This is a genomic window from Massilia sp. HP4 (assembly GCF_005222695.1).
GTDB lineage: Bacteria > Pseudomonadota > Gammaproteobacteria > Burkholderiales > Burkholderiaceae_D > Telluria.
Map to the genome: position 1 here is coordinate 55276 of NZ_STGG01000051.1, position 55714 is coordinate 110989.

Here is a 55714-nt window from a genome sequence, read left to right on the forward strand (position 1 = left end):
ATCAGCGACAGCGGCCAGAGCCTGCGCATCAACGTCGACACCGGCGCCACCACCACCGATGGCAATATCAACCGCGCCGGCGTAGCGCCAGTCGTCGTTGCAGCCGCCTATACCAACAGCATTCCGAATGCGGCGTCGACCCAGCTGTTCGACGTGGACGGGGCGAGCGCGGTGCTGGCGCTGCAGAATCCACCGAACGACGGCACGCTGGTGAACGTCGGCCCGCTGGGCGTGACGGTTGCCGGCGACGGCGGCATGGATATCGGCGGCGGCGCGAACGGCCTGGTGCTGGCGGCGCTGCGCACCGCCGCCGGCGGCCCGAGCTCGCTGTACCGGGTCGACCTGGCGACCGGTGCGGCAACCCTGGTCAATGGCGCGGCGACGCCGGCGACCTCGGTGATTGGCAGCGGCACGCCAGGCGTGCGCGACATCGCGATCTGGCTGCGCTGATAGGAGACTGGCGGGGGCCTCATGGTCTTGTCTTGGCCGCCGCCAGCAACTCCTATATCCTGACCGCGCGCCCGATGTAGAGTATGGGCCCGGTCGGACGGCCGATCGGTGAACCGGAGGCCGGTTCCAATGTGATCTCGAACAGCTGGTTCGGCACCACCTTGGGAAGGTTGGCGAGCTTGACCTCGACCGATTCTCCCGGCTTGACCAGGCCCAGCGAGACGGGACCATCCCAGTCGTCGGCCTTGGTCCACAATTGCAGCGCGCGATCGGCAGGCACTTCGGTCCTGGCCAGCGGCTCCAGGCGCAGCGTGTCGTCGTCCACCAGTTCCAGCACCCAGCCCGGCCCCGCGTTCTGCGGCGCGGCCAGCACCACCATATAGCGCGGCTGCTCGACCTCGTACAGCCGCCCGCCGACCACCACCGCCATGATCGCGGCGGCCGCGAAGCCGCCGGCCGCCAGGGCGCGCCACAGGCCGAGGCGTTCCCACCAGCCGGGGGCGGCGGCGTGCACGGGCGCCGGGAATGGGACCGGCGCCGGCCCCAGGCTGCGCTCGATGCGCGGCCACAGGGCATTTGACGGAGCTGCCGGTTCGACCAGCGCGTTCAGGGGCAGCAGCCGTTCTTCCCAGTAGGCGACGGCGGCGCGCAAGGTGGCGTCGTCCGGCAGCATGGCGTCGACCTCGCGCCGACGCTCGCGCGACAGGGTGCCGAGCACGTACTCGCCGGCCAGCTCGTGGGGATCGTGGCGATCGTGGATTGGATTCATACCATGCACTCCCGCAGCGCGCTCAGGCCGCGCTTGATCCAGGCCTTGACGGTCCCCAGCGGGGACTTCAGGCGTTCGGCGATCTCGCTGTGCGAGAAGCCGTCGACATAGGCATGCAGGATGCTGTTGCGCTTGGCGACGTCGAGCCGGTTCAGGCAGTCGTGCAGGCGGCCCATGTCCTGGCGCAGTTCGAAGGCGTCCTGCATGCCGGGATCGTATGCTTCGGCGCCAAGGGTGTCGAACGCCTCCTCGTCGACATGGATATCGCGCGCGCCGTCGCGCACCGCATCCAGCGCCGCATGGCGCACCACGGTGTACATCCAGCCGCGGCCCGAACCGCGCGTGGCGTCGAAGCTCGCGGCGCGGGTCCAGATGCTCACGAAACCGTCGTGCAGCACGTCCTCGGCCGCCTGGCGCTCGCGTACGATGCGCAGGGCCACGCCGAGCAGGCGCGGGCTTTCCTGGTCATACAGGCGGCGCAGGGCTTGCCGGTCGCCGCGCGCGCAGGCGGCGAGGTGGGCTTCATAGTCGAAGTGGTCGGATGCAGTGGTCACGGCGGGCGGTTCATGGGTGGAGGGTCCGGGACCTGCGTGCTCCCGCTGAGCGGCAATTATAGTAAGCCTGGCGCAAGAGGCATGCACGCCAGGACATCAGTGAGCGCAATCCTGGCGCGTGCGGTCGAGCGCCTGGCCCACGCTCACCGCCAGCTCGGCCAGCTGGAACGGCTTGCGCAGCACGACTCCGTCGCCGATGACCTGCTCGATCGCCTTCATGTCGGCGTAGCCGGTGGCGATGATCATCGGCAGGCCGGGAAACATGGCGCGCGTACGCTGCATCAGCTCGGCGCCGGTCATGCCCGGCATCAGGTAGTCGGTGATGAGCAGGTCGGGCCGCTCGGCGTGCAGCGCGCGCAGGCCAGCCTCGCCGTCAGGCGCCTGGCGCACCGTGTGGCCGAGCGCTTCGAGCGACGACACCATCGATTCGCGCACGAAATCGTCGTCCTCGACAATCAGGATGCGCGCCGCCTGGCGCACGGCAGGCAGGTGCGCGGGCGGCGCCGGTTCGGCGTCTTCGATGCCGCTTGCCGTGCGCAGCCAGATCTCGACCGTGGTGCCGACGCCCGGCTCGCTGAGGATGCGCGCGGCGCCGCCCGATTGCTGCGCCATGCCGTACACCTGGCTCAATCCAAGCCCGGTGCCTTTCACGCCCTTGGTCGTGAAGAACGGCTCGAACACCTTGGCCACCAGTTCGGGCGCCATGCCTTCGCCGCTGTCGGTGACGGCAATGCGCACGTAGTCGCCCGGCGGCAGCAAGCCGGGCGACGGCTGGTCGCAGGCGGCCACGAACACCAGCTCGCCACCTTCGGGCATCGCGTCGCGCGCATTGATGGCCAGGTTCAGCAGCGCCATCTCCATCTGGTTGGCGTCGGCCAGCACCGGCGGGCAATCGCCGGCGACCTCGAAGCGCGGCCGGATCCGCGAGCCGAGCGAGGTAGACACCAGTTCGCGCACGCCGTCGAACAGCACGCCGATATCGGTCTGGCGCAAGTCCAGGCTCTGGTTGCGGGCGAAGGCCAGCAGCTGGCGGGTGAGCTTGCCGCCGCGCTGGCAGGCCTTGCGCGCGATCTCGGCGCGGCCCTTGGCTACTTCGTCTTTCGACATGAGCAGGATCAGGTCCATGCTGCCCTGGACCACGTTGAGCAGGTTGTTGAAGTCGTGGGCAATGCCGCCGGTCAGGCGCCCCACCGCTTCCATCTTCTGGTATTGCGCCATGGCCTGCTGCACCCGCTCGCGCTCGATGATCTCGTTCATCAGGCGGTCGTTGGCCTGGGCCAGGGCGCGGGTGCGCTCGTCGATGCGCGACTCCAGCGTCTCGTTCAGCGCCACCAGCTCCTGCCGGCTCTGATGCAGGTTCGCGGCGGTGCGCTCGCGGTCGGCCAGCACGTCGCGCGCCTGGTACTGGCGGCGCCGCGTGCGCAGCGCCGAGACGGTGGCGCTGCGCAGGGTCTGGGCATTGAGCGGGCGCTCGAGCAGGATGACGTTGCCCAGGTCGCCCAGGCGCTCGCGGGTGCCGCTCTGCTGGCCGAGTGCCTTCCCCAGCAACACGATGAACGGAAAGTCGGACCATGCCTCCTGGCGTTCGAGCCAGGTGCGCAGCCCGGCGCTGTCGACGTCATGCAGCGCTTCCTCGGCCACGATGGCGGCGCCGGCGCCCTCGCCGATGGCAGCGACCAGCCGGCCGAAGCCGTCGACGGTTTCGCAGGCCAGGCCGTCGCGCCGCAGGACGCCGGCCATGACCTCGGCGTCGCGCCCGTGGGGCGCGAAGACCAGGATCCGCTCGTCGCGCGGACTATGTGGGTTCATTCGCGGCCGGCGCCATCATCGGCGTGTGGCCGTGGTAATTCGGGATCCCGGTCAGGACGCCCTCGAATCCGGCCAGCGGCGCACCGATTCTTATCCCACCCTCGCCCAGCTGCAGCTCGTGGATGGTCGTGGCGTGCTGGGTGGTGCGGCTCTTGATGATGCTGATTGCGCGCCGGACCTGGCCGCCCGCCTCGAAGAATCGCATCAGCACGGTGGCGTCGCTCAGGTAGCTCAGGTCCACGTCGGTGCGAGCCTCGGCCAGAAGGCCATGCTGGCCCAGGATCATCATGGTGGTGATGCCCTGCTGGTTCAGGTACGACAGCAGCTCGTGCATCTGCAGGATCAGGAACTGCTCGCCGGGCATCGCCTGCAGGTAGGCGTTCAGGCTGTCGATCACGATGAAGCGCGCGGCGCGCGGCCCGACCGCGTCGAGCAGCATCTGCGTGAATTCCCCCGGCGACAGTTCGGCCGGGTCGATGTGGTTGATGGTGAGCTGGCCGTTCGCGAGATACGGCCGCAGGTCGAGCCCGAGCTGGATGCTGCGCGCGAAAAAGGTGCCCATTCCTTCGTCGAACAGGTAGTAGGCGGCACGCTCGCCGCGTTCGAGCGCCGCCAGCAGGCAACGCGTCGTCAGCGTGGTCTTGCCAACGCCGGACGGTCCAACCACCAGCGTATTGGTACCACGCACCAGCCCGCCGCCGAGCAGGGCATCGAATTCGTCGGAACCCGATGAGCCGACCTGGGGAAGGAAATCGCGCACGTGCTCGGCCGCGATCAGGCGCGGGTACATGACGATGCCGCCAGTCTCCAGGCTGTAGTCATGGTAGCCGCCGCGGAAGCGGATGCCGCGCATCTTGATGATGTTCACCCGCCGCCGCTCCTTGCCGTACTCGCGGGTCAGCTGCTCCAGGCTGATGACGCCGTGCGCGAGGCTGTGCAGGTGCTGGTCGGCCTCGGCGGTCTTGTCGTCGAGCAGCAGCACGGTACAGTCGCGCGCCGAGAAGAACTGCTTGAGCGCCAGGATCTGGCGCCGGTAGCGCAGCGGGTTCTGGGCCAGCAGGCGCACCTCGGACAGGCTGTCGAACACGACCCGCTTCGGGCGTACGGCATCGATCTGGTTCATCACCTTGTGCGTGGTCTCGCCCAGCTCTATTTCGGATGGGTGGAACACCGACTGCTGCGAATCGGGATCGAGGTCGTCGTCGCCGGCCAGCTCGACGATCGCCAGCGCACCCAGGTCCCAGCCGTGGCTGCGGCCCACCGCGAGCAGCTCGTCGGTCGTTTCGGACAGCGTGATGTACATCCCGCTCTCGCCCCGCGCGACGCCGTCGAGCAGGAACTGCAGGCCGAGCGTGGTCTTGCCGGCGCCTGGCGAACCCTCGACCAGGTACAGGCGCTGCGGCGTCAGGCCGCCGCCGAGGATGTCGTCAAGACCGCGGATGCCAGTCGAAGTGCGGTTGGAAATACCGTCGGTCATAGGGAAAAAGCCTTGGAATGCGTGTACGAAGATGGAACAATTATATCTGCATTATGCGTTAGCACGAACGGCCGGGAACGATCCGTGCTACACTATCGCTTTTGCGGCATTAGTCAATTTTCCTGGTAGTATCATTATTGACATACACTAAGATTGCCCTTGGTAATATACGACCTGTCCCCATATCGTGTTCATGTGGACGACCTTGCGCCTGCGGCGCAGCCTCCATGGCGACACCCTTGCGGATGACAAGGGCCGCACCGAACGAAGCACCGCCAGTCATCGAACTTCAAGCCTGCCTTGCGCGGGCCTTGTCATTCCCGGCAACGCGCCCGCGCTGCGCCGCCATGTTCATTCTGACACCGCCTGCTCACGCGGGCCGCACCACCCGCCCGCCCCGTGCATCTTCGCGCCAGGCCGGCCCGATTCGTATTCAAACTAACAGGAGCCCATCATGGCAAAAGAAGAACTCATCGAAATGAATGGCGTCGTCGCTGAAGTGCTGCCGGATTCGCGTTATCGCGTCGATTGCGAAAACGGCCACAAGCTGATCGCCTACACCTCCGGCAAGATGCGCAAGAACCACATCCGCATCATCGCCGGCGACCAGGTCAGCCTGGAGCTGTCGCCCTACGACCTCAGCAAGGGCCGGATCACCTTCCGTCACCTGGGCAAGTCGGCCGGCACCGGCCGCCCGCCGGTGAACCGCGCGGCACGCCGCTGATCGACCAGGACGCCACGCCCGACAGCGTGGCGTTTTTACTTGGGCGCCGCTTTACTTGAGCAGCACCGGCGCCAGCGTGCGCAGGCGCAGCGCGATCAAGAGGCCGATGCCCAGGATCGCGCCCAGCAGCGCCACCACGCCGGCCCAGCCCCAGTGCTCGTACACATAGCCGGTGAACCACCCCACCACGCTCGAGCCCAGGTAATAAAAGAACAGATAGATGCCCGAGGCCAGCGCCTGTGGCGGCTGCGCGCGCCGCCCGACCCAGCTGCTGGCCACCGAATGGGCGGCGAAGAAGCCGAACGTGGCCAGGCCCACGCCCAGCACCACGGCGACCACCGAATCGAGCAGGGTCACCAGCAGCCCGGCGATCATCACTCCCATCACCAGCCACAGCACGTTGCGGCGGCCCAGGCGATCGGCCAGCTTGCCGGCCCACATCGAGCTGAAGATGCCCAGCAGATAGAGCAGCGACAGCAGCCCGACCGCGCCCTGGCGCAGGCCGAACGGTGGCGCCAGCAGGCGGTAGCCGATGTAGTTGTACAGGCTGACGAAGGCCCCCATCAGCAGGAAGGGCAGCGCGAACAGCCATGGCAGGCCGGGGTCCGCCAGGTGGATGCGCAGGCCGTCGATGAAGCCCGGCCCGCGCGCCGGCAGCGCGCCGCCGTGGCGCGACGGCGGCAGGCTGCGCGAGAATTCCCAGGCCGCATACAGCCCTGCCGCGCCGAGCAGCCCCAGCGCCACCCGCCACGAGGCGACATCGCTGATGAAGGCCGAGATCACCCGCCCGCTCATGCCGCCGAAGGCGCTGCCGCTGATATACATGCCCATCGACAGGCCGAGCGAGGTCGGCTCGATCTCGTCGCTCAGGTAGGCCATGGCGACCGCCGGCAGGCCGCCCAGCATCAGGCCCATCAGGCCGCGCACGGCGACCAGCTGGGTGTAGTCGGCGGCCAGGGCGCAGGCCAGGGTCAGCACCGCGCCGCTGATCATCGACGCCACCATCACCGTCTTGCGGCCGAACCGCTCGGCCACGCTGGAAGAGCCCAGCAGCGCCAGCGCCAGGGTGGCGGTGGACACCGACAGCACCAGGCTGCTCTGGGCCGGCGACAGGTGGAAATCGTGGCCCAGGAGCGGCATCAGCGGCTGGACGCAGTACAGCAAGGCGAAGATGGAAAAGCCCCCGAACGCCATCGCGCGGTTGATGCGCCGGAATTCCGGGCTGCCGGAAACGATGCGCGCGCCAGGTGTGCTCATGCCGCAGTGTTCATGCGAAGGCGCTCAAGGGTATTCCGGATCCAGTTCGGAACCGGCGTAGTTCTCCAGCTCGGCCATCAGCTGGCCGATCGTTGCAGGGGTGCCGATCTGCTCGAGCACCGTGCAGTGCTTGCGATAGATGTCGATGCGCTCGGCGATCACGGCCTGGTGGGCGGGCGGGATACGCGCCATGAGCTCGGCCCAGCCCTGCTCGAAGTCGGGCCGGTGCTTGCGCAGCGCCTTCACGAAACGTTCGAATTCGCGCTGGCCGGTGCGCGCCGTGATGCGCGCGCCGCCTTCGGCCGCGAAGATGATCGCCATCGCGATCACGCCTTCGGCGTTCAGGTCGGGATCCTTGACCGCGCCTTCATAGTGGTTCTGGCGCAGCCATTCGGCGGCCTTGACGATGCTTTGCACCTGCTGGCGCTGCTGGACCTGGCCCAGGAAGCGCTCGTAGCCCGACCACGATTCGCCCGGGTCGGCGGTGCAGATATCGACGAACAGCTCTTTCAGGCGGCGCTGGGCGTACACGGGGTCGTTGTCGTACTCATTCACCAGGCTGTCCTCGGGCAGCGCGGCCAGCTCGCGGATCATGCGGAAACCCGTCTGGAAGGCGTGTTCGGCGCCCTCCCCGACCAGGATGTCGACGGCGTCCAGGTCGCCTTCGTCGACGCTCTGGATCAGGTGCTCCAGGCCCAGCGACACGCCGCCCACGGTCAGGAGCAGCGCGCGCCCGATCCCTTCGGCGGTGCGGTCGTTGGTGAACTTCCCGGCCACCATGGCGGTGATCGCGGACAGCTCGTCGGCCAGGATCGCCGCTTCTTCAGGCGTGGCTTCGCCCGGCAGCAGCCGGATCGCGCGCACCAGGCGCGGCGGTTGTTCGATGACAATGGCTGGCAGCATGGAACTGGCGGCTCCGCTCACGAGAAGATATCCGTGCCCATGCTGCGGCGCGGGCCGCGGGCCACGCGCGTACGCACCGACGGCACCTGCTTGCGCAGGCGCAGCAGCAGGTCGCGGGTCGAGCGCTGCATGAATTCGGACTCTTCGTCCGGATCGTCGGGCAGTTCGATCTCGGCCATCTCGGCGCTGTGGCGAAATTCCGGGAACAGCTCGAGCAGCGAACGCTCCCAGCCATCCTCGGTGGCCTTGGCCAGGTCGACCGCCAGCGGCACGATGTCGCTGTCGGCGCTGGTCTGGCCGCTCACGTAGCGCCCTTTAGACAGGATTTCGCCCGCCACTTCGAGGATTTCCTTCGGCGCCAGCGACCACAGGATGGCGAACACGGTCGCGCCATGGTCGGTGCTCGACGCCGCCTCGAGCAGCTCATTGCGGCGCTCTTCGTCGTCCTGGGCGTAGACCACGCCGTGCACGTGGTTGAACAGGTTCTCGGCGATGCGCTCGGGATCGTCCTCGATCAGGTTGTCGGGCCAGGTGGCAGCGATGAAGGCCAGGCTGTCGGCCCAGGCCTTGGGCGGCACCAGCATGGTCGCCAGCGAGGTCTTGGCGCCGTCGAAACCCGACAGGTGCAGCGCGGTCACTTGCGGCGGCAGTTCGGTCAGCACCTGGGCCACGGCGTAGTCGCCATGCTCGTCGGCGGCTTTCGAGAACAACTCTTCGGCGTGCTCGAGCGAGCCGGCCAGCACCAGTTCGCCGACCTGGCTGACCAGGGCCGGCAGGTTTGCCTTGCTATCATCGCTCATCGCGGTCTCCTTCGTCGAACAGGCCGGTGAAGTCGTCGGTGGCGGCGCTATCGTCGTCATCGTCGTCGCCATCGTCGTTGCGGCCAAGCTGCTCGAGCGACTGGTCTTCGTCGTCCCAGCGGTTCTGGTTCCTGAACAGGAAGGCGGTGATGATGGCCTGGCGCGCCAGTTCCGGGTAGTTGGCGGTCATGCCCTCGTACATCGCCTTGCCGTCGTCGCCCGCGCACTCGGCCATCGCGAACACGCGCGAGGGAATGCCGTCGGCATAGTCGGCCGCTTCGCGCATCAGGCCCTTCGGGTCCAGGAAGCGGATCTTGTCGACCAGGGCGAAGGCCATCATGTTGACGTCGTCGATGCCGCCGCCGTCGGCGTATTCGGCCACCAGCGCGCTCACCATCATGTCGTAGTTCTTGCGGTTGGGCGGGTCGCCCAGGGTGCCCTCGATCTGGCCTTCCAGTTCACGCGACTGGAAGGAGAATTCGGGATGTACGTTCTTCATGGTTATCCTGTAATGTGTCTTTGGCCGTCTTTGCCGGTCAGTGGGCGGGGAGGTTCACGCCATTGAGGGCGAACAGCGAACGCCACAGCTCGTAGGCCTCGGCATCGGCATCGAGCACGATGCGGTGGTTCACGCTCTGGTTGTATTGCTCGCGCTTGCTGCGGTCCGAAAGGATCTCGTAGGCCTTGGTGACGGCCTTGAAGCGCGCTTCGGCGCCCGGCGCCTGGTTACGATCGGGGTGGTAACGCATGGCCAGCGAGCGGTAGACTTTCTTGATCTCGTCATCGCTGGCGTTCGGCGCGACGCCGAGGATCGCATATAAATTTTCCAACTGAAACTCTCCCGGCTGCGGTCTACAACGGTAAAGGCGAGATTATCCTATAGAAAACGCCGGACGTGGCGCGAGCGGCGGCGAACACGGTGCGATGCGGGCAACCTCAGCCGCCTCCGGGTACGGTAAAATGCTTGCCAACTTACCCTCTCAGAACTATTTCATGAGCAACGACAAGAATACCCCGGCGCCGGGCAATGCACCGTCGTCGAATTTCGTCCGTGCGATCGTCGAATCCGACCTGGCCGCCGGCACCCATGCCCGCGACGGCCTGCCGCCGGTCATTACCCGCTTCCCGCCGGAGCCGAACGGCTACCTGCACATCGGCCACGCGAAGTCGATCTGCCTGAACTTCGGCCTGGCGCGCGACTACGCCGGCCTGTGCCACCTGCGCTTCGACGACACCAATCCCGAGAAGGAAGACCAGGAATACGTCGACACCATCATCGACAGCGTCAAGTGGCTCGGCTTCTCGTGGGAACGCGAAGGCCAGCAACACCTGTACTACGCCAGCGACTATTTCGAGCAGCTGTACACGATGGCCGAATACCTGATCGAAAAAGGCCATGCCTACGTCGACAGCCAGAGCGCCGAAGACATGGCGAAAAACCGCGGCAACTTCGGCACGCCGGGCACCAATTCGCCGTTCCGCAACCGTCCAGTCGAAGAATCGCTGCAGCTGTTGCGCGACATGCGCGCTGGCAAGTACAAGGACGGCGAGCACATCCTGCGCGCGAAGATGAGCGAGGACGCGATGGCGTCGCCGGTCATGACCAACCGCGACCCGGCCCTGTACCGCATCCGCCATGCGCACCACCACCGCACGGGCGATGCCTGGTGCATCTACCCGATGTACGACTACACGCACCCGATCTCGGATGCGATCGAGAACATCACCCACTCGCTGTGCACGCTGGAATTCCAGGACCACCGCCCGTTCTACGACTGGCTGGTCGCGACCCTGGCCGAAGGCGGTTTCTTTAGCAAGCCGGTGCCCCGCCAGTACGAATTCGCACGCCTGAACCTGACCTATGTCGTCACCTCCAAGCGTAAATTGCGTGCGCTGGTCGACGACGGCACCGTGACCGGCTGGGACGACCCGCGCATGCCGACCATCGTCGGCCTGCGCCGGCGCGGCTATACGCCGGAATCGATCCAGCTGTTCTGCGAGCGCATCGGCGTCTCGAAGGCCGACGGCTGGATCGACATGGGCACGCTCGAAGGCGCGCTGCGCGACGACCTGGACCCGAAGGCGCCGCGCGCGATCGCCGTGCTGCGTCCTTTGAAACTGATCGTCGATAATTTCCCTGAAGGCGAGTCGGTGGAATGCACGTCGCCGGTCCACCCGCACCATCCCGAGATGGGCAAGCGCACCTTCCCGTTCACGCGCGAATTGTGGATCGAGCAAGAGGACTTCATGGAAACCCCGACCAAGGGCTATTTCCGCTTCACCCCGCCCGTCGGCGACCAGCCCGGCAGCCGCGTGCGCCTGAAATATGGCTATGTGGTCGAGTGCACCGGCTACGACAAGGATGCCGGCGGCAAGGTGACCGCCGTGCACGTGAAGTACTTCGAGGATTCGAAGTCGGGCACGCCGGGCGCGGATAACTACAAGGTCAAGGGCAATATCACCTGGGTCAGCGCGGCGAGCGCGCTCGAAGCCGAGGTGCGGCTGTACGACCGCCTGTTCCTCGATCCGCAGCCGGATGCGGGCGGCAAGGACTTCAAGTCGGTGCTCAATCCGAACGCGCTCGAGACCATTACCGCCTACCTGGAACCGGGCCTGAAGGACGCCGTGGCCGACCAGCGCTTCCAGTTCGAGCGCCATGGTTATTTCGTGGCCGACCGCGTGGATTCGCAAGCAGGCAAGCCGGTGTTCAATCGCGTGACCACCTTGAAGGATAGCTGGGGCAAGTAACGCCTTGCTGCCCTGGATGAATCCCGCCCCGGCATTGCCGCGGCGGGATTTTTTGTTGGCGCTGTCCGCATGGCAAGCGGCTGGCCGTTCGACCTGCGTCATCGACACACGGACTGCGTGCCTGCGCTGCCTCATGCCTGCGTCCGCATCGCCCCGCGATCATGGAAGCCCGGATCTGCGCCGCCCATGAACACGGGCGCGCGCTTCCTCACTCTTCATACGGAGGCGAAAATGCAATCGAATGCACGTCACGCCGTGGGGCGTCTCGTCATGGGCCAGGTGCTGTGCGCAGTCGCGCTGGCCGGCACGGCGCTCGCAGGCCCATCCACCCAATCCGCCGAAGCGGCCACGGCGCACTACCCCGCACCGGGCAAGACCACTTATCGCGTGGTCAACCTCGCCCCAGGGGAATTCCTGAACGCCGTGATCAACGCCCGCGGCGAGGTGGCCTATAGCCTGGCCGATCCCTGGCCCGGCCCGGGCCCCGGCATCGGCCCCACCAGCAGCTGGTTCTATGATGGCGTCCGTTCCATCAATATCGGCCGCCAGGGCGTCTCGGGCTTTCTCACCATCGCCGACCTCAACAATGCTGGCCAGGTGCTGGGCTTCGGCGAGCTCAGCCCGGGCCGGTCCGGCGTTTCCATCTGGACCAAACGCCACGGCTACACCGAGCTGGGATTGCTGCCCACGACCGACCGCATCCTCGAGGCCCACATCAACAACCATGGCGTGGTCGCCGGCAGCGCCGCCGGGGGCGACAACGTCAATCTCGCCTTTCGCTGGAGCCGTACAAACGGCATGGAAGACCTTGGGGCCCTGGGCAATGGCGCGTACCGGATTGCCTACGCCAGGGGCATCAACGACGCCGGCGCCATCACGGGCGAATCCTGGGCCCTGGAATCCGACTACCACGGCTTCCTGTGGACACGTGCCACCGGCATGGTCGACATCCACACCAACGACAGCGACGATTCCTCGCCGGTCGGCATCAGTGCCAGGGGCCATGTGGCCGGCAATTATCACTACGACGGCCCCGACTGGCGCGGCTATGTCTGGACGCCGCGCGACGGCATGCGCGACCTGAATCCGGGCGGCGTCGAGACATCCGCGTGGGCAATGAGCGCCAGCGGTCAGGTCACGGGCTCGATCGGCAGCTTCGAAACCGGCCGTCGCGCCATGACCTGGACCCGCTCCGGCGGCCTGGTCGACCTCGGCACGCTGGGCGGCGACACCTCGGGCGCGAACCGCGCCAACAACCACGGCCAGGTGGTCGGCTACGCCGCGACCGCGGCCAACGGATTCCGCGCCTTCGCCTGGACCGCCAGGGACGGCATGGTCGACCTGAACACGCGCCTGCGACGCGCGCCACCGGGCCTGCGGCTCGAGAACGCAGTGGCGATCTCGGACAACGGGTCGATCGTGGCCACCTCGAACGCCGGCCTGGTGCTGCTCAAGCCGGAGCGCGGCGGCGCTTGCGGTTGCCCGCACACGGTCGGGCCGATCGCGGCCAGCGACATGGTCGCGCTGGGGGCGCCGCTCGCGGTCGCGGTCGGCGTCGCAGGCGACTCCCCGGCCGCGCCCTATCGCATCGACTGGGATTGGGGCGACGGCAGCACGGCCAGCAGCGCCAGCCTGGCGGCGGGCGGCGGCGAACGGCGCAGCGCCAGCCTGGCGGCGGGCGGCGGCGAACGGCGCAGCGCCGCCGTCCACAGCTACGCCACGCCCGGCATCCACACCGTCAGGGCGACGGTCGTCGACCGCGCGGGCAATCGCGTCGCCGTCAGCCGCAAGGTGGTCGCCTGGGCCCCGGGCCGCGGCATCGCGGCCGGCGCCGGCGCCTTCGCCTCGCGCTACGCGGGCGGCACACAGGTGACGGTGCACCCCGGCACGGCGCGCTTCAGCTTCGTGGCGCCGCTTGCGCAAGGCGCCGCCGCGGGGATCAAGCCCGCCCTCCACTTCGATGTGCCCGGCCTGAATTTCGTGGGCGCCGATATCGGCGGCGTCGTGCTCGAAGGCGGGGTTGGCCGCCTGGAGGGCAGCGGCGCGGTCAACGGCAAGGATGGCTACCGCTTCCGGCTGGCCGCGAGCGCATCGGATGCCAGGGGCGACCCGGGCCGCGTGGCGCTGAAGATCTGGCGCGTCGATCCGGCCACCCGGCAGGCCGTGACCGTGTACGACAATGGCGAGCCCGCGGGCAGGCCTGGCGTCCAGGACGTGGCTGCGCGTGGCGGCGAGGCCGGCAGCGCACTGGCGCAGGGCAACATCGCGCTGCACTGATCTATGGAAAGACGGCGTCGATTGCCGCCATAACGCATTCCGCTCCGGCATTGCCGCAGCGGGATTTTTTCGCTGCCCAGTCTGCTCCAGGGTGGTGGTTTCGACCTGCGTCATACGTGCGCCAGGTGCGCGCATGATCGTCCTCATGCCGCGCCAGGAAGCACACCCCGATCATGGATGTCGGACATGCGCTGCATGCGATGTAGCGACAAAGCGTTCACATCCTCAAGCGGAGGCACTATGCAAGCACGATTCCACACCGGCGCCGCCAGGCGCGCCGTCCACGGGATACGCCCCGGCCTGCTGTGCGCGCTGCTGCTGGCCGGCACCGCGCATGCCCAACAGCCGCCAGCCCACGAGACAGCCAGGAAGCCGCACGCCGGCAAGACCACCTACCGCGTCATCAATCTTGCCGCCGGCGACGCGACCTCGGCATCGATCAATGCCAGCGGCCAGGTCGCCTACTCGCTCACGCCCGACATCCTGTCGCTGCCCATCAACGCCTTCTTCTACGACGGCAGCACGTCCCGCAATGTCGGCAGCCTGGCCGCCCCGGGCGACTTCGCGCGCGCTACCGGCATCACGGCCGGCGGCCGGGTGGTGGGCGTCTCGCGCAACCCAATGGGCAATCTGCGCACCTTCATCTGGAACCGCTGGACCGGCATCGCCGACATCGGCACCCTGCCCGGCACCGACGACGCCATCGAACCCGTCGTCAACAGCTTGGGCGTGATCACCGGCATCGCCAATTCCGATACCGGCATCAATCGGGGCTTTCGCTGGAGCGCCCTCCTCGGCATGACCGACCTCGGCGTGCTGGCGCCGGGCCCCGCCGAAAGTTCCTACCCGCGGGCGATCAATGACGCCGGCACCATCGTCGGCGACTCGTGGGCACTCGCGAACGACTGGCATACCTTCCGCTGGACCTTCGGCAGCGGCATGGTCGACATCCACACCAACGGCAGCGAAGATTCGACGCCGGTCGGGGTGACCGCCAGCGGCAATGTGGCGGGCAATTATCACCTCGGCGGCGGCGTGTGGCGCAGCTACTTCTGGACCCCGATCACCGGCATGGTCGATATCGCACCGCCCGGCGTGCCTACCTGGATGACCGGCCTGACCGCGAACGGCCGCGCCACCGGCCAGGTCGGCGATCCCTTCATTCCCACCCACGCCATGACCTGGACCCAGGCCGGCGGGCTGGTCGACCTGGGCACCTTCGGCGGCGTCTATTCGTCGGCGTCAGGCGCCAACAACAAGGGCCAGGTGATCGGCGCCTCCCATGATGGCGTCCAGGCCCGCGCCTTCGTCTGGACCTCGGCAGAAGGCATGGTCGACCTGAACACCCGGCTGCGCCATGCGCCGCCAGGCCTGCACCTGGTCAACGCCATCGCCATCAACGATATCGGCCATATCGTGGCAGAATCGAACACCGGCCTGGTGCTGCTCAAGCCGGCCAGCAAGAAGCCCTGCGGCTGCCCGCACACTGTCGGCCCGATCGAGACCAGCCCGATGGTGGCGGTCGGCGCGCCGGTCGATGCAGCGGTGAGCGTCGCCGGCGACGGCCCCGCCGACTACCGTGTCAGTTGGACCTGGGGCGATGGCGCTACTGCCCGCAGCGCCGGCAAGGAGCGCGCCAGCGCCAGCCACAGCTACACCAGGCCGGGCATCCATACGGTGACGGCCACGGTGACCGACCGCGCCGGCAAGAGCGTGGAGGTCAGCCGCAAGGTCATCGCCTACACGCCCGGCAACGGTGGCGCGGCCGGTAGCGGCAGCTTTGTTTCGCCGCTGGCTGCCGGCCACGGAAGATTCAGACAGGCGGGGCTGGCGCGCTTCAACTTCATCGTGCCTGCCACCGGGCAGTCGCTGCAGTCGTCGGTCGCCTCGCCCCCGGCGCAGTCCGCGCTGCACTTCGAGGCGGGCGGCCTGAGCTTCGTCAGCAAGGATGTCCGGGCCCGGGGCGGGCGTGGCCACTTCGACGGCAGCGGCACGGTCAACGGCAAGGCCGGCTACCGCTTCGCCCTCACCGCCAAGGCGTCGAGCAGCGCCAGCAGCGAGCCGGGCCGCATGAAGCTCAGGATATGGCAAGTCGACCGGGCGACGGGCAAGAACGTCGTCGTCTACGACAATGGAGACGCCAGTGGCGGCGATGGCCGTGTGCGCGCCCCCCTGCCCGCGGCGAGCGGCGCCGGCGCCATCGCAGGCGACAGCGGCAGCGCCCTGGCCGAAGGCAGCATCGCCCTGGATTAGTCAGCCATCCGACCAACGCATGGACAAAGGTGACGCCACCCGCGCCACCCTTGTAACAAAGCGGTCATGCAAGAATGCAATCATGCCGGCCATCGTTCTGACCGGAGACTTGCATGACCCGCTTACGTTTCACTGGCGTCGCTTCCTGCGCTGCCGCACTTTCCCTGGCCCTGCTGGCCGGCTGCAGCCCCAGCGACCCATCCGATCCCGTCGCGACCACCCCGCCACCGGTGCAGACGCCGGATCCGGAGCCAGCCCCGGTCCCCACGCCAGTCGCCTTCATGAGCGATGTGCACTTCCAGAACGTGTACGGCGACTTCAAGAACAGCCAGTTCGCCGGCATCCCGACCAAGGACGGCAAGAACGCGACCATCCGCACGATGTATGCGCAACTGACTTCGACCCGCCTGTTCAACGAGAACTACTTCGCCTTCTTCGCAGCGCTGGACGACGCCTACGCCAAGGGCATCCGCGTGGTGGCCCTGCCGGGCGACTACACCGACGACGCCCAGCCGATGAACGTCGACGGCATCGCCGAGATCATGAAGGTCTACCAGGCCAAGGGCATGCGCTTCTTCCTGGCACCGGGCAACCACGATCCGGTCGAACCCTACGACGACAATGAAGCGGGCAAGAACGACTTCTTGACCAAGGAAGGCAAGGAACAGAAGATCTTCGCCACTGGCAACCCGGCCTGCATCGCCAAGGACCCGACCGTGATCTGCACCGACCAGATCATGGAACAAGGCACCGAACGCCTGATGACCAAGATGGCAGAGTTCGGCTTCATGCCGAACAAGGCCGACCTGCTGTGGGAAACCCCGTTCAGCAAGTACAGCGGCGGCAAATACACGTTCGAAGAAGCGTCGACCCAGGCCGCGGTGAAGAACCGCCAGTTCGAGATCTGCCTCGAGGGCTCGGGCGGCGCCTACAAGGCGGCCGGCGAAGCCAAGCTCGGCAAGGCCTTTACCAAGTGCACGCAAATGATCGACAGCACCTACCTGGTCGAACCGGTCAAGGGCCTGTGGCTGCTCTCGATCGACGCCAATGTGTTCGTCCCGAACGCGAAATTCGACCCGGCCAAGCCGCACGACTTCAAGGGCTACGACGGCGCCGGCAACGCTGGCTGGAACAAGGTGATCACGCACAAGATGTTCCTGATGGATTACATCAAGTCGGTCGCCGCCCGCGCCAAAGCCGAGGGCAAGCAGCTGATGGCCTTCTCGCACTACCCGACCATGGACTTCTACGCCAACCAGACCGGGGCCATGAAGGCCGTGTTCAAGTCGGGCGCCTTCCAGACCGCGCGCGTGCCTGACCAGACCGTCGCCAACGCAGTGGCCGCGACCGGCCTGCGCCTGCACGTCGGCGGCCACATGCACTTCAACGGCACCAACGACCACCAGGACGCCGGCGGCAACTACCTGGTCAATGTGCAGTCGCCGTCGCTGGCCGTGTATGGCGCGGCCTACAAGATCGTCACCTATAAAGACCAGGACACGATCGATGTCCAGACCATGCCATTGAACACGGTGCCGCGCTTTGCCGAACTGTTCCCGCACTACGTGGTCGAGAACGACTACCTGAAGGGTAGCTCGGTGCCGGGCGACGCCGCCAAGCGCTGGGACCGCGACATCCTCGAGACCCGCTCCTATGGCGAGTACACCCACCAGTACTTCGGCGAACTGTCGCGCCTGCGCTTCATGGACGAATACTGGCCATGCGAGATGAAGGAAGCGGCAATGGCGCTGGACGGCCAGCAGATGCTGATCCTGTCGCAGCTGCAGACGAGGGTGACGCTGGCCCAGTTGAAGGACGCGCCTGGCATCGTGCCCCTGACCGCCGCCTGCGCCGCACCGGGCACGGCCACCGGCACGCCCGCGCCAGCCTCGACCCTGGCCAGCGACTGGGCCGAGGCCACCGCGCGCGCCGACAAGCTGGCCACCGCCGCCGGCCTGCGCCTGAACGACTTCGCCGCCATCACGGCCTACGATTTCTACGGCGACTTCCACCGCACCGTGTACGCCGGCGAACTGGCCCTGCGCGACATGGGCCAGCAGCGCGTGAACCAGTACAAGCTGCTGATGGCGGCCTTCCCGGCCACCCCGGCGGCCATCGCCCGCGTGGGCGACAAGCCATCCGACCAGAACCCGGTTCACGTGCCGTTCCAGAACCAGTTCAAGCAGGTGTTCGCGATCCTCAAGGGCCTGGGCTCGGCCAAGCCGAGCGACCATTTCACGGTCGACCTGAAGGGCAAGAAGGTCAGCAACGCCAGCAATAATGGCCTGAGCTTCAACTAAACCAGCCTGCCGGTCGTCCTTCGACGTCGGCAAGCGCGCCGCGGCGCCCCGCTCCATCCGGAGCCGGGCGCCGTTGTCATGTGACGTCTTTTTACAAAACCTAGCAGACCTGCTAGCTCCGGCCACTGTTACTATTGCTTTAGCGTATTGACATTGGACGCGCCTGGTGCGACGTCGTGTTCTAGAGACCAACGCATGCCCCCAGACCGCCACCCCGGGATGTTCGCGCCGGCTACCCTGCTGACGGGCATAATGCTGTCGCTGACATTCGGCGCGGCCGGCTATTTCACCACGGCCGAGGCGATCGAGAGCGATGCCCACGCGCGCTTTCGCAGCATGGCGCGCGCCTCCCAGTACACGATCGACGCCCGCATCAAGAGCTATAGCGATGTGCTGCGCGGCGCGGCCGGCCTGTTCCGCGCCGCGCCCGATACCTCGGCCGACCAGTTCCGCCAGTATGTGCAGCAACTGGACATCAAGCGCAACTTCCCCGGCATCGAGGTCATCAATTACGCGCGCAACGTCCACGCCCCCGGCCTGCCGGCCCTGAACGAAGAACTGCGCGCACGCCTGGCGCGGCGCGGCGTGCACGACTACGAACCGCTGCTGGCCCATCCCGACCGCCATACCTATACGGTGCTGGTCTATATCGAGCCCCTGCTGCCGCATTCGCTCACCAAGCTGGGCATGGACCTGGAGGCGCGCGGCACCACCCGGCGCGTGCTGGCCAACGCGCGCGATACAGGCCTGCCCAGCGCCTCGGGCACCCGCATCGAGCTGTTTTCGGGTCCCAACCGCAGCGGCCTGGCGCTGCGCCTGCCGGTGTACCGCGCCGACTTGCCAACCGATTCGGTGGAGGGGCGGCGCCTGGCCTATATCGGCTCGGTCGGCATCGGTTTCGGCATCGCGCGCCTGGTGGGCGGGGTGCTCGACGAGTTCCCGATCAGGGGTGCGCGCCTGGTATTGACCGAGCTGACCGCGGTGCCGCCCGAGCCGGGCGAGGCGCCGCCCAGCGCCATCCTTTACGACAGCCTGGCCAGTCCCGAACGCCCCGCCCCGGCGGCGGCGCCCGACGACGGCAGCGGGTTCGCCGCCAGCCTGCCGATCGAATTCAACCAGCGCATGTGGCGCGCCGACTTCAGCATCCCGAAATCGGCGCTGTACACGCGCTTCGACATGTATTACCCGTGGCTGGCCGCGTTCGCCGCCGGCATCAGCACCGCCCTGCTCTACGCCCTGTTCCAGACCCTGGCCTCGTCGCGCCGCAATGCCCTGCGCATGGCCGAGGAAATGACGCGCGAGCTGCGCGCCAGCCAGGCCAAGCTGCAGGCCAGCCACGAGAAGCTGCGCCTGCTGGCCGCCCACGCCGAGCAGATCAAGGAGGGCGAGCGCAAGCGCATCGCGCGCGAGATCCACGATGACCTGGCGCAGAACCTGCTGGCGCTGAAGATCGAGGCCGAGTTCCTGGCCAACCGCACCCGCGGCGGCCACCGGCGCCTGCACGCGCGCGCCGACGCCACCGTGCGCCAGATCGACGTCACCATCCGCAGCGTGCGCCAGATCATCAACGACCTGCGACCGAACGTGCTGGACCTGGGCCTGTCGGCGGCGGTCGACTGGCAGGTGGCCGATTTCGCGCGCCGCACCGGCATCGAGTGCGAGCTGGTCGACGACGACGGCGAGCACCGCATCGACGACGGTTGCGCCACCGCCTTCTTCCGGATCCTGCAGGAGTCGCTCAACAACGTGGCGCGCCATGCACGCGCGACCAGGGTGCGGATCGCCTTGCAGCAGCAGGCCGACATGCTGACCATGACGATCCGCGACAACGGCGTCGGCATGCAGCCGGGCAGCCGCAACCGCCATGGCTCGTTCGGCCTGGTCGGGGTGGAGGAACGGGTCGGCATCCTGGGCGGCTCGTTCTCGATCAGCAGTGGCCTGGACGTCGGCACCACGGTGGTGGTGTCGATCCCGGTCACGCCCATGTACGGCAGCAGCGACATGGCGTTTCCGGGCCCGCTGGCAACGGTGCCGGTTGCGGCATGAGCCCGTGTCCTGTCATGACGCCGCGTTGCAAAAAAATCCGCCATTGCGGCCGAAGTTTGAGCAAGCTCAACAGTTGGACTGACGATTCGCACGACAATTTTTATCACTGTCATGGGTCAACACGAACCTGACAGAAGCAGTATCTACCAGGAGGCAATGACGCAAGCCTTACCACAAGCGTCCTCTGCCACGCCAACAGGGATTCCGCAGCGCCACTACTATTTAACGAGGTGAATACCATGTCGACCAATACCGAATTCTCAGTGTTCGAAGCCCTTGACCTGACACCGATCAAAATGAAACTGATGCACGTCGAATCGGGCGAAGGCTGGTCCGAGCGGCGCGCCAACGCGGTGGAAGCCGAATACCGTCGCTTCCTGTTCCTGATGAAGAAATACCCCGACGACGGCGCGTCGCCGACGGTGGATGTCGACACCTTCTGGCACTACCACATCCTCGACACGATGAAGTACGCGCGCGACTGCGAAACCACTTTCGGCTTCTTCCTGCATCACTACCCCTATGTCGGCATGGGCGCGGGCGCCGATGAAGGCGAACGTGACCGCGCCGGCGAGCGCATGCGTGAAATCTACGAATCCGAATTCGGCGTCGTCATCAAGGACGATGCCGCCTGGTGCGCGGCGCCAGGCAAGCAGGCCGCCCAGGCCAGCGACAGCGCCTGGTGCGCGGCGCCAGGCAAGCAGGCCGCCCAGGCCAGCGATACCGCGTGGTGCGCGGCGCCAAGCAAGCAGGCCGCCCAGGCCAGCGACACCGCGTGGTGCGCGGCGCCAGGCAAGCAGGCCGCCCAGGCCGGCGACACCGCGTGGTGCGCAGCCCCGAGCAAGCAGGCCACCCAGGCCAGCGACACCGCGTGGTGCGCGGCGCCAAGCAAGCAAGCCGCCCAGGCCGGCGACACCGCGTGGTGCGCGGCGCCAAGCAAGCAGGCCGCCCAGGCCAATGACACCGCATGGTGCGCAGCCCCGAGCAAGCAGGCTGCCCAGGCCAGTGACACTGCGTGGTGCGCAGCACCGGGCAAGCAACTCGCCCAGGCTGGCGACACCGCCTGGTGCGCAGCCCCGGGCAAGGCCGCGCAAGCCGCCTGAAATTGAGCCGGTCCCTGCAGCCTGCATGGCGGCCCTCGCCGCCATGCAGGCTGCAGTCTTATCCGGCGTCCGCGGTCGCGGCGACGCTGCCCTCCCTGACCATCAGCGCACGCAATTCGCCGATGCTGAAATCGCTCTCTTCGTGCATACGGATCAGCAAGGTGGCGCCGATCGGCAGCGTAGCGTGACGGATCTTGCTGATCACGGGCGGCGCCACTTCGAGCAGCCGCGACAGGGCGGCATCGTTCTTCAGGCGCAGGCGGGAAATGATGGCGTCGAGGACCCGGTTCGGATCGTACTCGGCGCCGGGTGGAAGGCGGCGGATCGGCATGGCTCTTTCAGTATTTATTATTTATTTGCTATTTGACACGCTATACCGCGAAAAATTAGCTAAAAGAGGCAAACCATCAGTATTTATATGGCAACTTTCGCGGGACGCGAAATTATACAGATAGTCGATAAATAATGCTTACTATTCCATTCCCGCGCCTCATGGGCGCGTCGCCGGTGCCGGCCGAAGGCGCGCCAGCGTCGTCGCGACGTCGGGATGGCGCAGGCGCACCCGCAACTCGCGCTTGAGGCGCGTGTCGTCCAGTTGCCTCGACTCCGACATGAAGGACAGCAGCATCGGCGACACCGCACCTTCCAGGTCGGCGCGCGCCAGGCGCGGCGGGCGGGCCAGGCCGAAGGCGTCGGCCACCGCATCGAAATAATCGGCCATCTTCATGCGCGTGCCGTCCACCGCATGCACCACCCGCCCCGGCCGCCCGCGCCACAGCGCCGCCAGCACGATGCGCGCCAGGTCGTCGGCATGCACGTGGCTGGTGTAGACGTCGTCTTGCGCGCGCAAGGCCGGCGTGCCCTGCTCCAGCCGGCGCAGCGGCAGGCGGTCGTCGGCATAGATGCCCGGCACCCGCAGGATCGACAAGGCCGTGCCGTTGGCCACGGCCCAGGCGCGCAGCACGCGTTCGGCATCCACGCGCCGCCGCGCCCGCGCATTGCGCGGCGCCACCGGCCGCTGTTCGGACACCAACGCGCCGCCGCAATCGCCGTACACGCCGCTCGTGCTCACATAGACCATGCGCGCGACCGCGCCCAGCGCCGCCACCAGGTGGCGCGTGCGCCGATCGTGGTCGCCATCCGCCTGCGGCGGCGCCAGGTGCAGCACCCACGGCGCCAGGTGCCGCAAGCGCTCCAGGCTTGCCGGCCGGTCGAGGTCGGCCACCACCGGCATCGCGCCCAGCGCGCGCAGTTCGGCGCGCCGCTCCGGCTGGCTGGTCAGGGCGAACACCCGGAACCTGGCGGCGAGCAGCGGCAACAGGCGCATGCCGACATCGCCGCAGCCGACGATCAGCAGGCGGGGACGGGCGAAGGCGGGGCGTTCAGGCATGGGATCGAGGGCGGTGGAGGGCGACCGCGGCACTGTAGCATAGGGCCAGGCACGCTGCTGCGCCCTGCCCCGCCCGGCAAAACCGGGGCCGGTGTAGAATAGCGCCCGGCTATAGAAAATCACCATCGGATCAACCACTTGCGCTCGCGCGCCCAACCACCGACTTCGCATGACCTTCCAGATTACCGTCCAGCCCAGCGGCAGCCAGTTCACCTGCGAGGCCGATGAAACCGTCCTCTCCGCGGCGATCCGCGCCGGCATCGGCCTGCCCTATGGCTGCAAGAACGGCGCCTGCGGCTCCTGCAAGGGCAAGGTCGTGGACGGCGCGGTCGAGCACAAGCCGCACCAGCAGCGCGCCCTGTCCGACATCGAGAAGACCGCCGGCATGTCGTTGTTCTGCTGCGCCGTGCCCAGCGCCGACCTGGTGATCGAGGCGCGCGAAGTCGGCGGCAGCTCGGACTACCCGCTGCGCAAGATGCCGACCCGGATCGCCGCCATCCGGCGCGCCGCGCCCGACGTCGCGATCATCAACCTGCAGCTGCCGGCCAACGAGCTGCTGGCCTATCGCGCCGGCCAGTACATCGAATTTTTGCTCAAGGACGGCAAGCGCCGCGCCTACTCGATCGCCAATGCGCCATCGATCGAGGGACCGCTCGAGCTGCATATCCGCCACCTGGCGGGCGGCCTGTTCACCGACCACGTGTTCGGCGCCATGAAGGAGCGCGACATCCTGCGCTTCGAAGGCCCGCTCGGCACGTTCTTCCTGCGCGAAGAGTCGAGCAAGCCGATCGTGCTGCTGGCCTCGGGCACCGGCTTCGCCCCGGTCAAGGCCCTGGTCGAACACCTGATGCACCTGAAGTCCGAACGCCCCGTGCGCCTGTACTGGGGCGGCCGCCGCCCGCAAGACCTGTATATGGACGACTTGTGCCGCGCCTGGGAAACCACGCTGCCCGATTTCACCTATGTGCCGGTGATCTCGGACGCGCTGCCAGAAGATGACTGGACGGGCCGCACCGGCTTCGTGCACGCCGCCGTGATGCAGGACATCATCGACCTCTCGGGCCACCAGGTGTACGCCTGCGGCGCCCCCGTCATGGTCGATTCGGCGCGCCGCGACTACACCGTGCTGTGTGGCCTGCCGGAAGACGAGTTCTTTGCCGATTCGTTCACCACCGAGGCCGACCTGGCATCGAATTGACCGTAGGGTCGGCCGGGGCGCGCAGCCGGGTCCCCCGCCGACGCGTCGATGGTTGGCTGCGAGATCATCCCGCACGATAAAGAAACCGATAACAATCACCGCGTCGGCGGCGTAGCCGCCGACCCTACGCAATGTCTCTTATCTCTCCTTCCGGCCGCCTCGGCGTCCTGCGCAACCGCAATCTCGCCCTCTACCTGGCCGCCCGCTTACTCGCGACCTTCGCGGTCCAGATGCAAAGCGTGGCGATCGGCTGGCAGGTGTACCAGATCACCGGCAGCCTGTTCGACCTCGGCCTGATCGGCCTGGCGCAGTTCGCGCCGTTCCTGCTGTTCATTCTCTGGGCCGGCCACGTGGCCGACCGCTACAACCGGCGCCTGATCGTCATGGCCTGCATGGCGGTCCAGCTGCTGTGCAGCGCGCTCCTGATCGCCTTCACCGCCAGCGGCAGCACGGTGATCTGGCCGGTGTTCGCGATCCTGGTGGTGTTCGGGAGCGCGCGTGCCTTCATGATGCCGGCCTCGCAGGCCGTGCTCAAGAACCTCGTGTCCGACCGCGAATTCAGCCAGGCGGTGGCGCTCGGCTCGTCGACCATGCACGTGGCGATGATCGCGGGGCCGATCGTCGGCGGCCTGCTGTATGTGTTCGGCGCGCAGGTCGTGCACATGACCTCGGCCAGCCTGCTGGCGCTGGCGGTGCTCCTGATGTCGAACACGCGCAGCATCGGGCAGGTCATCAACAAGGCGCCGGTCAGCTGGCATACCTTGCTCGAGGGCCTGCGCTTCGTGCGCTCGCGCCCGATCGTGCTGGGCGCGATCTCGCTGGATTTGTTCGCAGTGCTGTTCGGCGGCGCCACCGCCCTGCTGCCGGCCTATGCGCACGATGTGCTGGGAGCCGGGCCGACCGGCCTCGGTTTCCTGCGCACAGCGCCCGGCGTCGGCGCCGCCCTGTGCTCGATCACGCTGGCGATGTTCCCGATCACGCGCCGGGTCGGCGCCTGGATGTTCGGCGGCGTCGCGCTGTACGGCGTGTGCGTGATCCTGCTCGGCCTGACCGACAGCTTCCCGGTCGCCATCGTCGCCCTGTTCCTGCTGGGCGTGGGCGACATGGTCAGCGTCTACATCCGCCACCTGCTGGTGCAATACGAAACGCCGGACGAGATCCGCGGGCGGGTCAGCGCCGTGAACTCGGTGTTCATCGGCGCCTCGAACGAGCTGGGGGAGTTCGAATCCGGCGTCACCGCCGGCTGGCTGGGCCTGACCCGCGCCATCCTGCTGGGCGGCGTGGCCACGCTGGTGGTCACCGGGCTGTGGGCGGTGCTGTTCCCGGTGCTGTCGAAGATGGACCGCTTCCCGCACCACGACAAGGAGCGCGGGAGCTAAGGCCGGACTTTACGCGACGGCCAGCGCGCGCTGGCTCGATACCGCGGCCGAACCTGCCGCACCGTGGCGGGCCGCGCCGGCCTGGCGCTGGCTGCTCCCCAGGTTGAACACGCTGACCGTTTCGGCCAGGCGCGCCGACTGTTCCTTCAGCGACTGGGCGGCGGCCGCCGCTTCTTCGACCAGGGCCGCATTCTGCTGGGTCACCGCATCCATCTCGCTGACCGCCTGGTTGATCTGCTCGATGCCGTTTTCCTGCTCGTGGCTGGCGGTCGAGATCTCGCCCATGATGTCGGTGACGCGCTTGACGCTCACCACGATCTCGCTCATGGTGCTGCCGGCCTGGCTCACCAGGCGGCTGCCTTCGTCGACCTTGGACACCGAGTCGTCGATCAGGGTCTTGATTTCCTTGGCCGCGCTGGCCGAGCGCTGGGCCAGGTTGCGTACCTCGGACGCCACGACCGCGAATCCTCGGCCCTGTTCGCCGGCGCGCGCCGCTTCGACCGCCGCGTTCAACGCCAGGATGTTGGTCTGGAAGGCGATGCCGTCGATCACCGAGATGATGTCGACGATCTTGCTGGCCGACGCATGGATGGCGCCCATCGTCTCGACCACGTCCGACACCACGGCGCCGCCACGGGTCGCGACGTCGGACGCCGAGCGCGCCAGGCCGTTGGCCTGGCGAGCGTGTTCGGCATTCTGCTTGACGGTCGAGGTCAGTTCTTCCATCGACGAGGCGGTCTCCTCCAGCGAGCTGGCCTGCTGCTCGGTACGCGCCGACAGGTCGAGGTTGCCCGACGCGATCTCGTCCGACGCGGTGGCGATGGTCTCGGTGCCGGTGCGCACCTGGCTCACGATGTCGCGCAGGTTGCTGTTCATTTCTTTCAGGGCGCCCAGCAGCTGGCCGGTCTCGTCGGTCGACGTGACCTCGATATCGCTGCTAAGGTCACCGGCGGCGACGGTGCGCGCGACCTCGACCGCCTGGTTCAGCGGGATGGTGATCGAACGGGTGATGCGCCATGCGACGACGACAGCCGCCAGCAGGGCGACGGCGCCCACGCTGAACATCAGCGTCCGCGCATCGCGATACGCCTCCTGGCCGCGCGCCTGGTCTTCGGCGTTGCGCGTGGTTTGCAGGACGATGATTTCGTCGATCGACATGGTCCAGCCACGCATGGCGGGCACGAACTCAGTGCGCAGGAATTCGCGCCCGGCCTCGATATCGTTCTGGCGCGCCAGCGACTCGGCACGGGCGACCAGCGGCAGCACCTTGGCCGATGCGGCAGCGGTAGCGGCAAGCTGGGCCTTGCCTTCTTCGGTAATGATCGACGCACCCAACACGCCCGCAGCGGCATCGTAGGCTTCGCGCGCCTTGACGATCGCAGCCGATTGCTCCTGCATCAGGGCGTCATCGGAAATGATCGTGATATCGCGCACCGCGATCGAAATGCGGCGCAGGTTATCGCGCATGGTGCCGGCGGCTTCGATACGCGCGTTATTCACTTCGACTACCTTGACCAGCAGGTCGTTCATCGCGCTCAGTTTCTGGACGCCGGTACCCAGGACCACGGCCAGCAGTACCAGCACGAGACCGAAGGCGAGCGCGAGGCGCTGACCGATTTTAAGTTGCATGAAGTTCATCTTGTTTCCCATTTGTTTTTGACAAGCGCCCAGTCGAGTCACCTGACGTAATTGCGCTTTTTTCGTATTTTTCTACCGCTTTGAATCTGGACAAAAGTTAATCCGGGACTGACACGTGCAACAATTCGATAGAATTGAACACATTTTCCAATTTTAGTAGGAGCTCTCCTACAAAGCGAATGAATTCTTGCCATGTGGAAAATCGGCAACATCGATACATTCCCGACATTATCAAAACGATCATTCGAGCGGGCGCGTCGAAAATCGCGATAGGTGTAAGATGAAGCCGTAACGACTACAGGAGCCATCCATGCAGATCAATGTAAATACCGATAACACCATCAACAAGCATCAAGGCCTGGACGAGCACGTGGAAACCGTCGTGCGCTCCTCCATCGGTCGCTTCGGCGATCACGTCAACCGCGTTGACGTGCACTTGAGTAACGAGAACAAAGAGAAAAAAGCGGACGGCGGCAATTCGTGCATGCTCGAAGCACGCCTGACGGGCATCGCGCCGATCGTCATCCACGAGCATGCGAACGACCTGCACCAGGCCATCAACAATGCCGGCGGCAAGCTCGCGCGCGCCCTCGACAGTGCACTGGGCCGCCTGCATGACAAGCAGCGCGCCGCCTCGATCACGCACACCGAGGACCCTACCGCCGACAAGCACCTGACGGATATGTAAGGCGTCTCCGGCAGGCCCGGTCCGGGCCTGCCATCAGCCCGCCCCGTGCGGGCTTCCTTCCAGCATCGCCCTCAATTCGCGCAGATAGCGCAAGCCCGCCAGCGCGCGGCTGCCATACCACGACATCATCTCGCCATCGACCAGCAGCACGGGAATGCCGAGCTGCTTTTCCAGCGCGTCCGCGTGTGCCTCGGTGAAGCGATAGGGTTCCGTCGACAGCAGCACCGCATCGAGCCCGTCCACCAACCTTTCCGACCAGTCGAAACGCGGATAGCGCGCCAATCCCAGGTCGGGCACGCGCCAGCCCAGTTCGGCCAGCATGGCGGCAATATACGTGTCCTTCGACACACCCATCCACGGGTCTTGCCAGATGCAGTACAAGACCGTGCGCGGCGGGCCCGCCGGCATGGCGCGCAGCCGCGCCAGTTCTGCCTCGAAGTCGGCGCACCAGGCCTCGGCCGCCGCCTGCACGCCGAAGATCCCGCCCATCAGCCGCGCCAGCGCCAGGTTGTCGTGCGGGACCAGCGGATGGGTGACCACCACGTGCGGCACGCACTGCGCCAGTGCCTCGTAGGTCGGCTTCTCGTTCTCGTCGATATTGACCACGACGTGGGTCGGCGCCAGCTTGCGGATCTTGTCCAGGTTGACGTCCTTGGTGCCGCCCACCTTGGGAATGCCCGCCACGATCTGTTTCGGATGGATGCAGAAACCGGTGCGGCCGACCAGCTGCGGCGCCAGGCCCAGCGCACACAGCAGCTCGGTGATCGATGGCACCAGCGAGACGATGCGGGCGCCGGGCGCGTACCCGTGCGCCTGGCCCAGGGCGTCGACGAAGGAATTGTCAGAAGAGCTCATACCGCGATTTCACCATTGTTGTTTAAGTTTCGCCGAACACGCAGCGCGCCTGCGATAGGCTATCATTTCGCCGATTAAGACTCATCGTTACGCCCCCTCGAGGACACATTGGAACAGATCGGCACCTTCGGTGCTTCCCGCACGACCATCCGCGACCTGCAGCTGTTTCGCGACGAGACCGACCCCGCCATCGCCGCGCTGGTGGCCGGATGCGCCGTGGTGCGCCTGGCCAGCGGCGAGCGCATCGACGACGGCGGCCAGGCCCGCCTGTACATCGTGCTCGCGGGCCAGCTCGAGATCGCGTCCGACGCCCATGCCGGCGAAGACGCCAGCGAAGGCACCAGCCGCATCCTGCCGGGCGAGAGCGCGGGCGAACAGGCGGTGCTGGACGACGCCGCCAACCTGGCGGCGATGACGGCGCTCGAGGACACCGAATTGCTGGTGATCGAACCCGAGCTGGTATGGACCCTGATCGAGCGCTCCAATGTGCTGGCCCGTAACCTGCTGCGCCTGCTGTCGTTCCGCATCCGCGCCGCCAATGCGCTGCTGCGCCGGCGCCGCAAGCTGGGCGAATTCTACCGCCAGCTGTCGCTCAACGATCCGCTCACGGGACTGTACAACCGCGCCTGGCTCAACGAGATGCTGCCCAAGCTGGCCGCGCGCGCGGCGACCGACGGCAGCCCGCTGTCGCTGGTGATGATCGACCTGGATCACTTCAAGCGCTTCAATGACACCCACGGCCACATGGCCGGCGACGCCGCGCTGGCCGCCGCCGCCGGCGTGATCCGCGGCGCGCTGCGCCCGTCCGATTTCGCGGTGCGCTATGGCGGCGAGGAAATGCTGGCCGTGCTGCCCGACACCCCGCCCGAGCTGGCGGCGATGGTGGCCGAGCGCCTGTGCCGGCGCCTGCGCCTGGCCGTCGTGTTCCCCGACATGCGCCTGCCGCTGCCGCACCTGACCGGCTCGTTCGGCGTGGCCAGCCTGATGGCGGGCGACGACGAGCGCAGCCTGATGGCGGCAGCCGATGCCGCGCTGTACCGGGCCAAGGAAGCCGGGCGGGATCGCGTCTGCGCCTGAAGTCTTGCCGCTCATGCGTACTGCTGACCGTGACTGATCCGCGCGGATGTGCCACCATGCTGGTTGACGCTGTGATTGCAGCCCACACAAGAACAACACATGAGCACGCATACCTTCCTCTGGCACGACTATGAAACCTTCGGCGCCGTCCCGCGCCGCGACCGCCCGGCCCAGTTCGCCGCGATCCGCACCGACGCCGACCTCAACGAGATCGGCGAGCCGATCATGCTGTACTGCCAGCCGGCCAACGACTTCTTGCCCGACCCGCAATCCTGCCTGATCACCGGCATCACGCCGCAGCACTGCCTCGAGCACGGCGTGCCCGAGCACGAGTTCGCGCGCCAGATCGAGGCCGCCTTCAGCGAGCCGGGCACGATCGGGGTCGGCTACAACACGATCCGCTTCGACGATGAAGTCACCCGCTTCCTGTTCTGGCGCAACCTGATCGACCCGTATGCGCGCGAATGGCAGCACAACTGCGGCCGCTGGGACCTGCTCGACGTGGTGCGCATGGTATACGCGCTGCGCCCGGAAGGCATCGAATGGCCGACCCGCGAAGACGGCAAGCCGAGCTTCAAGCTGGAACACCTGAGCGCGGCCAACGGCCTGGCGCACGAGGCGGCCCACGATGCGCTGTCCGACGTGCGCGCCACGATCGCGCTGGCGCGCCTGATCCGCGCCAAGCAGCCGCGCCTGTTCGACTTCTGCCTCGAACTGCGCCGCAAGGACCGGGTCGCGACCGAGATCGGCCTGCACCTGGAGCCAAGCCAGCGCCAGCCCTTCCTGCATGTGTCGGGCATGTTCCCGGTCGAATACGGCTGCCTGGGCCTGGTGTATCCGCTGGCCCAGCACCCGACCAACAAGAACGAGATCCTGGTCTGGGATTGCCGCCATGACCCGTCCGAACTGTTCGCGCTCGACGCCGACACCATCCGCACCCGCATGTTTACCCGCATCGGCGACTTGCCCGAGGGCGTGACGCGGCTGCCGATCAAGAGCGTGCACCTGAACAAATCGCCGATGCTGGTCGGGAACCTCAAGACCCTGCGGCCCGAGCTGGCCACGCGCTGGGACATCGACCTGGAACGGGGCCGCGCGCACGCGGCGCTGGCGGCCGCCGGGCCCGACATGAAAGCGATCTGGGCCCGGGTGCTGGACAAACCCGGTACCGGCGAAGCGGTGGACGTGGACGAAGACCTGTACGGCGGCTTCGTCAGCCGCGACGACCGCCGCCAGCTGGAATCGCTGCGCATGCAGAAACCCGAGGCATTGGCGCGGCGCGTGAGCTTCGAGGACGAGCGGCTCAATGAGCTGCTGTTGCGCTACCGCGCGCGCAACTTCCCGCATACCTTGTCCGAAGATGAGATGCAGCTGTGGGAGGCGCACCGGGCGGCGCGGTTGTTCGAAGGCGCGCATGGGGCGCGCACGGTGGACCAGTTGTTTACCGAGATCGATGCGCTGTCAGAGACAGCGGACGAACGCGCCGAAGAGATTCTTGGGGCCTTGTACGATTACGCCGAATCGATCGCGCCCGACCGGCATTGAACCTGCTTACACCTGGCGGTGGATGTTAATTGCGTCACGCGTCTCACGCGCCACGCGCCGCGCTGCCGCCGCGAAATCCTCACCATCCTGCGGCGTCGCATACAGGATCGCGCGCGACGAATTGATCATCATGCCGCCGCCATTGGCCGTGCGGCCGGCCTTGACGGTCGCCTCGACATCGCCGCCCTGGGCGCCGACGCCTGGAATCAGCAAGGGCATATCGCCCACCAGCTTGCGCACCTGCGCGATCTCGTCCGGGAAAGTCGCGCCCACCACCAGCGCGCACTGGCCGTTGCGGTTCCATTTTTCGGCGACCAGCTGGGCCACGTGCTGGTACAGCGGGCGCCCCGCCACGTCCAGGAACTGCAGGTCGGAGCCGCCCGCATTCGAGGTGCGGCACAGCACGATCACGCCACGGTCCGGCCACTCCATATACGGCTCGACCGAATCGAACCCCATATACGGGCTGACGGTCACCGCGTCGGCGCCATAGCGCTCGTAGGCTTCGCGCGCATACTGGTGGGCGGTGGCGCCGATGTCGCCGCGCTTGGCATCCAGCACCAGCGGAATGTGCGGGTAGGTCTCGCGCAGGTAGCGGCAGATTTCCTCGAGCTGGTTTTCCGCGCCGAGCGCCGCGAAATAGGCGATCTGCGGCTTGAAGGCGCAGGCCAGGTCGGCGGTCGCGTCGATGATGGCCTTGCAGAACTGGACGATGGCGTCCGGCTGGCCCTGCAAATGGGCCGGCAAGCGCGCCATGTCCGGGTCGAGGCCTACGCATAGCAGCGAATCGTTACGGGTCCATGCGGCGGAAAGTTTGTTGATGAAATTCACCTCTAGCCCCTTGTATCTTTGTAATTGCAAACCCATTATTGTACCCGCCGGCGGGTTGAAGCCGGTAGTTGGCCCCGATCTGGAGCCGATCCGGGACGCCAAACGCCCCGTGTTTCAGGTATATTTTGATCATTCGACAACTTGTACAGACAAACATCATCATGACCAACTCCCGACTCCTTCGCTTGACCCGTTTCGTTGGCGGCGCCGTGCTGGCCGGCGCACTGCTGTCCGGCTGCGGCTACAACGACTTCCAGACCAAGGACGAGGCCACCAAGGCCGCATGGAGCGAAGTGGTGAACCAGTACCAGCGCCGCGCCGACCTGATCCCCAACCTGGTCAATACCGTCAAGGGCTATGCCTCGCATGAGAGCGCAACGCTCGAAGCGGTGACCCGCGCCCGCGCCCAGGCCACCAGTTTCCAGATCACGCCCGAGGTGCTGAACAACCCCGAGGCCTTCCAGAAATTCCAACAGGTGCAGGGCGAGCTGTCGGGCGCCCTGTCGCGCCTGATGATGGTCTCCGAAAAATACCCCGACCTGAAGGCCGACACGAGTTTTCGCGACCTGCAGTCGCAGCTCGAAGGCACGGAAAACCGCATCACGGTGGCGCGCCAGCGCTATATCGCCTCGGTCCAGGATTACAACGTGACCGTACGTCAGTTCCCCAAGAACCTGACCGCGATGGTGTTCGGGTATGACACCAAGCCCTCGTTCACCGTCGAGAACGAGAAAGCCATTTCGACCGCGCCAACGGTCGACTTCGGCAAGTAAGCCGGATGGCAGCGCTCTCGCGTTTCCTCTGCATCCTGCTGCTCGCGCTGGTTGCCGGTGCGCCGGCCTTCGCGCAGTTGCAGCCGGTGCCGAAGTTGGCCACCCGCGTCACCGACCAGGCGGGCATGCTGGACGCGGCCCAGCGCCAGCGCCTCGAGGCGGTGCTGGCCGACTACGAAGCCAAGACCGGCAGCCAGATCGCCGTGCTGCTGGTAAAGTCGACCGAGCCCGAGGCCATCGAGCAGTACAGCATCCGCGTCACCGATGCCTGGCAGCTCGGCCGCAAGGGCGTCGACGACGGCGTGCTGCTCGTGGTCGCGCGCGATAACCCCAGTGCGTTGCGGCGCCTGCGCATCGAGGCCGGCCGCGGCGTGCAGGGAGTACTGACCGACGCCCAATCCAAGCGCATCCTGCAGGACGTGATCGCGCCGCACTTCAGGCAAGAGCACTATTACGAAGGCCTGGTCGCCGGCGTCGGCGCCATCGCCACCCTGCTCAACCAGGAAGCCTTCCCTGCCCCGCCGCCGGCGCAGCAGCAGCGCCAGGCGGCAGCCGACGGCGGCGGTTTCCCGCTGTGGGCGATCTTCCTCGTCATCATCGGCGCCTCGATGCTGCGCTCGATGTTCCGGCCGCGCGGGCGCACGATCGGCACCCGTCGCGGGCAGTCGCACTGGGGCAGCGCCACCACCGGCTTCGTCCTCGGCAACATCATCGGCAATATGAGCCGTGGCGGCGGCGGCGGTTTCGGTAGTGGCGGCGGCGGATTCGGCGGCGGCGGCTTTTCGGGCGGCGGCGGCAGCTTCGACGGCGGCGGCGCCTCGGGAGACTGGTAATGGGATCGATGACACACAAGCTGCGCCGCGCCTGGCGCCACTGGAAGAGCAGCGCCAGCGAGGCGAAGCAGGCCTTCCCCGACACCACCCTGGACGCGATCGCCGAGGCGATCGACCTGGGCGAGCGCACCCACCGCGGCGAGGTACGCCTGATCGTCGAAAAGGCCCTGCCCCTCGAGGCAGCCTGGGAAGGCGTCACCAACCGCCAGCGCGCGATCGCCCTGTTCGCCGACTACGGCGTGTGGGACACCGAAGACAATTGCGGGGTGCTGATCTACGTCAACCTGGCCGAGCACAAGATCGACATCGTGGCCGACCGCGGCATCGACCGCAAGATCGACGCCGCCACCTGGCAGGCGGTGTGCCGCACCATGTCCGAGGGCTTCAGGCAGGGGCGCTTCCACGACGCCACGCTGGCCGCCGTCGGGCAGGTCAACGAGCTGCTGCGCCAGCACTTCCCGTCCAGCGGCGAGCGGCCCAACGAGCTGCCAGACCAGCCGCTCATGCTGTAGTCGTCCCGTCCTGGCCATCGAGCCATTCGCGCGCCAGGGCATCGACTTCGGCGATTTCGGCCTTCATGCGCGCCGCCTTGCGGCTGGCCCACACCAGGCCGCCGGCCAGCATCAGGACCACGAAGACGACGCCCCAGGTGGCCGCCCACTCGCTGCGGGCATTGACCGCCACGAAAAATGGCGCCGGCAGCATGGGGATGGTCGACCAGCGCGTCCATTTCACCAAGCGCAGGCTGAGCCGGGCGCGCTGGCGCCGCAGCTGCAACCAGTCGCGCAGGCTTGCTCCTTGCGGCTCGCGCAAGGCTGCAACGCGGGTCCAGGTGAAGCCGATCATCACCACCACCATGAACAGCAGGAAGTACACCCACCACAGCAACATGGCGCCGCTGGCCGTGGCCCGCGACCAGTCGCGGGCCAGCAGCGCCAGGCCCACCAGCGCCAGCGCCCACTCGCCGGCGATCGTCCATACGATCAGCCATCGCTCGCGCCGCGCGCGCGCGATCATCGCCGTCACGTCCGGCAGCGGCGCGGCGGCCGAAGGAGACGCCGATGCGTCGCCGCCCCAGGCGTCCTGCAGCTTCGCCCATTCATCCGCATCGTCCATCATTCCTCCAGCCTTTCCTTGAGCGCGGCCTTGGCGCGATTCAGGCGCACGCCGACATTATTGACCGAGATGCCGAGCAGTTCCGCGATCTCTTCATAGCGCATCCCTTCCAGCGCCAGCAGCACCAGCTGGCGTTGCCCGACCGGGAGCTGGCGCAGCGCCGCCAGCAGCCGTTGCTGCTGCTGGTTCAGGCGCGCCAGGGTTTCCGGCCCCGGTTGGTCGTCGGCCCACTCGTCATCGAGTTCCTCGTGCTGCGGCTGCGCCACCGCGCGCATCACGTGGCTGGCGCAGCGCCGGTGGGCGACACCGATCACATAGGTCTTGAGGCTGGCTTCGCCGCGAAACGCCGGCAAGGCCTGCCACACGGCGAGCATGATGTCCTGCACCAGGTCTTCGCGCGCATGGCGATTGCGCTCGAAGCTGGCGGCAAAGCGCACCAGCATGCCGCCATGCTCGGCCATCAGACGCTTGAATGCGCGCTTGATCTCGATATCGTGCGATCCGGCCATCACAATCCGAACACGAAGCGTTCGCTGCCCAGGCGCCGGCTGCCGAAGGCGATCAACAGCGCGGCGCCGCCCAGGCAACCGGCGACCGACAAGGCCAGCAACTGGGGCGCCACGGCCTGGCCGGCGAGCAGCGCGCCCAGGTGGGCGTGCTGGCTGAACATCGGCAGCAGGTGGGAGGCGGTCGGCGAGCCGGTCCCGAGCTCGTGCATCATCAGCGCCATCGGCGCCATTTGCAGCAGGTTCAGGTAGATCTGGCCCTCCTTGTGGGTGCGGGCATGCAGCGCCACCACGCATTGCAGGGCGCCCACCAGCAGCGCCAGCGGCAGCAGGATGAGCAGCATCTGCGCCAGCAGCGCGGCGTCGGGCGCGAAAGCCACACCCACTTCGTGCAGCGGCAGCCGTTCGAGCGCCTTCACCGACAGCAGCAGCGCCGCGGCGCAACTGACGTAGCCGAACAGCGAGGCGGTCAGCCATTTGCCGATGAACAGCGTGCCGGGCGCCACCGGCTGCGCCAGCAAGGCCTCGAGCGAGCGCCGTTCGCGTTCGCCGCCGGTCGCGTCCAGCGCCACGTGCGAACCGCCGACGACCAGGCCGAGCAACCAGAACAGCGGCAAGGCGCCCAGCACCAGTGCCGCCCGTCCGCCCTGGCCGCCCATGTCGCGCAGCTGCAGGTGCAAGGCATTGGCATGGCCGGGCGTCACGCCCGCGCCCAGCAGGCGCTGGCCGGACAGCTGCGCGCCGTAGCCGGCCACCAGCGCCTGCACGCGCTGGGCCTGGCGCCGTGCATCGTCGTCGGACATGTCGGCCCACAGGGCCAGCGTGGCCTCGCGTCCCTGCGCCAGCTGGCGCGGCGCCTGGGCCGGCACTTCCAGCACCACGGCGCCGGGCGTCGCCGCGAGCAGCTCCCCGGGCTTGCCGCTGCTCGCTTGCAGCGTGACGCCAGCCGCTTCCAGGTGCCGCACCAGCCCCGGCGCATGCGCCGCGCCTACCAGCTGCAGTGGCCGCACGCCGGCGTCAAGCTCGGATGCGATCATCGCCTTGAGCACGGCCGCCAGCACGAAGGGGCCGAGCAGCGCGAACAGCAGGCCGGCCATCATCGAGCGGCGGTCGCGCAGCGCATCCGTCACTTCTTTCGATATCACGATCCACAGATTCCCGGCGAATTTTTCAAGTCTCATGCTGCTATCCCCTCATCGCTGCCGATCACGTCGACGAATGCCTGTTCCAGGCTGCTCCCACCCGTTTGCGCCAGCAAGGCCGGCGTGGTGCCGGCAAAGCGCACCCGGCCCGCCGCCAGCACCACCACCTGGTCGCACAACTGGGCCGCCTCCTGCATCACATGGGTAGACAGCAGTACCGCCGCGCCGCGTGCGCGTGCCCTGGCCAGGGCCTCGCGCACGGCGCGGGTGCTCATCACATCCAGCCCGCGGGTGGGCTCGTCGAGCACCAGCACGGCAGGATCATGCAGCAATGCGCGCGCCAGCGCCACCTTGATGCGCTGGCCGGCCGAAAAACCCTTGGCCGGGCGTCCGGCCTCGGCCTCCAGCCCCACCTCGCCGATCACGCGCTCGATGGCGCGCTCCAGCATCGCGCCGCGCATGCCGTGCAGGCGGCCGAAGTAGCGCAGGTGGTCGCGCGGCGTGAGCCGCTCGTAGAGCCCGAATTCGTCGGTGACGATGCCGAGCCGGCGCCGTGCGGCGAGCGGTGCGCGCGCCACGTCGATGCCGTCGATGGCGACCGCGCCGCTGTCCGGCGCCAGCAGGCCATACAGTATCCGCAGGCAGGTCGACTTGCCGGCGCCGTTGGGGCCCAGCAGCGCGGTAATCGTGCCGGGCCTGGCGGTGAAGCTGACCTGGTCCAGGGCTTGCAAGGCCTTGAAGCGCTTGCTGATATTGTTCACGACGATCATGGTGCGCTCCTTACAGGGTGGGTTGGCCGTTGGCCAGCACGAATGGGGGACGGCGGATGGCCGCCAGGCAGGCGCCATCGACGGCAGCCGGGTCGGCATGCTCGAGGAAGGCGGCGATCAGGCGCGGCGCGCAGCCGGCGTGGCTGACGATATGGCCGGCGCCCGCGGCCACCAGTACCCGGCTGCGGCGCAGGGACTGAGCGGCCAGCTGCGCGTTCTCGGGCGGCGTGACCGGATCGAGGCCGCCCGCCAGCAGCAGGGTCGGCGCGTCGGACACCACGGCGCGCACCAGGCCGACATCCGGGGCCGCGGCCGGCCATACGGCACACCAGTCGCGCCAGTTCCTGGCATAGGCGTCGCCGAAACGGCTGCCGGCGCCGTCCCGCTTCATGGCCGCGGCCTCGATGAACGGCGCTTCCTCGGCGCACAGCACGGATAGCGTCTGGCCGAAGGTCATCCCTTCCATGCTCCAGCCGGCCAGGGCGTCGTACAGGCCGAGCAGGGGCTGCGACCGGCCGTTGGCGGCGGCGTGGATCGCGAACGGCAGCACGCTGGCATGCTGGCCGGTATACATGGCGCCGCGCAGCAGCTGCGCCACCGACTCGCCCCGGTGCGGGCCGACGGCCGGCAGCGCCAGCACGGCATCGAGTTCGCGCGCCAGGTTCGGGAATGCCCCGGCGCAGCCGCGGTCGGCGGCGCAGTCGGCCAGCAGGCGCTCGAGCGCGGCCTGGCTGTGGCGCGACGAGAGCAGGATGCGGGCGTTGGTCGGCGCCACCGAATCGAGCACCATGCTGCGCACGCTGTCCGGATATTGGCGCGCATACATCAGGGCGGTGCGGGTGCCATAGGAGCCGCCCCACAGGCTGAACCGGCGATAGCCGAGCGCGCGCCGCACGTCCTCGAAATCGGCCAGCGCGGCCCCGGTATGGTAGTGGCGCGGGTCGCCGTCGAGCTCCGCCAGGCAGGCGCGCAGGCTGGCCAGCGCGGCTGCGTTGTCGCCCTGCGCGATGGCTTGTTCCGGCAGCGCGCAGCGCAGCGGCGCCGAGCGGCCGGTGCCGCGCTGGTCGACCAGCAGGATGTCGCGGCGCTTCCTCGCCTCGCGGAAGGCGCTGCCCAAGAGCGGGCCGAAGTCCATCGCGGCCTGGCCGGGGCCGCCGGCCAGCACCAGCAGCGGGTCCGGCGCGGCCGGCCTGGCGGTGGCCTTGATGCGGGCGTAGTGAATCGTGATGCGGCGGCCATCCGGCCTGGCGCGGTCTTCCGGCACCGAGAGCGTGCCGCACTCGACGCGCTCGGAAAAATTGGGCAGGTGGCAGGGTTCCAGCGCGGCGGCCAGGCTGGAATACAGCAAGGTTGCCAGGAACAAGGTCCAGGCGAAGGCGAGGTTCTTGCGGGTCATCTTTATTCTCGTTTGAATGGCGATGACGGTTTAGTACCTGCCTGCAGGAAAAACTTACACCGGATGCGAGATTATTCACAGTGGTTAGAATGGCGGTCTTTGCCCACCCACGAAAACCCGCCATGAAACTCAAGCAGAAGATAGCCATCGTCACCGGGGCCAACCAGGGCATCGGCCTGGCCTGCGCCCAGCGCCTGGTGCGCGAAGGCGCGCGCGTGATGCTCGTCGACGTCAAGCCCGAAGGCGAGCAGGCCGCCGCCAGCCTGGGCGAGGCCGCCAGTTTCTTCCGCGCCGACGTCGGCATCAAGCAAGAGGTCGATGCCATGATCGCGACCACCCTCGACGCCTTCGGCCGCATCGACATCCTCGTCAACAATGCTGGCGTCACCCACGCGGCCGATTTCCTCGACCTGGAAGAAGACGACTTCGACCGCGTGTTGCGCATCAACCTGAAATCGATGTTCCTGTGCAGCCAGGCGGCGGCGCGCGAGATGGTGAAACGCGGCGACGGAGGCTGCATCATCAATATGTCGAGCGTCAACGCCGAGCTGACCATCCCGAACCAGGTGCCATACGTGGTGTCTAAAGGCGGCGTCAACCAGCTGACCCGGGTGGCCTCGATCGCCCTGGCCCAGTACGGCATCCGCGTCAATGCGATCGGTCCGGGCACGATCCTGACCGAACTGGCCAGGCAGGCCGTGCTCGGCAGCCCGGAAGCGCGCCACACGATCCTGTCGCGTACGCCGCTGGGCCGCTGCGGCAAACCCGAAGAAGTCGCATCGATCGCCGCCTTCCTGGCAAGCGACGACGCCTCGTACATGACCGGCCAGACGCTGTACGCCGACGGCGGCCGCATGGCGCTGAACTACACGGTGCCGGTACGCGAATGAGGGGGGCTGTCGCGTTTCAGAGAGATATTGCTTTAGCGTATGTCTGGTATCTGAACTCGCAATTGGACGCTATTGAACGCAACCCCGATAATTACACCTGTCTCCACTATTCTCCTCCAAGAAAATAGTTTTAAGCCCGCGAAAGAGCGGGCTTTTTTTTTGTCCGGAACGGATGTGGACATACAAGATACGTATTACTACGTACGGATAATCGGAATCCTGGGCGATATTGCCATTGCCCGTCTTGTCATCAAACCTTTGCGCTTGGTCACGGCGTCGTAACAAACACTGCCTATACTAAAAATCACCTGCCATACATCGCAACCGATATGCCTGATGGCAGCAGGTGTGCGGCGCCCAGGGCGCTACACACCAACCGATTTGTCGCATCTCTTGGCCCGATCTTGGGTTGTGCCCGCCACTGGCGGGCATTTTTTTCTGCCCTGCCACAACTTATGACCAAAAAAATTGTCACAGCGCTTGAAGCTGTCGTCGATTTGGTTATCATGAAGTTCGCGCTTCCGATTCGGTCCGCCTTTCGGAAGACCAACGTACAACGAAACGTCCAAGGGAGCCCGTCCTATGAACCTACGTGTACCAGCCACTGCAGCGCCCGACACTTGCCGCCGGCATCATGAAGATGGCAACCTCGTCCTCAGCGAACTGAACCCGCGCACCGTCGTCGACAGTCCCGACAACGACAGCACGCCGCTCAACCTGCTTACCTTCGGCAGCGTCCGCGAAGTCTGCCCCAAGTGCCAGCAAACCCACCTCAAGCTGGTCCTGCGACAGGGAAGCGTGCGCATGGCCCACCTGTTCTGCGCCGATTGCGCGAGCTGCTTCGACGCCCACTACGCAGACGGCGCGCCGGCCCTGACGATCTGAAATGCTGCCCCCGGCAGGTTCTGCCACTATCGGCGTGCGGGCAATGTGCCGCGCGGCGTGGTATGGTTGACGCTTCCCGCGTCTCCTTCCACGTTTGCCTCGATGCCCGCCCTGTCGTTCCTGCTCCAGCCCACCATCAACGTCCGCCGCGCCCTGCATGCCCTTGCCCTGCTCGGGCTGGTGGCCATCCTGGTAGCCGGTTCGATCCCCGGTGCGCGCGCCGGGGTCGGCGCCTATGCGTCCGGAGTAGTGCTGCACGGCATGACCTACGCCTTCCTGGCCGCGCTATGGTTCCTGGGCGCGACCGGCACGCCGTTGCAGCGCGCCCTGAAGGCGATGCTCGCCATCGCGCTGATGGGCGCCGTGGACGAATGGGTGCAGAGCTTCTTTCCCTACCGCTCGGGCGACGTGCGCGACTGGCTGGTCGACGTCATGGCCGCCACCTTCGCCTCCACCGTGCTGGCGGTACTGGCCACGCTCGCGCCGGCGCCGCAGCCGGCAACGCCGGCGCGTCCGCGCTGACCATCATCCCCTGTTCGGGTTCCGCAAAGAACCCCGTCGCTTGATCCGACCCGCCCTCAAAGGAAGTCAGTTGGAACGCTGGCGCACTTCCCGCCTCTTATCCTCGTGGCGCGCGGCATCGTCACATCCCCACCAATCATCGGATACGAGGAGTTGATCATGAAGCAATCACACCAGAGCGTGGCCATGGCGGGCCTGCTGGCGGTCGCGCTGGCCATTTCCGGGTGCGCCTCCATGCGTGGAGGAGAGTCGTCCAAGGGTGCGAGCGGCGCGAGCGGCAGTACCGGATCGAGCGACCATGGCGCGGGCGCCAGCGGCAGCTCGGGCAGCTCGGGCACCACCACCGAAAGCATCCAGGACGGCGCGGGCGTCTCGGGCAGCTCCGATACTTCGGGCAGCTCGGGCAGCTCCGGCGCCTCGGGCAGCAGCGGCTCGGGCACGTCCAGCATGCAGGACGACCGTGGCGGCAGCGCCTCGGCCGCAGGCGGCGCCGCGGCCAGTGCGGCGCCCAACAGCACCGTGCTGGCCATCGAGATCCTTCCCGGCGCGGTCGGCATTACCGAAGGCGATTCCTCGATGGGCAGCAGCGGCTTGGCCGGCGCCACCGGCAGTTCCGGCGGCGGCGGCCAGTCCTACCGCGTCACGGTGCGCATGGACGACGGCAGCACGCAAGTCGTCACCCACAACACCACACCCGACTTCCGCAGCGGCGACCGCATCAATGTGACGAGCGGCGGCATCCAGCGTTAGCCGGGCCGCGCTGCGGGGTGGACGGCCGGTCCACCCTCACAAGAAAACAAGGCCGCGACCGGGTTCAGGGCGTGCCCGGATCCTTGCCCTCTTCCACCTCGCGGTGAAACATCGGGATGTTTCGCGTCGCGTTGCTGATGACTTCCAGCGGCAGCTTGGGCGTCCGGTCGGCGTTCAGCAAGCCATTGGCTTCCTGGAAGGTGTCGGCGAACTGCGTGTAGCAAAAGCCGCTGAACATGAAGGTTTCATTGACCACCTGCAGCAGGCGCCGGTATTGCTTGAGATAGCTCTCGGCCGTGTGTGCGCGGCTATAGCCCCAGGTGCTCTCGTCCGGGTTCGGCGTCTGCTTCGGATCGTAGGCGATACCGCCGAATTCCGTCAGCACGATCGGCTGGCCGCGGTGCGGGAACCCATCCAGGGTCAGGATGCGCCCACCGGGACGCCGCTGGTCGAACAGCGTGCGCACCGGATCGGTCACGGCGTAGCGCGCCAGGATCTTTTCCGGGTCGCTGTCGTAGTCGTGGATGCCCAGGATATCAGTGGCCGACGCTTCCCAGCCATCGTTGCCGATCACCGGGCGGGTCGAGTCGAGCGTGCGCGTCAGGTGGTACAGCGCCTCCACCGCATTGCGATGGGCCTGGGTCAAGGTCAGGTTGGGCACGCCCCACGACTCATTGAAGGCCACCCACACGATGATGCAGGGGTGGCTGTAGTCACGTTCGATCGCCTCGGTCCATTCCTTGACCATGCGCGTGATCGCGCGCGGGCTGAAGCGGTAGGCCGACGGCATTTCTTCCCACACCAGCAGGCCCAGCTTGTCGGCCCAGTATAAAAAGCGCGGATCCTCGATCTTCTGGTGCTTGCGCACGCCGTTGAAGCCCATGAGTTTGGCCAGTTCGACGTCGCGCTTCAGGTGCTGGTCGGACGGCGCCGTCATGAACGACTCGGGCCAGTAGCCCTGGTCGAGCACCAGCCGCAGCTGGTAGGGACGACCATTGAGCATGAAGCGGTCGCGGTTGATCGACACCGAGCGCAGCGCCGTGTACGAGCGGATGCGGTCCAGCACCACGTCGCCGCAGCGCAGGGTCACTTCGGCATCGAGCAGGGTCGGCCGTTCGGGGCTCCACAGGATCTCGTTGCGCGAATCGTCGATGCCGGGGTCGGACAGCGCGATCTTGCGGTTGGCCTCGCCCGCCAGCAGCTTGTAGTAGTCGTCCGCCAGCAACTGGTCGCCGTGCCAGATCTTGACCTCGACAAACAGCTCTTGCTGGATGTCGCCGGCGGCGAACACCTCGCAGCCGATCTCGTAGGTCTCGAACACCGGGGTCCAGCGCAGTTTCTGGATATAGGTCGGCGCCACCTGCTCGACCCAGACGGTCTGCCAGATCCCGGTGGTGCGCGGATACCAAATCGAGTGCGCGTCGAGCAGCCAGTCCTGCTTGCCGCGCGGCTTGGCCAGGTCGGCCGGATCGTCCTCGACCCACACCGTCACCGTCTGCTTGCCGTCGGCCCGCATGGCGCAAGTGATGTCGGCCGCGAACGGCGTATGGCCTCCTTCGTGCTCGGCCACCAGCTGGCCATTGACCCACACCTTCGCGCTGTAGTCGACCGCGCCGAAGTGCAGTATCGTGCGACCGTCATTGGGCGCCAACTCGAAGTCGCGCTCGTACCAGACCACGCGGTGGAAACCCGTGTCCTGGATGCCGCTCATCTCGGTCTCGGGAGCGAACGGCACTGTGATCTCGTGCGTCCATTCCTTGACGTCGGACGGCATGAAATAACGGCCCTCGTCGTCGAAGCAGAACCGCCACTTGCCGTTCAGGTTCTGCCACTGGTCGCGCACCAGCTGTGGACGGGGATATTCAAACTGGTTCATCGTTGTCCTTTCTGTCAGTCGGCACCGGCACCAGGATCCGGCCTTGGCGTCCATCCGCTTTGTGATAGGCCGCCAGCGCGGTGGCGGCGGCTTGCTGCGCCTGGCCCTTGCGGCACAGCGCCACGCAGGCGCCGCCGAAGCCGGCGCCGGTCAGGCGCGCACCGAGCACGCCGGGTGCGGCGCGTAGCGCCTCGCACAGGGCGTCCAGCTCGGGAATCGATACCTCGTAATCGTCGCGCAGGCTCAAGTGCGAGGCGTTCATCAGTTCGCCGAAACGTTCGGCGCCCACGCCGTCGGCGGCTTCGAGCACGCGCAGGTTCTCTTGCACCACATGGCGCGCCCGTTCGCGCAGCGGCGACGGCAGGCTCTCGACCGAGGCCGGATCGGCGACATCGCGCAGCGCCTGCACGCCGAGCTTCTTCGCGCCCTCCTCGCATTCGGCGCGGCGCTCGTTGTACTTGCTGGCGGCGAGCTTGCGGGCCACGCCCGAGTCGACCACGATCAGCTCGGTGTCGGGCGGCAGCGGCACCAGGCGGTGTTCCAGCGAGCGCGCATCGATGAACAGCATATTGCTTTCGTCGGCCAGGCTGGACGCCATCTGGTCCATGATCCCGCAGTTCACCCGCGCGTATTCGATCTCGGCGCGCTGGGCGATGCGGGCCAGCTTGACGTCGTCCAGCTCGAACCCCAGCAGCGCGCGCATGGCGCGCAGGGTCGCCACCTCGAGCGCGGCCGATGAAGACAGGCCCGAGCCGACCGGCAGGTCGGTCTCGACATACACGCGCAGCGGCGGCACCTCGATGCCTTCCGCCTGCACCAGCCGGATGCAGCCCTCGATATAGCTGCCGAAGCCCTGCGGCGCGCTGCCGTCCCGGACGAAGGTCACGGTGGCGTCGAGGTTCGGCGAATAGAAGTGGAAATGATCGTCGCCGCTGCGGCTCATCGCGACCATGGTGCGCTGGGGCGTGGCCACCGGCAGCATGAAGCCGTCGTTGTAGTCGGTGTGCTCGCCCAGCAGGTTGACCCGGCCCGGGGCCGAGGCATTCACCTCGGGCGCCCCGCCAAAGAAGGTGTCGGTAGTCACGGTCATGCCTGCGCCTCCAGCCAGAGCGGCCGCTTGCGGCCATGGACGTCGAGCGCCGGCCAGCCGGCGTCAACCGTCAGGTTCTCGAGCCCCTGTGGGCCGAGCAAAAAGGTGTCTTCGATCTTCATGCCGCCATAGCTCGGGTTGAAGGCGAAGGCCATGCCTTCCTCGAGCAGGGTTGCGGTGCTGGCGGTGGCCAGGATCTCGCGCGCCAGGTAGCCGGTGATGCCGCCCTGGTGATGCTCGCGGATCGCGCCTTCGACGTCGGCGTGGTGGTAGGCCTGGACCAGCGCGTGGTACACGCTCGACAGCGATTTGCCGGGCGCCACGGCGGCCAGGCCCGTGGCCTCGACGTCCATCAGCGCGCGCTGCGCTTCCGGCGCCGAACCCGCACCGCCGAAGCTCACGAAGCGCGTCAGGTTCGCATACAGCCCGTGGCGGCGCGCGCAGAACACCAGCATGGCGCGCTCGCCGATCGGCTCATGCGACGGCGTCGCATGGCGGTACAGGGGCAGGCGCCTCGCGCCGGCCGCCAGCACCAGGGCCGGGTGGATGCCGCGCCGCCACAACGCCTCGGCGCCGGCGCCGGCCAGTTGCTGCTCGGTCCAGTCCGGCCGCGCGTGGTGCAGCACCTCGGTCATCGCCTCGGCCGCCTCGCGGCCCAGCAGCCGATAGCGCGCCTGCTCGGCGTCGCCCAGCACCAGTTTTCGTTGGCGCAGCGCCAGCGGCAAGGGCTGCTCGCTGCCCACGGGACGGTCCGACAGCACCGCGCCGCCCTGGGCCGCATTGGCCACATAACGCTCGCGCAGCTCCGGCTCGGCCCACGGTTCGATATGGAAGGTGAAGCCGTCCGGGATTTCCTCGGCGCGCAGGCGCTCGCCCTCGATCTCGTCGGTCAGCACGCAGGCTTCATGCTGGGTCACCAGCACCTCGGCGATGCCGACGTCGGTCGTCTGCAGCACCGCGCTCGAGCCGCCGGCCGTGACCCAGGCAAACCAGTCGGTGCCGCGCAGGCGCAGCGCGCCGGCGCCCTCCTGGGCCAGGGTGGCGCGCAGCAGCGCCAGCTTGTCGGCGACCTCGGTGGCGCGCATATCCAGTCCCGTCATGCGGATTCCTCCAGGCTCACCTCGACCTGCTGCAATTCATAGGCCGTGGTTTCGGGCAGCACGTCCATTGCGAACATGCCGGCCGCCAGCTCGGTGCCGGCCAGGTATTTCAGGCGGTCGCGCGTGCGGTAAGGCGGATAGAACTGGGCGTGCAGCTGGGTTTCCGGGTGCTCGGCGCCGTCGGTCGGGGCCTGGTACCAGGCCATCAGGTAAGGAAAAGGCCGGTTCCACAGGGTCTCGTACTTGAGCAGCACGGTCTTGAGCGCGCGCGCCAGGCCCTCGCGCTGCGGCGGCGTGAGCGCGGCGAAGTCCTTGCATGGCGCGGTCGGCATCACCCACACCTCGTAGGGATAGCGCGCGCAGGCCGGCACGAAGGCGATCGCGTAGTCGTCCTGGTACAGCACGCGCCGGCCGTCGGCGGCCTCGTCGCGCGCCATATCGCACAGCAGGCTGGAGCCGTGCTGCAGATAGTATTCGCGCTCCTGGCCCAGCATGCGCGCCGGCACCGCCGGCACAAAGGGATAGGAATAGATCTGGCCGTGAGGATGGTGCAGGGTCACGCCGACCTCGGCGCCGCGGTTCTCGAACGGCAGCACATAGTGGATGTGCGGGTGGCTGCCGATGCGCGTGGTGCGGTCGCCCCAGACCTGCAGCAGCAGCTCGATGCGCGACAGCGGCAGATGGGCCAGCGCCGCGTTCGGGTCTTGCGTGAACACGACCACCTCGCACTGGCCGTTGGCCGGCGCGGTCGGCACCGTCACCGTGGGCGGGTCGTGCGACTCCAGCGCGAGCGACGGGAAGCGGTTGTCGAACACGGCGATCTCGTAGTCGCCGGCCGGCATCTCGGTCGGATGTTCCTGGTCGACGGTCGGCGCCAGCGGATTGTATTGCGGCGGCGGCTGGTAGGTGCGGTTCTGGCGGAAAGCCGCATAGGTCACCCACTCGCCGCGCAGCGAATGCCAGCGCAGGTGCGGGTTCGCATGTTGCGGATCCGGGAACGGACTCGGTGCAACGATTCCCTCGGGAATCGGCTGGTTGCTGTACAGGGTGAGGTTGCGCCCGTCCGGCTTTTTGAGTTCTTTACTATGCATGGCAACAGTTCAGGTTCGGTCAAGCATTCGGTCACGTCGGACGCGCACGCGCACGCCGCAGGCCGACACATGCGTCGACACACCGGCGCGCTCGCGGCGCTGAAAGCCGATCCTAACATGCTGTTTTCGCCACACTTTCACCCCAGAACTTACTCATTTTCCGGGTATCAATACCGCTCTGTCACAGGGGCGAGACAGCCCTCGGCCTAAGACGTGGATTCACAAGGGAAAGCGCCTGGGCAGACGCCGACCGGAGGGACCATTGTAGTCCCGTGCCTACGCCATGATTAGAAGTTTTTACACGTTTTGGCAAGCAAAACGCCTACGTTCCTGGCATAGGCAAGAGCGGCCGCTCAACTGGACGGGAGGGATCGCATGGTCGGCGGCAAAGCGCCCACCATGCGCGAAAAAGGCAGGGCTTACTTGGCCAGGTCGACCAGGACGGCCGTGTACATCTGCAGGTTCAGCAGCAGCTGCCTGGTGGTGATGAACTCGTGTTCCGAGTGGCCGGTGTACTTCGCGCCCGGCATCGACGGACCGAAGCTGACCGCGTTCGGGAACAGCCGCGAATTGGTGCCGCCGCCGATCGCCACTGCCTTCGCGTCCTTCATCCCCGTGAAATAGGAGAAGGTCGACAGCAGGGTGTTCAGCTGCGGCGGATTGTCGAGGATCCACGGGTCGCGCATGCCGACCTTGATGTTCGCGAGCGGCAGCTGGCGCGCCTGCCAATCGGCCAGCGCGGCATCGATCTCGCCGCTGAGCTGCTCGCTGGTCTTGCCGCGCGGGCGGCGCAGGTTGATGGCGATCTCGATGCCGTCGTCGAGCTGGCGGATCACGGTCGGCTTGAAGGTCAGCGGTCCCATGAAGCTGTCGCGGTAGGCGATCTTGCCGAACTTCTCGCCGTAATAGCCGGTGCCGACCAGGTCGTTCAGGTAGTTGACCACGCCGCCAGCCACCGTATTCGGCCAGTTGCGCACCGCCAGCGCATCGGCCAGCATGCTGACCGCGTTCACGCCCTCCTGCGGCTTGGACGAGTGGGCCGACAGGCCTTTCGCCACCACCTTGAGGTTCGCGCCCTGGCGCTCGAAGGTGTAGTGCATGCCCTCGTGCGCGGCGCCGCGTGCGCGCATCTGCCGCTCGATGTCGGGCGTGGCATTGGCGACCAGCGCCTCGGCATCCTCGGGGATCTGGGTATTGAACGAGCCGCCCTTGAATTCGGCGATATACGCTTCGCCCGCCGCCGGCACTTTGGCGCCGGCCTTCGGAACCGTCACCGCCACGGTGCCGCCCCCCTTCTCCGCCGTCACCACCGGGTATTCGGCGTCGAGCGTGATGCTCAGTTGCGGCGGTACGTGGGTCTTGAGGAATTCGGTCAAGGGTCCCCAGTCCGATTCCTCGCCCATGTACACGTACAGCTCGATGCGTTTGTTGAGCGGGATCTGGCGGTCGCGGATGGTCTTCATCGCGTACAGCGCGGTGGCGATCGGTCCCTTGTCGTCCTCGGCGCCGCGCGCGATCAATTTGCCGGGTTCGCTGGTACGGTCCAGCACGAACGGCGACTTCTTCCATTTGGTCGGGTCGACCGGCTGCACGTCGCCATGGGTCACGATGCCGACCCGTTCGCTGCCCTTGCCGAGACCGACGATCACGGTCCAGCCATGGTCGGCGACATCGAGACCAAGGCGCTCGGCTTCTTCCTTCAGTGCGGCCTTGAAAGCGATATGCACCGGGTTCCTGTCGGACGGGTAGCGCGCATCGACCACCGTATTGAAGCTGACCAGCCTGGCCAGGGTATCGACCACGTCGTTGCGGTAGGTCGCGACCGCATACTTGGCGGCGTCGACAGCGGCCTGGCTCGGGGTAGTGGCGGAGCCGGCCTGGGGCGCGGAAGCTGCGGCAAATGTGGCGGTGGTCCACGCCAGCAACACGCTGGCGATCAAGGCTTTCTTGTACATGGGGGGCCGGTCTCCGGGATGGGTGCGCAGGGTTGCAAAAGCGCAAGAAGTCTAGCACAGCCATCCATGCACGCGACCGCGGTTCGGGCATGCCGGCCCGATCCACGAACCGGTGGTCGCGCACGGGCCTTTCGTCATGAGCACCCGCGAAGCAATCGCGCAGGCGAACCGCGACTACCAGGCCGGGCGCTTCGGTTCAACGCTGGCTTGACGCTACCTGGCGCTGCGGGCCGATCCGGGCAAACACCGCATGCGGGAACGGCGCGCCGTCGAAGCTCAGGCTCACGTCCCGCTCGACCGCTTCGAAGCGGTCGTGGCCGACGTGGACGATCTCGATCGGGCCGTCGCCGAAATCGGCATACAGCTTGTGTCCCTTTTCACTGACACGCAGGGTGCGGCCATCGTCGAGCCGGTAGCTTCCCTGCATGCGCTTGGCCATCGTCGGATCGACGTGGGCCTTTCTTGCCTGGAGGGCGCCGGGATCGCCGGCGCCGGAGGCAGCCGCAGGCCCGGCGGCGAGGCCTGACAGCGACATGAACAACGCGGCCGACAGGGCAATGTGCTTGCTGCGCATGATGTCCTCCTTCGGGTAGGGGGCCGATGCCGGATCAGCGCTGGGCCGCTGCCACCGCGCGGTTGTCGCCATCGCGGACGAAGACCGTCTCGGGAATCTTGTCGCCCTGGAAGCGCAGGCTCAGGTCCTTGCCGACCGCGACAAACCGTTTGCTGCCGATGTGGATCAGTTCGACCGGACCGTCGCCCAGGTCGGCATACAGCGTGCGCTTGCCGCCATCGAGCTTGCCGGCGACCTGCAGGGTGCGGCCATCCTCGAGCGCGTACTCGCCCTGCACGCGGTCGAAGGCGAACGGTGGCATTTGCACCTGTTGATGGGCGCTGCGGACTTCGACGACGGGTTTGCCTGCGCCTTGCGGGGCGGCCATGGCCGAGATCGAGATGGCGGCGGTGGCGGCGAACAGGGCGATGTGCTTGATGCGCATGATGATGGTTCCTTTCAGGTCGAATTCGAAGAAGGACCTGCTGCGGCAAGCGGTCGATCGCCTGTGAAGAAGCCGCGCAGTCCACGTGTTGCGTATTCGCCAGGCTTGCTTTTTTGTCTGGCGATGAACCCAGTCTAGCCACGCGCCGCAAGTACTCAAGCGGCTTTGGGATGAAGCGCCGAAACGCGCGACGAAATGCGGAAAACGTGAGGTGGACGGGAGGTGCATATGCGTGCCAAAACAGTATGTCTGCACGCCGTCTGCATGCCTCGTTGCGCATGTTTTTCAATGTTCGTGATTTCAAGGCGAGCCTGATTTCAACTGTGTGTCTGCATGGCGTGCAGATGCCGTACAGTAGCGGCATCGATAACGATGCAGACCCATCCCATGCAAGCGATTCCCCTCGTCGCGACCACCCGCGGCTACCCCGACTCAGGCACTCCGATCGAGAACGTCCACTGGGGCTCGGTGGCCGTGGTCGACACGCGTGGACGGCTATTGTGGTCGGCGGGCGACCCCGGCTATCCGACCTTCACCCGCTCGGCCCTGAAGCCGTTCCAGGCCCTGCCCTTCATCCTGGCCGACGGCCCGGCGCGCTTCGGCTTCACGCAAGCCGAAGTCGCGCTGCTGTGCGCGAGCCACTCGGGCGAGGCGATCCACCTCGATGGCGTGCGTTCGATCCTGGACAAGATCGGGTGTGAACCCGGCCACCTCGAATGCGGCTGCGCGGCGCCGCTGCATTACGAGTTCACCGGCGAAAAACCACCGCCAGACGCGACATGGACGCTGCTGCACCACAACTGCTCCGGCAAGCACGCGGGCTTCCTGGCCTGGTGCCGCCTGCACGGCATCCCGCACGCCAACTACGTCGATCGCGGCCATCCGCTGCAGCAGGCGATCCGCGCCACGCTGGCCGACACCGTCGGCCTGCCGCCTGGGCGCATGCCGGCCGGGATCGACGGCTGCTCGGCGCCGAACTATGCGCTGCCGCTATCGTCGCTGGCGCATCTGTATGCGCGCCTGGCGCATGGCAGCGCCGACCCGCAGCTGGGCGGGGCGATGGGCATCCTGAGCGAAGCCATGACGGCGCGGCCCGACATGGTCTCGGGCCTGGAGCGCACCGATCTGCATTACATGAATGCCGGCGGCGGCGACTGGGTGGCCAAGGTCGGCGCCGATGCGGTGCAGGCGATCGGCGTGCGCTCGGCCGGGATCGGCATCGCGATCAAGATTGCGGACGGCAATAGCCGCGCACTGCATCCGGCCGTGGTGGCGGTGCTCGACCAGCTCGGCCTGCTGGACGGCGCGCGCAGGGCGGCGCTCGAACGCTATCGCCAGCCGGCCATCAAGAATGCGCGGGGCACGGTGGCAGGCGATATCCGGCCGCTGTTCACCCTGAAGAGAGAGGCTTGAAGCAGGACGCGCTACACCAGTGGCGCGTCTTTACAACACCTATCAAGTTTGTCATTTCATTTTAGGCTTGAAGGGTTAATACTTGCTGAGCGGAATTCTCCGTTTCTCAAGGGTATTGACATCGTGTTAAAAAATTTACGTATCGGCTCCCGCCTGACGCTCGGATTCGCCACGATCCTCATCTTGTCCCTGGCCGGTACCGCGTCCGCCCTGTATACGACGCGCAGCAGCGCCGCAGCCACCCAGCAAATGATGCAAAAGCCGCTGACCAAGGAACGCCTGGTTGCGGACTGGTATGTGCTCGCTTATTCGGCCATCGCCCGTACGTCGCTGATCGCGCGCAGCACCGACAGCACCCTGTCGACGGTGTTTGCCAAGCCGATCAAGGACAGCGTGACCGAGGCCTCGGCCGCGGTGAAGAAGGTCGAGGCGCTGCTCGATACCCCCGAAGAGAAACAAGTGCTGCAAGAGATCATGGCACTGCGCAAGAAGTACCAGGACGCGAAGGAAGCCGTCATGAACGCGCGCACCACGGGCGACCCGGAAGCCGCCGAGCGCAGCTATGAACAAGTGTTCGCGCCGGCCGCTGCCGCCTACGGCTCCCGGGTGCTGAGCCTGCTGGAAATCCAGCGCCAGTCGATCAACCGCATCTCGCTGGAGATCGAAGCGTCCAATGAACGCAGCACGCGCCTGGTTCTCCTGTTGACGGTGCTGGCGACCGCGCTCGGTGCGCTGGCCGCCGTGCTGATCACGCGCAGCATCACCAGGCCGCTGGATGCCGCCGTCAGCGTGGCGCAGACGGTCGCAGCTGGCGACCTGGGCAACAACTTCGCCACCTATCCGAAAGACGAGGTGGGCGACCTGATGCGGGCCCTGGAAACGATGAATGGCGCCCTTGCGAACGTCGTCTCGCAGGTCCAGCAAGGCACCAGCGCGATCTCGACCGCCTCGAGCGAGATCGCAGCCGGCAATCTCGACCTGTCGTCGCGCACCGAGCAGCAGGCCAGTTCGCTGGAAGAAACGGCGGCTTCGATGGAAGAACTGACGGCCACCGTGCGCCAGAACGCCGACAACGCAGTGCAGGCCAACGGCCTGGCCCAGGCCGCGTCCGAAGTCGCGGCGCGCGGCGGCGCCATCGTCGGCCAGGTGGTCGACACGATGGGCTCGATCGACGCCTCGGCGCGCAAGATCGTCGACATCATCGGCGTGATCGACGGCATCGCCTTCCAGACCAATATCCTGGCCCTGAACGCGGCGGTCGAGGCGGCGCGCGCCGGCGAGCAAGGCCGCGGCTTCGCCGTGGTCGCCTCCGAGGTGCGCAACCTGGCCCAGCGCTCGGCCAGCGCCGCCAGGGAAATCAAGGGCCTGATCGGCGATTCGATGACCCAGGTGAATGCCGGCACGACCCTGGTGCAGCAGGCCGGCACCACGATGAACGACGTCGTGAGCAGCGTGGCGCGCGTGACCGACATGATGTCCGAGATCAGCTCGGCCACCCAGGAGCAGCGCACCGGCATCCACCAGGTGAACGAGGCGATCACGCAGATGGACCAGGTGACGCAGCAGAACGCCGCGCTGGTGGAGCAGGCCGCAGCGGCGGCGGCCAGCATGCAGGAACAGGCGGCCCGCCTGGCGCAGGTGGCGGCCGGGTTCAGGCTGGGCAGTTCCAATGGCGCGCAGCAGCCGCGGCTGGCAGCGCGCAAGACGCCGGCGCTGGCGATGTAGGGGCGGTTGCTGGCGTGCGCCTACGCCGCCAGCCGGCGCAGCATGGCGGCGATCGCGTCCAGCACGGCGCCGTCTTCCCAGTAGCTGGCGTGCGACAGCGGATTCCAGCTGCGCGCCAGCAGGCTTCCCACCCCGCCGCTGGCATTGATGGCGCGGTCCTCGACCAGCGCCCGGTAGCCGGGCGACAGCGGCTGCAGCGGCCAGCCCAATACGTCGTCCGGATCGTAGAAATTGATCCACTTGAAGAGCGAGGTGGGCGGCGCGATCGGGATGATGTGCATTTCCTTGTGCGCGGCAATGAAAATCGGGATATTGCAGCCGGTCGTGACCAGGCCGGCGCAGGTGCCGCCGCCCAGGAACACGCGCTCGCTCGCGGTCAGCGGGCGGCCCAGTGCAGCATTGGCCCAGGCATCGATATTGCGCCAGATGCCGGCCCCGACGGCTCGCCCGGCGGCCGCCTTCTGGGCGTCGTACAGATAGCTCGACAGCACCTGGCCGCCCAGCGACTGGGCAACGAACACCACCGGCATGTCGGGACGCGCCGCGTGGGCGGACAGCAAGGCGCCGGCAATCTCTGCCTGGGCCAGCTCGTAGACCGACCCCGGAATCTCCTTGCGGTTTTCCAGCCCCGCCGCATCGCCCAGGCCGTACAGCACGAATTTGCGCAGCGCCTCGTAGCGCACCTTGCCGGTGGTGGCGGTGCGGTCCCAGACCTGGCGCTGGTTATCGTGCAAGATGCCCTGGTAATAGACCGAGCGCATCACGACCTGCCCGGCGAGGCTCTTGAGGCGGTTGCGCATGTGCGCCATCAAGCCGTCAGCGTAGTCGGGCAATGTTTCTCCCATGCCGTGGACGGCGATCAATGCGACTTGTGTCATGGCCCTTCTCCCATTGGATCTGGCGCAAGGTGCGTCGATGTCGCTAGCGTAGCAAACTTCGAGGCGTTGACGTGTCTCAAAACACTGGCAAAATACCTACCATATGGAAATCCTGTTTGACCGTCATGCGGATGCGATCCGCCGCCTGGACCTGGCCGCCGTCGCCACTGCCGGCGACATCCCCGAGAGTTTCTTGCTAGCACGTGACGGCCGCTACAGCAGCCACTACATTCCTTTCGAAGCGGTGAACCGGCAGGCGCGCGTGGTCGTGGTCGGGATCTCGCCCGGCTTCGTGCAGTGGAAAAATGCGATGCGCGAGGCCCAGCGCCAGATGGCGTTGCGGGCATCGAGGGAAGAAATACTGCGCGCGGCGCGCCAGGCCGGCGCCTTCAGCGGCGCGATCCGGCCCAATTTCATCGCCTTGCTCGATGCGATCGGCGTGCAGCGCTGGCTCGGCATCGCCAGCTGCGCCACCCTGTTCGACAGGGACGCTGGCCTGGTCCACATCGGCGCCATCCTGCGCCATCCGGTCTTTGTCGACGGCAAGAACTACAGCGGCACGCCGGCGATGCCGCGCCACGCCTTTCTCAGGGAAGAAGTAATGCGCTATTTCGCGCACGAAGCCGCCCTGCTGCCCGATGCGCTCTATATCCCGATGGGAGCAAGCGTGGGCGAGGGCCTGGACTGGCTTGCCGGCCAGGGCGTGCTGCGCCCCGAACGCATCCTGCACGGCCTGCCGCATCCATCCGGCGCCAACGCCGAGCGGGTCGCTTACTTCCTGGGCAAGAAGGACCGCGCTGCGCTGTCGAGCAAGACCAATGGCGCGCAGATCGATGCGGCGCGACTGGCCTTGCTGGCGCAGATGGCGGATCTACTGCGCTGAAGGATCAGCGCGCGCCGATCTCCAGCTCGAACAGGTCGACGCCATCGACGCCGCCGCGCAGGCGGTCGCCCGGCTTCAATGCCGCCACGCCCGACGGCGTGCCCGAGTAGATCAGGTCGCCCGGGGCCAGGGTCACGAAGCGCGACAGGTAGGCGATCACGTCGGCGATCGGCCAGATCAGTTCATTGAGGTTGCCTTCCTGGCGCAGCGTGCCGTTCACCTCGAGCCAGATGCGCCCCTCGGCCGGGTGGCCCACTTCACTGACCGGATGCAGGGCGCTGCATGGCGCCGAAGCGTCGAAGCCCTTGGCCATGTCCCATGGCCGGCCGGTGTCCTTGGCTGCCGTCTGCAGGTCGCGCCGGGTCAGGTCCAGCCCCACGCCATAGCCCCATACCAGGTCGAGTGCATTCGCCGCATCGATATTGGCCCCGCCGGCTCCCAGCGCCACCACCAGTTCGATCTCGTGGTGCAGGTCGTCGGTCGACGGCGGATACGGCACCGCGCCGCTGGCGGGCACCACGGCGTCGGCCGGCTTGGTGAAGAAGAACGGCGGTTCGCGGTTCGGATCGCTCCCCATCTCGCGCGCGTGCGAGGCGTAGTTGCGGCCGACGCAGAACACGCGGCGCACCGGGAACCGGCTGCTCGAGCCGCTGACGGCCACCGAAGGCGTGGCGGGGGCGGTGAAGACGAATTCGGACATGCTCATCCTTTCATTGATGGAAGCATGATCATACTCTCGCCAGGGATGGCCGTGGCCCGGCGGCCGATTTACGCCGGCGCCAACGCCTCTTCGGATTCCGAGGCCGAGGAAGGCCGCGGCGCAGCCGCTTCCGCCACCGCCGCGAGCGCCGCGCTCGACTCGAGGATGCGCACCAGCGCCGTCATGTCGACCGGCTTGACCAGGTGGTGGGCAAACCCCGCCTGCAGCGCGCGCTCGCGGTCCTTGGCCTGGCCGTAGCCGGTCACCGCGACCGGCACCGTGGCCGTCGTCTCGGGCAGGGATCGCAGCTCTTGCGCCAGCTGGTAGCCGTCGACGTCGGGCAGGCCGATA

The 55714-nt window shown here is 67.0% G+C and carries 53 protein-coding genes (2 of these 53 running past the window's edge); 24 read left to right on the forward strand and 29 right to left on the reverse strand.

What is annotated here, in order from left to right:
* Nucleotides 1-450, forward strand: partial view of a DUF4394 domain-containing protein gene (locus E8M83_RS19565; protein WP_137175021.1) — the 3' end only. 1197 nt of this gene lie to the left of the window's left edge; only the last 450 of its 1647 coding nucleotides appear in the window; the start codon falls outside the window, past its left edge; its stop codon occupies nt 448-450.
* A 52-nt stretch (nt 451-502) separates the two neighbouring features.
* On the opposite strand, the gene E8M83_RS19570 is transcribed toward E8M83_RS19565, so the two are convergent.
* From E8M83_RS19570 to E8M83_RS19585, 4 genes are all read right to left on the reverse strand, one after another.
* Nucleotides 503-1219: an anti-sigma factor domain-containing protein gene (locus E8M83_RS19570; RefSeq protein WP_137175022.1), complete on the reverse strand. Its 717-nt coding sequence runs from the start codon at nt 1217-1219 to the stop codon at nt 503-505.
* Nucleotides 1216-1773 (reverse strand): sigma-70 family RNA polymerase sigma factor, encoded by a 558-nt coding sequence (locus tag E8M83_RS19575; RefSeq protein ID WP_137175023.1) that lies wholly within the window; start codon nt 1771-1773, stop codon nt 1216-1218. Before E8M83_RS19575 ends, E8M83_RS19570 begins: the two co-directional genes overlap by 4 nt.
* 96 nt (nt 1774-1869) lie before the next feature.
* Entirely contained in the window at nt 1870-3582 is a 1713-nt protein-coding gene (locus tag E8M83_RS19580; protein ID WP_137175024.1) for a response regulator, read from the reverse strand.
* The gene (locus E8M83_RS19585; protein WP_137175025.1) at nt 3569-5059 is read right to left on the reverse strand and encodes an ATPase domain-containing protein; all 1491 of its coding nucleotides are present in this window, start codon (nt 5057-5059) and stop codon (nt 3569-3571) included. Before E8M83_RS19585 ends, E8M83_RS19580 begins: the two co-directional genes overlap by 14 nt.
* Nucleotides 5060-5513: 454 nt before the next feature.
* Between E8M83_RS19585 and infA the strand changes: the two genes are divergently transcribed.
* The gene (gene infA / locus E8M83_RS19590; RefSeq protein ID WP_137175026.1) at nt 5514-5783 is read left to right on the forward strand and encodes a translation initiation factor IF-1; all 270 of its coding nucleotides are present in this window, start codon (nt 5514-5516) and stop codon (nt 5781-5783) included.
* Between the two features lie 51 nt (nt 5784-5834).
* Here the strand turns inward: infA and E8M83_RS19595 are convergent, their stop codons facing one another.
* Genes E8M83_RS19595 through E8M83_RS19615 form a run of 5 tightly spaced genes read right to left on the reverse strand, consistent with a single transcriptional unit; the run spans nt 5835 to nt 9573 of the window.
* Complete coding sequence (locus E8M83_RS19595; protein WP_137175027.1) at nt 5835-7040, reverse strand: MFS transporter; 1206 nt, start codon at nt 7038-7040, stop codon at nt 5835-5837.
* A gap of 24 nt (nt 7041-7064) precedes the next feature.
* Nucleotides 7065-7943, reverse strand: coding sequence for a hypothetical protein (locus E8M83_RS19600; RefSeq protein WP_137175028.1), 879 nt, complete (start codon nt 7941-7943; stop codon nt 7065-7067).
* Between the two features lie 17 nt (nt 7944-7960).
* Complete coding sequence (locus E8M83_RS19605) at nt 7961-8743, reverse strand: hypothetical protein (RefSeq protein ID WP_137175029.1); 783 nt, start codon at nt 8741-8743, stop codon at nt 7961-7963.
* Entirely contained in the window at nt 8733-9242 is a 510-nt protein-coding gene (locus E8M83_RS19610; protein ID WP_137175030.1) for a hypothetical protein, read from the reverse strand. Before E8M83_RS19610 ends, E8M83_RS19605 begins: the two co-directional genes overlap by 11 nt.
* Before the next feature lie 37 nt (nt 9243-9279).
* Complete coding sequence (locus E8M83_RS19615) at nt 9280-9573, reverse strand: DnaJ domain-containing protein (protein WP_137175031.1); 294 nt, start codon at nt 9571-9573, stop codon at nt 9280-9282.
* A gap of 163 nt (nt 9574-9736) precedes the next feature.
* Here E8M83_RS19615 and E8M83_RS19620 point away from each other — a divergent pair, with 163 nt between their 5' ends.
* The 6 genes from E8M83_RS19620 to E8M83_RS19645 all read left to right on the forward strand — a co-directional run bounded on the left by E8M83_RS19620 (nt 9737) and on the right by E8M83_RS19645 (nt 21470).
* Nucleotides 9737-11491: a glutamine--tRNA ligase/YqeY domain fusion protein gene (locus tag E8M83_RS19620; protein WP_137175032.1), complete on the forward strand. Its 1755-nt coding sequence runs from the start codon at nt 9737-9739 to the stop codon at nt 11489-11491.
* A gap of 231 nt (nt 11492-11722) precedes the next feature.
* On the forward strand, nt 11723-13768 hold the full coding sequence (locus E8M83_RS19625) for a PKD domain-containing protein (RefSeq protein WP_170976867.1): 2046 nt from the start codon (nt 11723-11725) through the stop codon (nt 13766-13768).
* Between the two features lie 240 nt (nt 13769-14008).
* Complete coding sequence (locus E8M83_RS19630) at nt 14009-16021, forward strand: PKD domain-containing protein (protein WP_137175034.1); 2013 nt, start codon at nt 14009-14011, stop codon at nt 16019-16021.
* A 113-nt stretch (nt 16022-16134) separates the two neighbouring features.
* Complete coding sequence (locus tag E8M83_RS19635) at nt 16135-18321, forward strand: metallophosphoesterase (RefSeq protein WP_137175035.1); 2187 nt, start codon at nt 16135-16137, stop codon at nt 18319-18321.
* Nucleotides 18322-18516: 195 nt separating this feature from the next.
* Nucleotides 18517-20367: a CHASE domain-containing protein gene (locus E8M83_RS19640; protein ID WP_229491694.1), complete on the forward strand. Its 1851-nt coding sequence runs from the start codon at nt 18517-18519 to the stop codon at nt 20365-20367.
* A 239-nt stretch (nt 20368-20606) separates the two neighbouring features.
* Nucleotides 20607-21470: a glycine-rich domain-containing protein-like gene (locus tag E8M83_RS19645; protein ID WP_137175036.1), complete on the forward strand. Its 864-nt coding sequence runs from the start codon at nt 20607-20609 to the stop codon at nt 21468-21470.
* 58 nt (nt 21471-21528) lie between these two features.
* Here the strand turns inward: E8M83_RS19645 and E8M83_RS19650 are convergent, their stop codons facing one another.
* Together E8M83_RS19650 and E8M83_RS19655 are read right to left on the reverse strand one after the other, a co-directional pair.
* Nucleotides 21529-21801, reverse strand: a complete 273-nt coding sequence (locus E8M83_RS19650) for a hypothetical protein (RefSeq protein WP_137175037.1) — start codon at nt 21799-21801, stop codon at nt 21529-21531.
* A 159-nt stretch (nt 21802-21960) separates the two neighbouring features.
* On the reverse strand, nt 21961-22860 hold the full coding sequence (locus E8M83_RS19655; RefSeq protein WP_137175038.1) for an NAD(P)H-binding protein: 900 nt from the start codon (nt 22858-22860) through the stop codon (nt 21961-21963).
* Nucleotides 22861-23029: 169 nt separating this feature from the next.
* Here E8M83_RS19655 and E8M83_RS19660 point away from each other — a divergent pair, with 169 nt between their 5' ends.
* The gene (locus E8M83_RS19660; protein ID WP_137175039.1) at nt 23030-24058 is read left to right on the forward strand and encodes a CDP-6-deoxy-delta-3,4-glucoseen reductase; all 1029 of its coding nucleotides are present in this window, start codon (nt 23030-23032) and stop codon (nt 24056-24058) included.
* 131 nt (nt 24059-24189) lie between these two features.
* On the forward strand, nt 24190-25437 hold the full coding sequence (locus E8M83_RS19665) for an MFS transporter (protein WP_137175040.1): 1248 nt from the start codon (nt 24190-24192) through the stop codon (nt 25435-25437).
* A 9-nt stretch (nt 25438-25446) separates the two neighbouring features.
* Here the strand turns inward: E8M83_RS19665 and E8M83_RS19670 are convergent, their stop codons facing one another.
* Nucleotides 25447-27075, reverse strand: coding sequence for a methyl-accepting chemotaxis protein (locus tag E8M83_RS19670; protein ID WP_137175041.1), 1629 nt, complete (start codon nt 27073-27075; stop codon nt 25447-25449).
* 310 nt (nt 27076-27385) lie between these two features.
* On the opposite strand from E8M83_RS19670, the gene E8M83_RS19675 reads away from it, so the two are divergent.
* The gene (locus tag E8M83_RS19675) at nt 27386-27763 is read left to right on the forward strand and encodes an HPF/RaiA family ribosome-associated protein (RefSeq protein WP_137175042.1); all 378 of its coding nucleotides are present in this window, start codon (nt 27386-27388) and stop codon (nt 27761-27763) included.
* 33 nt (nt 27764-27796) lie between these two features.
* On the opposite strand, the gene E8M83_RS19680 is transcribed toward E8M83_RS19675, so the two are convergent.
* Nucleotides 27797-28618, reverse strand: a complete 822-nt coding sequence (locus tag E8M83_RS19680; protein ID WP_137175043.1) for a helical backbone metal receptor — start codon at nt 28616-28618, stop codon at nt 27797-27799.
* A 108-nt stretch (nt 28619-28726) separates the two neighbouring features.
* On the opposite strand from E8M83_RS19680, the gene E8M83_RS19685 reads away from it, so the two are divergent.
* On the forward strand, nt 28727-29695 hold the full coding sequence (locus E8M83_RS19685) for a diguanylate cyclase (protein WP_137175044.1): 969 nt from the start codon (nt 28727-28729) through the stop codon (nt 29693-29695).
* A 99-nt stretch (nt 29696-29794) separates the two neighbouring features.
* The gene (gene sbcB, locus E8M83_RS19690; RefSeq protein ID WP_137175045.1) at nt 29795-31240 is read left to right on the forward strand and encodes an exodeoxyribonuclease I; all 1446 of its coding nucleotides are present in this window, start codon (nt 29795-29797) and stop codon (nt 31238-31240) included.
* 6 nt (nt 31241-31246) lie between these two features.
* On the opposite strand, the gene pyrF is transcribed toward sbcB, so the two are convergent.
* Nucleotides 31247-32071, reverse strand: coding sequence for an orotidine-5'-phosphate decarboxylase (gene pyrF, locus E8M83_RS19695; RefSeq protein ID WP_137175046.1), 825 nt, complete (start codon nt 32069-32071; stop codon nt 31247-31249).
* Between the two features lie 161 nt (nt 32072-32232).
* On the opposite strand from pyrF, the gene E8M83_RS19700 reads away from it, so the two are divergent.
* From E8M83_RS19700 to E8M83_RS19710, 3 genes are read left to right on the forward strand one after another with little or no spacing between them, the layout of a single operon-like run.
* The gene (locus E8M83_RS19700; protein ID WP_137175047.1) at nt 32233-32844 is read left to right on the forward strand and encodes a LemA family protein; all 612 of its coding nucleotides are present in this window, start codon (nt 32233-32235) and stop codon (nt 32842-32844) included.
* Nucleotides 32845-32849: 5 nt separating this feature from the next.
* Nucleotides 32850-33677 (forward strand): YgcG family protein, encoded by an 828-nt coding sequence (locus tag E8M83_RS19705; protein WP_137175048.1) that lies wholly within the window; start codon nt 32850-32852, stop codon nt 33675-33677.
* The gene (locus E8M83_RS19710) at nt 33677-34189 is read left to right on the forward strand and encodes a TPM domain-containing protein (RefSeq protein ID WP_137175049.1); all 513 of its coding nucleotides are present in this window, start codon (nt 33677-33679) and stop codon (nt 34187-34189) included. The genes E8M83_RS19705 and E8M83_RS19710 overlap by 1 nt, the downstream gene beginning before the upstream one ends.
* On the opposite strand, the gene E8M83_RS19715 is transcribed toward E8M83_RS19710, so the two are convergent.
* The 5 genes from E8M83_RS19715 to E8M83_RS19735 are packed head-to-tail and all read right to left on the reverse strand — an operon-like array spanning nt 34179 to nt 38607.
* Complete coding sequence (locus tag E8M83_RS19715) at nt 34179-34796, reverse strand: hypothetical protein (protein WP_137175050.1); 618 nt, start codon at nt 34794-34796, stop codon at nt 34179-34181. The genes E8M83_RS19710 and E8M83_RS19715 overlap by 11 nt on opposite strands.
* The gene (locus E8M83_RS19720; protein WP_137175051.1) at nt 34793-35302 is read right to left on the reverse strand and encodes an RNA polymerase sigma factor; all 510 of its coding nucleotides are present in this window, start codon (nt 35300-35302) and stop codon (nt 34793-34795) included. Before E8M83_RS19720 ends, E8M83_RS19715 begins: the two co-directional genes overlap by 4 nt.
* Nucleotides 35302-36480, reverse strand: coding sequence for an ABC transporter permease (locus tag E8M83_RS19725; protein WP_137175052.1), 1179 nt, complete (start codon nt 36478-36480; stop codon nt 35302-35304). The genes E8M83_RS19720 and E8M83_RS19725 overlap by 1 nt, the downstream gene beginning before the upstream one ends.
* The gene (locus E8M83_RS19730) at nt 36477-37211 is read right to left on the reverse strand and encodes an ATP-binding cassette domain-containing protein (protein ID WP_137175053.1); all 735 of its coding nucleotides are present in this window, start codon (nt 37209-37211) and stop codon (nt 36477-36479) included. The genes E8M83_RS19725 and E8M83_RS19730 overlap by 4 nt, the downstream gene beginning before the upstream one ends.
* 10 nt (nt 37212-37221) lie before the next feature.
* Entirely contained in the window at nt 37222-38607 is a 1386-nt protein-coding gene (locus E8M83_RS19735; RefSeq protein ID WP_137175054.1) for an alpha/beta fold hydrolase, read from the reverse strand.
* Between the two features lie 122 nt (nt 38608-38729).
* On the opposite strand from E8M83_RS19735, the gene E8M83_RS19740 reads away from it, so the two are divergent.
* The 4 genes from E8M83_RS19740 to E8M83_RS19755 all read left to right on the forward strand — a co-directional run bounded on the left by E8M83_RS19740 (nt 38730) and on the right by E8M83_RS19755 (nt 41654).
* The gene (locus tag E8M83_RS19740) at nt 38730-39497 is read left to right on the forward strand and encodes an SDR family NAD(P)-dependent oxidoreductase (RefSeq protein WP_137175055.1); all 768 of its coding nucleotides are present in this window, start codon (nt 38730-38732) and stop codon (nt 39495-39497) included.
* A gap of 582 nt (nt 39498-40079) precedes the next feature.
* Complete coding sequence (locus E8M83_RS19745) at nt 40080-40382, forward strand: hypothetical protein (RefSeq protein WP_137175056.1); 303 nt, start codon at nt 40080-40082, stop codon at nt 40380-40382.
* 102 nt (nt 40383-40484) lie between these two features.
* Nucleotides 40485-40904: a VanZ family protein gene (locus E8M83_RS19750; protein WP_137175057.1), complete on the forward strand. Its 420-nt coding sequence runs from the start codon at nt 40485-40487 to the stop codon at nt 40902-40904.
* A gap of 159 nt (nt 40905-41063) precedes the next feature.
* Entirely contained in the window at nt 41064-41654 is a 591-nt protein-coding gene (locus E8M83_RS19755) for a hypothetical protein (RefSeq protein ID WP_137175058.1), read from the forward strand.
* Between the two features lie 64 nt (nt 41655-41718).
* Here the strand turns inward: E8M83_RS19755 and E8M83_RS19760 are convergent, their stop codons facing one another.
* The 5 genes from E8M83_RS19760 to E8M83_RS19780 all read right to left on the reverse strand — a co-directional run bounded on the left by E8M83_RS19760 (nt 41719) and on the right by E8M83_RS19780 (nt 48766).
* Nucleotides 41719-43530, reverse strand: coding sequence for a glycoside hydrolase family 2 protein (locus E8M83_RS19760; protein WP_137175059.1), 1812 nt, complete (start codon nt 43528-43530; stop codon nt 41719-41721).
* Nucleotides 43517-44620 carry a galactokinase gene (gene galK / locus E8M83_RS19765; RefSeq protein ID WP_137175060.1) on the reverse strand — a complete coding sequence of 368 codons (1104 nt, stop codon included), beginning with the start codon at nt 44618-44620 and terminating at the stop codon, nt 43517-43519. The genes E8M83_RS19760 and galK overlap by 14 nt, the downstream gene beginning before the upstream one ends.
* A complete protein-coding gene (locus tag E8M83_RS19770) occupies nt 44617-45720 on the reverse strand; it encodes a Xaa-Pro peptidase family protein (protein WP_137175061.1) in 1104 nt (367 codons plus the stop codon). Before E8M83_RS19770 ends, galK begins: the two co-directional genes overlap by 4 nt.
* Complete coding sequence (gene galT / locus E8M83_RS19775; RefSeq protein WP_137175062.1) at nt 45717-46811, reverse strand: galactose-1-phosphate uridylyltransferase; 1095 nt, start codon at nt 46809-46811, stop codon at nt 45717-45719. The genes E8M83_RS19770 and galT overlap by 4 nt, the downstream gene beginning before the upstream one ends.
* Nucleotides 46812-47230: 419 nt before the next feature.
* Nucleotides 47231-48766, reverse strand: coding sequence for a dipeptidase (locus E8M83_RS19780; protein ID WP_137175063.1), 1536 nt, complete (start codon nt 48764-48766; stop codon nt 47231-47233).
* Between the two features lie 100 nt (nt 48767-48866).
* Between E8M83_RS19780 and E8M83_RS19785 the strand changes: the two genes are divergently transcribed.
* The gene (locus E8M83_RS19785) at nt 48867-48977 is read left to right on the forward strand and encodes a pirin-like C-terminal cupin domain-containing protein (RefSeq protein ID WP_373995063.1); all 111 of its coding nucleotides are present in this window, start codon (nt 48867-48869) and stop codon (nt 48975-48977) included.
* Here E8M83_RS19785 and E8M83_RS19790 read toward each other — a convergent pair.
* Nucleotides 48963-49340 (reverse strand): hypothetical protein, encoded by a 378-nt coding sequence (locus E8M83_RS19790; protein WP_137175064.1) that lies wholly within the window; start codon nt 49338-49340, stop codon nt 48963-48965. The two genes, E8M83_RS19785 and E8M83_RS19790, sit on opposite strands and share 15 nt — an antisense overlap.
* Nucleotides 49341-49374: 34 nt before the next feature.
* Nucleotides 49375-49764: a hypothetical protein gene (locus tag E8M83_RS19795; RefSeq protein ID WP_137175065.1), complete on the reverse strand. Its 390-nt coding sequence runs from the start codon at nt 49762-49764 to the stop codon at nt 49375-49377.
* A 387-nt stretch (nt 49765-50151) separates the two neighbouring features.
* On the opposite strand from E8M83_RS19795, the gene E8M83_RS19800 reads away from it, so the two are divergent.
* Both E8M83_RS19800 and E8M83_RS19805 read left to right on the forward strand, forming a co-directional pair.
* Nucleotides 50152-51177 (forward strand): asparaginase, encoded by a 1026-nt coding sequence (locus E8M83_RS19800; RefSeq protein WP_137175066.1) that lies wholly within the window; start codon nt 50152-50154, stop codon nt 51175-51177.
* A 123-nt stretch (nt 51178-51300) separates the two neighbouring features.
* Nucleotides 51301-52902 (forward strand): methyl-accepting chemotaxis protein, encoded by a 1602-nt coding sequence (locus E8M83_RS19805; RefSeq protein ID WP_307721863.1) that lies wholly within the window; start codon nt 51301-51303, stop codon nt 52900-52902.
* 20 nt (nt 52903-52922) lie between these two features.
* On the opposite strand, the gene E8M83_RS19810 is transcribed toward E8M83_RS19805, so the two are convergent.
* On the reverse strand, nt 52923-53780 hold the full coding sequence (locus tag E8M83_RS19810; protein WP_137175067.1) for a hypothetical protein: 858 nt from the start codon (nt 53778-53780) through the stop codon (nt 52923-52925).
* 103 nt (nt 53781-53883) lie between these two features.
* On the opposite strand from E8M83_RS19810, the gene E8M83_RS19815 reads away from it, so the two are divergent.
* Nucleotides 53884-54663: a hypothetical protein gene (locus E8M83_RS19815; RefSeq protein ID WP_137175068.1), complete on the forward strand. Its 780-nt coding sequence runs from the start codon at nt 53884-53886 to the stop codon at nt 54661-54663.
* Between the two features lie 4 nt (nt 54664-54667).
* Here E8M83_RS19815 and E8M83_RS19820 read toward each other — a convergent pair whose 3' ends face one another.
* A complete protein-coding gene (locus tag E8M83_RS19820; RefSeq protein ID WP_137175069.1) occupies nt 54668-55363 on the reverse strand; it encodes a fumarylacetoacetate hydrolase family protein in 696 nt (231 codons plus the stop codon).
* 68 nt (nt 55364-55431) lie between these two features.
* Nucleotides 55432-55714: the 3' portion of an ATP-binding protein gene (locus E8M83_RS19825; protein ID WP_137175070.1), read on the reverse strand. It continues 1952 nt past the right edge of the window; only the last 283 of its 2235 coding nucleotides appear in the window; its start codon lies beyond the right edge, outside the window; the stop codon is at nt 55432-55434.

What these genes read in the sequence shown, in the direction of transcription:
- E8M83_RS19735 (WP_137175054.1), bottom strand. Translation starts at nt 38,607, where the DNA reads ATGACCCGCAAGAACCTCGCCTTCGCCTGGACCTTGTTCCTGGCAACC.
- galT (WP_137175062.1), bottom strand. Translation starts at nt 46,811, where the DNA reads ATGCATAGTAAAGAACTCAAAAAGCCGGACGGGCGCAACCTCACCCTG.
- E8M83_RS19580 (WP_137175024.1), bottom strand. Translation starts at nt 3,582, where the DNA reads ATGAACCCACATAGTCCGCGCGACGAGCGGATCCTGGTCTTCGCGCCC.
- E8M83_RS19780 (WP_137175063.1), bottom strand. Translation starts at nt 48,766, where the DNA reads ATGTACAAGAAAGCCTTGATCGCCAGCGTGTTGCTGGCGTGGACCACC.
- E8M83_RS19670 (WP_137175041.1), bottom strand. Translation starts at nt 27,075, where the DNA reads ATGAACTTCATGCAACTTAAAATCGGTCAGCGCCTCGCGCTCGCCTTC.
- E8M83_RS19675 (WP_137175042.1), top strand. Translation starts at nt 27,386, where the DNA reads ATGCAGATCAATGTAAATACCGATAACACCATCAACAAGCATCAAGGC.
- E8M83_RS19625 (WP_170976867.1), top strand. Translation starts at nt 11,723, where the DNA reads ATGCAATCGAATGCACGTCACGCCGTGGGGCGTCTCGTCATGGGCCAG.
- E8M83_RS19720 (WP_137175051.1), bottom strand. Translation starts at nt 35,302, where the DNA reads ATGGCCGGATCGCACGATATCGAGATCAAGCGCGCATTCAAGCGTCTG.
- E8M83_RS19605 (WP_137175029.1), bottom strand. Translation starts at nt 8,743, where the DNA reads ATGAGCGATGATAGCAAGGCAAACCTGCCGGCCCTGGTCAGCCAGGTC.
- infA (WP_137175026.1), top strand. Translation starts at nt 5,514, where the DNA reads ATGGCAAAAGAAGAACTCATCGAAATGAATGGCGTCGTCGCTGAAGTG.
- galK (WP_137175060.1), bottom strand. Translation starts at nt 44,620, where the DNA reads ATGACCGTGACTACCGACACCTTCTTTGGCGGGGCGCCCGAGGTGAAT.
- E8M83_RS19740 (WP_137175055.1), top strand. Translation starts at nt 38,730, where the DNA reads ATGAAACTCAAGCAGAAGATAGCCATCGTCACCGGGGCCAACCAGGGC.
- E8M83_RS19705 (WP_137175048.1), top strand. Translation starts at nt 32,850, where the DNA reads ATGGCAGCGCTCTCGCGTTTCCTCTGCATCCTGCTGCTCGCGCTGGTT.
- E8M83_RS19795 (WP_137175065.1), bottom strand. Translation starts at nt 49,764, where the DNA reads ATGCGCATCAAGCACATCGCCCTGTTCGCCGCCACCGCCGCCATCTCG.
- E8M83_RS19750 (WP_137175057.1), top strand. Translation starts at nt 40,485, where the DNA reads ATGCCCGCCCTGTCGTTCCTGCTCCAGCCCACCATCAACGTCCGCCGC.
- E8M83_RS19595 (WP_137175027.1), bottom strand. Translation starts at nt 7,040, where the DNA reads ATGAGCACACCTGGCGCGCGCATCGTTTCCGGCAGCCCGGAATTCCGG.
- E8M83_RS19660 (WP_137175039.1), top strand. Translation starts at nt 23,030, where the DNA reads ATGACCTTCCAGATTACCGTCCAGCCCAGCGGCAGCCAGTTCACCTGC.
- E8M83_RS19645 (WP_137175036.1), top strand. Translation starts at nt 20,607, where the DNA reads ATGTCGACCAATACCGAATTCTCAGTGTTCGAAGCCCTTGACCTGACA.
- sbcB (WP_137175045.1), top strand. Translation starts at nt 29,795, where the DNA reads ATGAGCACGCATACCTTCCTCTGGCACGACTATGAAACCTTCGGCGCC.
- E8M83_RS19630 (WP_137175034.1), top strand. Translation starts at nt 14,009, where the DNA reads ATGCAAGCACGATTCCACACCGGCGCCGCCAGGCGCGCCGTCCACGGG.
- E8M83_RS19635 (WP_137175035.1), top strand. Translation starts at nt 16,135, where the DNA reads ATGACCCGCTTACGTTTCACTGGCGTCGCTTCCTGCGCTGCCGCACTT.
- E8M83_RS19610 (WP_137175030.1), bottom strand. Translation starts at nt 9,242, where the DNA reads ATGAAGAACGTACATCCCGAATTCTCCTTCCAGTCGCGTGAACTGGAA.
- E8M83_RS19715 (WP_137175050.1), bottom strand. Translation starts at nt 34,796, where the DNA reads ATGATGGACGATGCGGATGAATGGGCGAAGCTGCAGGACGCCTGGGGC.
- E8M83_RS19640 (WP_229491694.1), top strand. Translation starts at nt 18,517, where the DNA reads ATGCCCCCAGACCGCCACCCCGGGATGTTCGCGCCGGCTACCCTGCTG.
- E8M83_RS19680 (WP_137175043.1), bottom strand. Translation starts at nt 28,618, where the DNA reads ATGAGCTCTTCTGACAATTCCTTCGTCGACGCCCTGGGCCAGGCGCAC.
- E8M83_RS19570 (WP_137175022.1), bottom strand. Translation starts at nt 1,219, where the DNA reads ATGAATCCAATCCACGATCGCCACGATCCCCACGAGCTGGCCGGCGAG.
- E8M83_RS19585 (WP_137175025.1), bottom strand. Translation starts at nt 5,059, where the DNA reads ATGACCGACGGTATTTCCAACCGCACTTCGACTGGCATCCGCGGTCTT.
- E8M83_RS19655 (WP_137175038.1), bottom strand. Translation starts at nt 22,860, where the DNA reads ATGCCTGAACGCCCCGCCTTCGCCCGTCCCCGCCTGCTGATCGTCGGC.
- E8M83_RS19620 (WP_137175032.1), top strand. Translation starts at nt 9,737, where the DNA reads ATGAGCAACGACAAGAATACCCCGGCGCCGGGCAATGCACCGTCGTCG.
- E8M83_RS19725 (WP_137175052.1), bottom strand. Translation starts at nt 36,480, where the DNA reads ATGAGACTTGAAAAATTCGCCGGGAATCTGTGGATCGTGATATCGAAA.
- E8M83_RS19745 (WP_137175056.1), top strand. Translation starts at nt 40,080, where the DNA reads ATGAACCTACGTGTACCAGCCACTGCAGCGCCCGACACTTGCCGCCGG.
- E8M83_RS19730 (WP_137175053.1), bottom strand. Translation starts at nt 37,211, where the DNA reads ATGATCGTCGTGAACAATATCAGCAAGCGCTTCAAGGCCTTGCAAGCC.
- E8M83_RS19815 (WP_137175068.1), top strand. Translation starts at nt 53,884, where the DNA reads ATGGAAATCCTGTTTGACCGTCATGCGGATGCGATCCGCCGCCTGGAC.
- E8M83_RS19600 (WP_137175028.1), bottom strand. Translation starts at nt 7,943, where the DNA reads ATGCTGCCAGCCATTGTCATCGAACAACCGCCGCGCCTGGTGCGCGCG.
- E8M83_RS19650 (WP_137175037.1), bottom strand. Translation starts at nt 21,801, where the DNA reads ATGCCGATCCGCCGCCTTCCACCCGGCGCCGAGTACGATCCGAACCGG.
- E8M83_RS19710 (WP_137175049.1), top strand. Translation starts at nt 33,677, where the DNA reads ATGGGATCGATGACACACAAGCTGCGCCGCGCCTGGCGCCACTGGAAG.
- E8M83_RS19810 (WP_137175067.1), bottom strand. Translation starts at nt 53,780, where the DNA reads ATGACACAAGTCGCATTGATCGCCGTCCACGGCATGGGAGAAACATTG.
- E8M83_RS19665 (WP_137175040.1), top strand. Translation starts at nt 24,190, where the DNA reads ATGTCTCTTATCTCTCCTTCCGGCCGCCTCGGCGTCCTGCGCAACCGC.
- E8M83_RS19755 (WP_137175058.1), top strand. Translation starts at nt 41,064, where the DNA reads ATGAAGCAATCACACCAGAGCGTGGCCATGGCGGGCCTGCTGGCGGTC.
- E8M83_RS19700 (WP_137175047.1), top strand. Translation starts at nt 32,233, where the DNA reads ATGACCAACTCCCGACTCCTTCGCTTGACCCGTTTCGTTGGCGGCGCC.
- E8M83_RS19800 (WP_137175066.1), top strand. Translation starts at nt 50,152, where the DNA reads ATGCAAGCGATTCCCCTCGTCGCGACCACCCGCGGCTACCCCGACTCA.
- E8M83_RS19770 (WP_137175061.1), bottom strand. Translation starts at nt 45,720, where the DNA reads ATGACGGGACTGGATATGCGCGCCACCGAGGTCGCCGACAAGCTGGCG.
- E8M83_RS19820 (WP_137175069.1), bottom strand. Translation starts at nt 55,363, where the DNA reads ATGTCCGAATTCGTCTTCACCGCCCCCGCCACGCCTTCGGTGGCCGTC.
- E8M83_RS19790 (WP_137175064.1), bottom strand. Translation starts at nt 49,340, where the DNA reads ATGCGCAGCAAGCACATTGCCCTGTCGGCCGCGTTGTTCATGTCGCTG.
- E8M83_RS19760 (WP_137175059.1), bottom strand. Translation starts at nt 43,530, where the DNA reads ATGAACCAGTTTGAATATCCCCGTCCACAGCTGGTGCGCGACCAGTGG.